Annotated in this window: 55 protein-coding genes, 1 tRNA gene and 2 pseudogenes (2 of these 58 running past the window's edge); 26 read left to right on the forward strand and 32 right to left on the reverse strand. The window is 61.6% G+C overall.

The features are described from left to right. Positions 1 to 267, reverse strand: the beginning of a protein-coding gene (locus KUD11_RS08370; protein WP_109385107.1) for a selenium-binding protein SBP56-related protein. 1,134 nt of this gene lie to the left of the window's left edge; only the first 267 of its 1,401 coding nucleotides appear in the window; its start codon is at positions 265 to 267; its stop codon lies off the left edge, out of view. A gap of 222 nt (positions 268 to 489) precedes the next feature. Beyond that, positions 490 to 891: pseudogene (locus KUD11_RS08375) on the reverse strand (alanine:cation symporter family protein); the annotation flags it as partial. A gap of 171 nt (positions 892 to 1,062) precedes the next feature. Between KUD11_RS08375 and KUD11_RS08380 the strand changes: the two are divergent. From KUD11_RS08380 to KUD11_RS08390, 3 genes are read left to right on the forward strand one after another with little or no spacing between them, the layout of a single operon-like run. Further along, positions 1,063 to 2,787 (forward strand): type I secretion system permease/ATPase, encoded by a 1,725-nt coding sequence (locus tag KUD11_RS08380; RefSeq protein ID WP_109385106.1) that lies wholly within the window; start codon positions 1,063 to 1,065, stop codon positions 2,785 to 2,787. Then, the gene (locus KUD11_RS08385) at positions 2,784 to 4,085 is read left to right on the forward strand and encodes an HlyD family type I secretion periplasmic adaptor subunit (protein ID WP_109385105.1); all 1,302 of its coding nucleotides are present in this window, start codon (positions 2,784 to 2,786) and stop codon (positions 4,083 to 4,085) included. Before KUD11_RS08380 ends, KUD11_RS08385 begins: the two co-directional genes overlap by 4 nt. Positions 4,086 to 4,132: 47 nt before the next feature. Beyond that, positions 4,133 to 5,167, forward strand: a complete 1,035-nt coding sequence (locus tag KUD11_RS08390) for a succinylglutamate desuccinylase/aspartoacylase family protein (protein ID WP_109385104.1) — start codon at positions 4,133 to 4,135, stop codon at positions 5,165 to 5,167. A gap of 7 nt (positions 5,168 to 5,174) precedes the next feature. Here the strand turns inward: KUD11_RS08390 and KUD11_RS08395 are convergent, their stop codons facing one another. After that, positions 5,175 to 5,837, reverse strand: a complete 663-nt coding sequence (locus tag KUD11_RS08395; protein ID WP_146190842.1) for a hypothetical protein — start codon at positions 5,835 to 5,837, stop codon at positions 5,175 to 5,177. A gap of 176 nt (positions 5,838 to 6,013) precedes the next feature. Beyond that, positions 6,014 to 6,220, reverse strand: coding sequence for a 30S ribosomal protein S21 (gene rpsU / locus KUD11_RS08400; RefSeq protein WP_092835189.1), 207 nt, complete (start codon positions 6,218 to 6,220; stop codon positions 6,014 to 6,016). 108 nt (positions 6,221 to 6,328) lie between these two features. On the opposite strand from rpsU, the gene KUD11_RS08405 reads away from it, so the two are divergent. From KUD11_RS08405 to KUD11_RS08420, 4 genes are read left to right on the forward strand one after another with little or no spacing between them, the layout of a single operon-like run. Further along, a complete protein-coding gene (locus tag KUD11_RS08405; RefSeq protein WP_109385102.1) occupies positions 6,329 to 7,018 on the forward strand; it encodes a COQ9 family protein in 690 nt (229 codons plus the stop codon). 30 nt (positions 7,019 to 7,048) lie between these two features. After that, positions 7,049 to 8,032, forward strand: coding sequence for an NAD(P)H-quinone oxidoreductase (locus KUD11_RS08410; RefSeq protein WP_109385101.1), 984 nt, complete (start codon positions 7,049 to 7,051; stop codon positions 8,030 to 8,032). A 4-nt stretch (positions 8,033 to 8,036) separates the two neighbouring features. Then, positions 8,037 to 9,137 (forward strand): exo-alpha-sialidase, encoded by a 1,101-nt coding sequence (locus KUD11_RS08415; protein WP_109385100.1) that lies wholly within the window; start codon positions 8,037 to 8,039, stop codon positions 9,135 to 9,137. Next, complete coding sequence (locus tag KUD11_RS08420; protein WP_109385099.1) at positions 9,134 to 9,700, forward strand: hypothetical protein; 567 nt, start codon at positions 9,134 to 9,136, stop codon at positions 9,698 to 9,700. Before KUD11_RS08415 ends, KUD11_RS08420 begins: the two co-directional genes overlap by 4 nt. Here KUD11_RS08420 and KUD11_RS08425 read toward each other — a convergent pair. After that, the gene (locus KUD11_RS08425; protein WP_109385098.1) at positions 9,690 to 10,334 is read right to left on the reverse strand and encodes a ribonuclease T2 family protein; all 645 of its coding nucleotides are present in this window, start codon (positions 10,332 to 10,334) and stop codon (positions 9,690 to 9,692) included. The genes KUD11_RS08420 and KUD11_RS08425 overlap by 11 nt on opposite strands. Before the next feature lie 112 nt (positions 10,335 to 10,446). On the opposite strand from KUD11_RS08425, the gene KUD11_RS08430 reads away from it, so the two are divergent. Further along, positions 10,447 to 11,193 (forward strand): DUF1013 domain-containing protein, encoded by a 747-nt coding sequence (locus KUD11_RS08430; RefSeq protein ID WP_109385097.1) that lies wholly within the window; start codon positions 10,447 to 10,449, stop codon positions 11,191 to 11,193. 59 nt (positions 11,194 to 11,252) lie between these two features. On the opposite strand, the gene recR is transcribed toward KUD11_RS08430, so the two are convergent. The 9 genes from recR to KUD11_RS08475 all read right to left on the reverse strand — a co-directional run bounded on the left by recR (position 11,253) and on the right by KUD11_RS08475 (position 20,349). Further along, positions 11,253 to 11,846 carry a recombination mediator RecR gene (gene recR / locus KUD11_RS08435; RefSeq protein ID WP_109385096.1) on the reverse strand — a complete coding sequence of 198 codons (594 nt, stop codon included), beginning with the start codon at positions 11,844 to 11,846 and terminating at the stop codon, positions 11,253 to 11,255. Between the two features lie 47 nt (positions 11,847 to 11,893). Next, positions 11,894 to 12,238 carry a YbaB/EbfC family nucleoid-associated protein gene (locus tag KUD11_RS08440; RefSeq protein ID WP_109388039.1) on the reverse strand — a complete coding sequence of 115 codons (345 nt, stop codon included), beginning with the start codon at positions 12,236 to 12,238 and terminating at the stop codon, positions 11,894 to 11,896. A gap of 54 nt (positions 12,239 to 12,292) precedes the next feature. Then, positions 12,293 to 14,083 carry a DNA polymerase III subunit gamma/tau gene (locus KUD11_RS08445; RefSeq protein WP_109385095.1) on the reverse strand — a complete coding sequence of 597 codons (1,791 nt, stop codon included), beginning with the start codon at positions 14,081 to 14,083 and terminating at the stop codon, positions 12,293 to 12,295. A gap of 328 nt (positions 14,084 to 14,411) precedes the next feature. Further along, a complete protein-coding gene (locus KUD11_RS08450) occupies positions 14,412 to 15,509 on the reverse strand; it encodes a hypothetical protein (RefSeq protein WP_109385094.1) in 1,098 nt (365 codons plus the stop codon). A gap of 94 nt (positions 15,510 to 15,603) precedes the next feature. Further along, a tRNA-Glu gene (locus KUD11_RS08455) sits at positions 15,604 to 15,678 on the reverse strand. Positions 15,679 to 15,768: 90 nt separating this feature from the next. Then, complete coding sequence (gene recJ, locus KUD11_RS08460) at positions 15,769 to 17,514, reverse strand: single-stranded-DNA-specific exonuclease RecJ (RefSeq protein ID WP_109385093.1); 1,746 nt, start codon at positions 17,512 to 17,514, stop codon at positions 15,769 to 15,771. 47 nt (positions 17,515 to 17,561) lie between these two features. Next, the gene (glpX, locus tag KUD11_RS08465; RefSeq protein ID WP_109385092.1) at positions 17,562 to 18,527 is read right to left on the reverse strand and encodes a class II fructose-bisphosphatase; all 966 of its coding nucleotides are present in this window, start codon (positions 18,525 to 18,527) and stop codon (positions 17,562 to 17,564) included. Between the two features lie 155 nt (positions 18,528 to 18,682). Continuing rightward, complete coding sequence (locus KUD11_RS08470) at positions 18,683 to 19,969, reverse strand: homoserine dehydrogenase (protein ID WP_109385091.1); 1,287 nt, start codon at positions 19,967 to 19,969, stop codon at positions 18,683 to 18,685. Between the two features lie 98 nt (positions 19,970 to 20,067). Further along, positions 20,068 to 20,349, reverse strand: a complete 282-nt coding sequence (locus tag KUD11_RS08475) for a hypothetical protein (RefSeq protein WP_109385090.1) — start codon at positions 20,347 to 20,349, stop codon at positions 20,068 to 20,070. 213 nt (positions 20,350 to 20,562) lie between these two features. Between KUD11_RS08475 and KUD11_RS08480 the strand changes: the two genes are divergently transcribed. Next, positions 20,563 to 21,507 carry an NAD(P)-dependent oxidoreductase gene (locus tag KUD11_RS08480; RefSeq protein ID WP_109385089.1) on the forward strand — a complete coding sequence of 315 codons (945 nt, stop codon included), beginning with the start codon at positions 20,563 to 20,565 and terminating at the stop codon, positions 21,505 to 21,507. A 66-nt stretch (positions 21,508 to 21,573) separates the two neighbouring features. Further along, positions 21,574 to 22,107, forward strand: a complete 534-nt coding sequence (locus KUD11_RS08485) for a hypothetical protein (protein ID WP_109385088.1) — start codon at positions 21,574 to 21,576, stop codon at positions 22,105 to 22,107. A gap of 42 nt (positions 22,108 to 22,149) precedes the next feature. Here the strand turns inward: KUD11_RS08485 and KUD11_RS08490 are convergent, their stop codons facing one another. Genes KUD11_RS08490 through KUD11_RS08500 form a run of 3 tightly spaced genes read right to left on the reverse strand, consistent with a single transcriptional unit; the run spans position 22,150 to position 24,991 of the window. Continuing rightward, positions 22,150 to 22,713 carry a TadE/TadG family type IV pilus assembly protein gene (locus KUD11_RS08490; protein WP_109385087.1) on the reverse strand — a complete coding sequence of 188 codons (564 nt, stop codon included), beginning with the start codon at positions 22,711 to 22,713 and terminating at the stop codon, positions 22,150 to 22,152. Beyond that, complete coding sequence (locus KUD11_RS08495) at positions 22,713 to 23,249, reverse strand: TadE/TadG family type IV pilus assembly protein (protein ID WP_109385086.1); 537 nt, start codon at positions 23,247 to 23,249, stop codon at positions 22,713 to 22,715. The genes KUD11_RS08490 and KUD11_RS08495 overlap by 1 nt, the downstream gene beginning before the upstream one ends. Next, positions 23,246 to 24,991, reverse strand: a complete 1,746-nt coding sequence (locus KUD11_RS08500; protein WP_224380173.1) for a pilus assembly protein TadG-related protein — start codon at positions 24,989 to 24,991, stop codon at positions 23,246 to 23,248. Before KUD11_RS08500 ends, KUD11_RS08495 begins: the two co-directional genes overlap by 4 nt. A 358-nt stretch (positions 24,992 to 25,349) precedes the next feature. Here KUD11_RS08500 and KUD11_RS08505 point away from each other — a divergent pair, with 358 nt between their 5' ends. From KUD11_RS08505 to ribD, 7 genes are all read left to right on the forward strand, one after another. Continuing rightward, a complete protein-coding gene (locus KUD11_RS08505) occupies positions 25,350 to 26,780 on the forward strand; it encodes a Glu/Leu/Phe/Val family dehydrogenase (protein WP_109385083.1) in 1,431 nt (476 codons plus the stop codon). A 205-nt stretch (positions 26,781 to 26,985) separates the two neighbouring features. After that, positions 26,986 to 27,294, forward strand: a complete 309-nt coding sequence (locus KUD11_RS08510) for a DNA primase (RefSeq protein ID WP_109385082.1) — start codon at positions 26,986 to 26,988, stop codon at positions 27,292 to 27,294. 48 nt (positions 27,295 to 27,342) lie between these two features. Next, on the forward strand, positions 27,343 to 29,295 hold the full coding sequence (gene dnaG / locus KUD11_RS08515; RefSeq protein ID WP_109385081.1) for a DNA primase: 1,953 nt from the start codon (positions 27,343 to 27,345) through the stop codon (positions 29,293 to 29,295). 118 nt (positions 29,296 to 29,413) lie between these two features. Further along, the gene (gene rpoD, locus KUD11_RS08520) at positions 29,414 to 31,396 is read left to right on the forward strand and encodes an RNA polymerase sigma factor RpoD (RefSeq protein WP_109388037.1); all 1,983 of its coding nucleotides are present in this window, start codon (positions 29,414 to 29,416) and stop codon (positions 31,394 to 31,396) included. 1 nt (position 31,397) lies between these two features. Further along, on the forward strand, positions 31,398 to 31,766 hold the full coding sequence (locus KUD11_RS08525) for a hypothetical protein (RefSeq protein WP_146190841.1): 369 nt from the start codon (positions 31,398 to 31,400) through the stop codon (positions 31,764 to 31,766). A gap of 199 nt (positions 31,767 to 31,965) precedes the next feature. Then, a complete protein-coding gene (gene nrdR / locus KUD11_RS08530; protein ID WP_109385080.1) occupies positions 31,966 to 32,445 on the forward strand; it encodes a transcriptional regulator NrdR in 480 nt (159 codons plus the stop codon). Beyond that, positions 32,442 to 33,539 carry a bifunctional diaminohydroxyphosphoribosylaminopyrimidine deaminase/5-amino-6-(5-phosphoribosylamino)uracil reductase RibD gene (gene ribD / locus KUD11_RS08535; protein WP_109385079.1) on the forward strand — a complete coding sequence of 366 codons (1,098 nt, stop codon included), beginning with the start codon at positions 32,442 to 32,444 and terminating at the stop codon, positions 33,537 to 33,539. The genes nrdR and ribD overlap by 4 nt, the downstream gene beginning before the upstream one ends. 45 nt (positions 33,540 to 33,584) lie before the next feature. Here ribD and KUD11_RS08540 read toward each other — a convergent pair. The 3 genes and pseudogenes from KUD11_RS08540 to KUD11_RS08550 form a co-directional block, all read right to left on the reverse strand. Then, positions 33,585 to 35,593, reverse strand: a pseudogene (locus KUD11_RS08540) (capsular polysaccharide biosynthesis protein). Continuing rightward, positions 35,593 to 36,738, reverse strand: a complete 1,146-nt coding sequence (locus KUD11_RS08545; RefSeq protein WP_109385078.1) for a polysaccharide biosynthesis/export family protein — start codon at positions 36,736 to 36,738, stop codon at positions 35,593 to 35,595. The pseudogene KUD11_RS08540 and the gene KUD11_RS08545 overlap by 1 nt, the downstream one beginning before the upstream one ends. 112 nt (positions 36,739 to 36,850) lie before the next feature. Next, positions 36,851 to 38,143 carry a capsule biosynthesis protein gene (locus KUD11_RS08550; RefSeq protein WP_109385077.1) on the reverse strand — a complete coding sequence of 431 codons (1,293 nt, stop codon included), beginning with the start codon at positions 38,141 to 38,143 and terminating at the stop codon, positions 36,851 to 36,853. 139 nt (positions 38,144 to 38,282) lie between these two features. Between KUD11_RS08550 and KUD11_RS08555 the strand changes: the two genes are divergently transcribed. Further along, complete coding sequence (locus KUD11_RS08555; RefSeq protein ID WP_109385076.1) at positions 38,283 to 38,870, forward strand: riboflavin synthase; 588 nt, start codon at positions 38,283 to 38,285, stop codon at positions 38,868 to 38,870. 53 nt (positions 38,871 to 38,923) lie between these two features. On the opposite strand, the gene KUD11_RS08560 is transcribed toward KUD11_RS08555, so the two are convergent. The 5 genes from KUD11_RS08560 to KUD11_RS08580 form a co-directional block, all read right to left on the reverse strand. After that, positions 38,924 to 39,538 (reverse strand): DUF3726 domain-containing protein, encoded by a 615-nt coding sequence (locus KUD11_RS08560; RefSeq protein WP_109385075.1) that lies wholly within the window; start codon positions 39,536 to 39,538, stop codon positions 38,924 to 38,926. Then, positions 39,535 to 41,229: a hypothetical protein gene (locus tag KUD11_RS08565; RefSeq protein ID WP_109385074.1), complete on the reverse strand. Its 1,695-nt coding sequence runs from the start codon at positions 41,227 to 41,229 to the stop codon at positions 39,535 to 39,537. The genes KUD11_RS08560 and KUD11_RS08565 overlap by 4 nt, the downstream gene beginning before the upstream one ends. Positions 41,230 to 41,243: 14 nt before the next feature. Then, the gene (locus tag KUD11_RS08570; RefSeq protein ID WP_109385073.1) at positions 41,244 to 42,230 is read right to left on the reverse strand and encodes a membrane dipeptidase; all 987 of its coding nucleotides are present in this window, start codon (positions 42,228 to 42,230) and stop codon (positions 41,244 to 41,246) included. Further along, a complete protein-coding gene (locus KUD11_RS08575; RefSeq protein WP_109385072.1) occupies positions 42,227 to 43,678 on the reverse strand; it encodes an aldehyde dehydrogenase family protein in 1,452 nt (483 codons plus the stop codon). The genes KUD11_RS08570 and KUD11_RS08575 overlap by 4 nt, the downstream gene beginning before the upstream one ends. A 111-nt stretch (positions 43,679 to 43,789) precedes the next feature. Continuing rightward, positions 43,790 to 44,668: a LysR family transcriptional regulator gene (locus KUD11_RS08580; RefSeq protein WP_109385071.1), complete on the reverse strand. Its 879-nt coding sequence runs from the start codon at positions 44,666 to 44,668 to the stop codon at positions 43,790 to 43,792. Positions 44,669 to 44,845: 177 nt separating this feature from the next. Between KUD11_RS08580 and KUD11_RS08585 the strand changes: the two genes are divergently transcribed. Together KUD11_RS08585 and KUD11_RS08590 are read left to right on the forward strand one after the other, a co-directional pair. Next, complete coding sequence (locus KUD11_RS08585; protein WP_109385070.1) at positions 44,846 to 45,157, forward strand: ETC complex I subunit; 312 nt, start codon at positions 44,846 to 44,848, stop codon at positions 45,155 to 45,157. Positions 45,158 to 45,371: 214 nt separating this feature from the next. Next, on the forward strand, positions 45,372 to 46,733 hold the full coding sequence (locus tag KUD11_RS08590; RefSeq protein WP_109388035.1) for an MATE family efflux transporter: 1,362 nt from the start codon (positions 45,372 to 45,374) through the stop codon (positions 46,731 to 46,733). A 51-nt stretch (positions 46,734 to 46,784) separates the two neighbouring features. Here the strand turns inward: KUD11_RS08590 and KUD11_RS08595 are convergent, their stop codons facing one another. Continuing rightward, positions 46,785 to 47,192, reverse strand: a complete 408-nt coding sequence (locus tag KUD11_RS08595) for a hypothetical protein (protein ID WP_109388033.1) — start codon at positions 47,190 to 47,192, stop codon at positions 46,785 to 46,787. A gap of 49 nt (positions 47,193 to 47,241) precedes the next feature. Beyond that, a complete protein-coding gene (locus tag KUD11_RS08600; protein ID WP_109388031.1) occupies positions 47,242 to 48,444 on the reverse strand; it encodes a pyridoxal phosphate-dependent aminotransferase in 1,203 nt (400 codons plus the stop codon). An 86-nt stretch (positions 48,445 to 48,530) separates the two neighbouring features. Here KUD11_RS08600 and KUD11_RS08605 point away from each other — a divergent pair, with 86 nt between their 5' ends. From KUD11_RS08605 to KUD11_RS08615, 3 genes are all read left to right on the forward strand, one after another. Further along, positions 48,531 to 48,932 carry a helix-turn-helix domain-containing protein gene (locus KUD11_RS08605; RefSeq protein ID WP_109385069.1) on the forward strand — a complete coding sequence of 134 codons (402 nt, stop codon included), beginning with the start codon at positions 48,531 to 48,533 and terminating at the stop codon, positions 48,930 to 48,932. Next, positions 48,925 to 49,209, forward strand: a complete 285-nt coding sequence (locus KUD11_RS08610; RefSeq protein WP_109385068.1) for a succinate dehydrogenase assembly factor 2 — start codon at positions 48,925 to 48,927, stop codon at positions 49,207 to 49,209. Before KUD11_RS08605 ends, KUD11_RS08610 begins: the two co-directional genes overlap by 8 nt. A gap of 101 nt (positions 49,210 to 49,310) precedes the next feature. Next, on the forward strand, positions 49,311 to 49,811 hold the full coding sequence (locus KUD11_RS08615) for a MarR family winged helix-turn-helix transcriptional regulator (RefSeq protein WP_397545208.1): 501 nt from the start codon (positions 49,311 to 49,313) through the stop codon (positions 49,809 to 49,811). A gap of 31 nt (positions 49,812 to 49,842) precedes the next feature. On the opposite strand, the gene KUD11_RS08620 is transcribed toward KUD11_RS08615, so the two are convergent. Genes KUD11_RS08620 through KUD11_RS08630 form a run of 3 tightly spaced genes read right to left on the reverse strand, consistent with a single transcriptional unit; the run spans position 49,843 to position 51,682 of the window. Continuing rightward, positions 49,843 to 50,553, reverse strand: coding sequence for a DUF1194 domain-containing protein (locus KUD11_RS08620; protein ID WP_109385066.1), 711 nt, complete (start codon positions 50,551 to 50,553; stop codon positions 49,843 to 49,845). Positions 50,554 to 50,564: 11 nt separating this feature from the next. Further along, positions 50,565 to 51,287 (reverse strand): DUF1194 domain-containing protein, encoded by a 723-nt coding sequence (locus tag KUD11_RS08625; RefSeq protein ID WP_109385065.1) that lies wholly within the window; start codon positions 51,285 to 51,287, stop codon positions 50,565 to 50,567. Next, entirely contained in the window at positions 51,254 to 51,682 is a 429-nt protein-coding gene (locus KUD11_RS08630) for a VOC family protein (protein ID WP_109385064.1), read from the reverse strand. Before KUD11_RS08630 ends, KUD11_RS08625 begins: the two co-directional genes overlap by 34 nt. 126 nt (positions 51,683 to 51,808) lie before the next feature. Between KUD11_RS08630 and KUD11_RS08635 the strand changes: the two genes are divergently transcribed. Both KUD11_RS08635 and KUD11_RS08640 read left to right on the forward strand, forming a co-directional pair. Next, the gene (locus KUD11_RS08635; protein WP_109385063.1) at positions 51,809 to 52,642 is read left to right on the forward strand and encodes a thymidylate synthase; all 834 of its coding nucleotides are present in this window, start codon (positions 51,809 to 51,811) and stop codon (positions 52,640 to 52,642) included. Further along, the gene (locus KUD11_RS08640; RefSeq protein WP_109385062.1) at positions 52,642 to 53,121 is read left to right on the forward strand and encodes a dihydrofolate reductase; all 480 of its coding nucleotides are present in this window, start codon (positions 52,642 to 52,644) and stop codon (positions 53,119 to 53,121) included. The genes KUD11_RS08635 and KUD11_RS08640 overlap by 1 nt, the downstream gene beginning before the upstream one ends. On the opposite strand, the gene KUD11_RS08645 is transcribed toward KUD11_RS08640, so the two are convergent. Next, entirely contained in the window at positions 53,118 to 53,876 is a 759-nt protein-coding gene (locus tag KUD11_RS08645; protein WP_109385061.1) for an alpha/beta fold hydrolase, read from the reverse strand. The two genes, KUD11_RS08640 and KUD11_RS08645, sit on opposite strands and share 4 nt — an antisense overlap. Before the next feature lie 80 nt (positions 53,877 to 53,956). Here KUD11_RS08645 and KUD11_RS08650 point away from each other — a divergent pair, with 80 nt between their 5' ends. After that, positions 53,957 to 54,346, forward strand: coding sequence for a hypothetical protein (locus KUD11_RS08650; RefSeq protein WP_109385060.1), 390 nt, complete (start codon positions 53,957 to 53,959; stop codon positions 54,344 to 54,346). A gap of 53 nt (positions 54,347 to 54,399) precedes the next feature. Here KUD11_RS08650 and glyA read toward each other — a convergent pair whose 3' ends face one another. After that, positions 54,400 to 55,295, reverse strand: partial view of a serine hydroxymethyltransferase gene (gene glyA / locus KUD11_RS08655; protein ID WP_318010144.1) — the 3' portion only. 424 nt of this gene lie beyond the right edge of the window; the window shows 896 of its 1,320 coding nt (coding positions 425–1,320); its start codon lies off the right edge, out of view; the stop codon is at positions 54,400 to 54,402.

Raw genomic sequence — 55,295 nt, forward strand, 5'->3', positions numbered from 1 at the left:
AAGGAAGGCATGGCCCGTGAGGGGCGACAGCGACGATGAACAAGCGTTCCAGCCGAAGTGGTGAAATTCGTCGCCCTTGTTGGGGACAATGACTTGATGAACCATCTGCCCATAGGTCTTTGAGCCGGGTTTGAGGTCGATCACGCCGATGCCGTCTGACTGGCTGCCATCCGGGCTGAGCATCACTGTGAAGGCGTAATTCTCGACGGGGGCCTGCATCGCAAGTTTGGGCGAGGCGTGGAATGTGGGGTCCGGTCTGAGGTTCATATGAGGTCTCCCTGAAGCGTTGGAACCGCTTTTGTACGGTGGCGTATGGTTGGCCTCTGACGGGCCTTTTGGAGCGGTCGTGGCGTGGGTGTGCCAAGGCCGTTCTGGGGTCGAGCGTAGCAGAAAGCCACCAACCGCGATACGGCCCCGTGCCAGTAGGTGATTTTGGGGGTCTTGATGGGTCTTGCTGCGCGGCCTGCTTATGGGGCCCCAGACACTCGCTTACTTTGCGTATTTCCTGATCTCACCTGTCGCCAGACGGGCGGAGTAGGACGCCAGTTCTGTACGCACCAGCTTCATCAGGAAATAGAGGCGGAAGATGTTGACCACGGCCATCGCAAAGATCGCGGCATCCGAGAAGTCGATCACTGGCCCAAGGCTTGCCGCCGCACCGATCATGATGAAGACGCAGAAGATCACCTTGAAGGTCAGCTCTGAGGTTTTTCCCTCGCCGAAGATATAGGCCTAGCTTTTCAAGCGATAATAGGACCAGGCGATCATCGTGGAGAAAGCAAAGAGCACGACTGTAACCGCCAGCACATATGGGAACCAGCTGATTGAGGCCCCGAACGCAGCCGATGTGAGGGCTACGCCGCTTGTGTCGCCGACCGTGGCGATGGCGGTCTGAAGGATTTGGGAGGCGGGTCCGCCTACACGGGTTATTAATCTCGTTCAGCCTAGATGGCCCATACGCCGTTTGACTGAAAGTGAGAGCCTTATGCCATATGCATGGCGGATCCTTGTTTCTGGGCCAAACGCTTGGCCTGCGCGCAATAGCCATGCACGGGCAGGCGCGTGACAGAGCGTTCTGGCATAAGCGAATTGCGCGCGGCCCGGCGCGCCTCGCGCAGCTATTATTGGTTTGTGGGCCTCTTTAGTGTGTTCGTGAACCTTCTGATGCTCACGGGTCCGCTCTACATGCTCCAAGTCTATGACCGTGTGCTTGGCTCGCGCTCGGTTGAGACGTTGGTGGCGCTTACCGGGCTTGTGGCGTTTCTATATGGGATGATGGGTCTTTTGGATTTTGCCCGTTGGCGCGTGATGGGACGTGCCGGCGCGCGGTTTCAGACGCTATTGGACCGGCGGGTGTTCGACGCCACTCTCCGAGAGGCGGCAAGACATCCCACCGAGATAGCAGCGACCGACCTCAATGATTTGGAGGCGATCAGGCGGCTTATGACCTCTCCGGTGCTGACAGCCGGGTTCGACATCCCTTTCACGCCCATTTTTATCGCCGGGATCTGGATTTTCCATCCGTGGCTTGGGACGCTGGCCCTCATGGGGGCGGCAATTCTGATTCTGATGGCGGTCTTGAATCAAGTCATCACGCGCGGCGTCAATACTGAGGCGGGGATGGCATCCCATCAGGCTGAAATCATGGCAACTCAATACCGTTCCGAGGCCGAAACGATCGAGGCATTGGGTATGCGCGGCGCGGCCTTCGCTGCGTGGCAAACCGCGCGGGGCACCTCGCTGGACCGGCAAGTGTCTGCGGCGGATATGGCCGGCTCGTTCAGTGTCACAACGCGGGTTTTTCGGTTGTTTCTACAGTCCGCCATGCTGGGCCTCGGGGCCTATCTGGTGATCCTCGGGCATCTCACAGCGGGCGCTATGATCGCGAGCACCATCCTTCTGGGGCGGGCGCTCGCGCCAATTGAGATGGTGTTGAGCCAATGGCCACTTGCGCAGCGCGCGGGGCAGGGGTGGCGCGCGCTTGGCGGTATGCTGGCGCGGGTGCCACCCGAAAAGACGTTGACCAAATTGCCAAGGCCAGAGGCGAAACTGGTCGTGGAGCACCTGAGCGTCTGCCTGCCGGACGAAAGGATGCCCTCGCTCAAATCCGTGAGCTTTGCGGTGGAGCCGGGGCAGGCGCTCGGTGTGATCGGTGTGACGGGTGCCGGTAAATCAACGTTGGCGCGCGCGATTACCGGGTTGTGCAGTCCGATGTCAGGCACAGTGCGGCTGGGTGGGGCTACGCTTGATCAATACGGTGCGGCCACGCGCGGGCAGCACGTTGGTTATCTTCCTCAGCGGGTTCAGCTTTTTGACGGGACGGTTGCCCAGAATATTGCCCGCATGGCCGCCGTACCAGAGGATGCCAAAGTGGTGGACGCGGCGCGCAAAGCGGACGTTCATGAGATGATCCTCGGCCTGCCCGATGGCTATAACACGCGCGTCTCGGCGGTGGGCGCGCGCCTTTCGGGGGGGCAGATACAGCGCATCGGGCTTGCCCGCGCGATGTATGGCGCGCCTGTGCTTTTGGTGCTGGATGAACCGAACTCAAACCTCGACAATGAGGGCAGTGAGGCCGTAAACTCTGCGATCAAGGCGTTTAAGGGCGCAGGTGGCGCTGCGCTGATTATTGCCCATCGTCCCGCCGCGCTGAGGGAATGCGATCTTCTCCTGATGCTTGAGGACGGCGCAGTCCGCGCCTTCGGCCCGCGCGACGCGGTGATGCGTGACGTGGTCAGGAACAGCGCTCAGATTGCAGCAGTCAAACCTCGCGCGGGGGCAGCATGAGGGACGCTGCGAGATGGTCGGCGGCAAAGCCAATCCTTGTCGGGATAGCGAGCCTTGCGGCGCTTTTATTTGGTTTTGGGGCGTGGGCCACCTTGTCGAGCATCTCCGGCGCGGTTATCGCCAGCGGCCGCATCGAGGTGGATCAGAACCGGCAGATCGTGCAGCACCCGGATGGAGGTGTTGTGGCTGAAATCCTCGTGGAGGAGGGCGATACGGTGAGGGCCGGCGATGTACTGCTGCGGCTCGATATCATGCAGTTGGCCTCGCGTCTCACGATTGTCGAGAGCCAGCTTTTTGAGCTGATGGCCCGCCGCGCCCGCCTTGAGGCAGAGCGCGACGCCAGGGCTCTCCCGATCTTTGATCCGCTCCTGTCCGAAGTCGCTGCGCGGGATATGCATGTCAGAGACTTAATGGATGGCCAGATCCGCCTTCTGGCCGCCCGCGCCGAGACGATGGCGAACAGGGTGGCGCAGCTCGACAAACGCCGCGACCAGATGCGCGATCAAATCGCAGGGGTGCAGGCCCAGCAACGCGCGCTGATTGAGCAGATCACGTTGATTGAGCGTGAGTTGGCCGATCAGGAGCGGCTTCTGGAGATGGGCCTCGCCCAAGCCGCGCGTAGCCTCGCGCTGCGGCGTGAGCGCGCCCGCCTGAATGGCATTTTGGGCGATCTCAGCGCGCAAAAGGCCCAAGCCGAAGGGCGTCTCACCGAGATTGATATCGAACAGGGGCAAATTGTCTCCGCCCGTCGCGAAGAAGCGATCACGACCTTGCGCGACCTGCAATTCCGCGAGCTTGAGCTGCGCGAGCGTCGCCTCGCCCTGACCGAGCAGCTTAGCCGCCTCAACATTCGCGCCCCTGTCTCCGGCGTGATCTACGGCCTCACGGTTTTTGCGCCGCAATCTGTGTTGCGCCCTGCCGATCCGGTGCTCTACATCGTGCCGCAGGATCGGCCCTTGATTATCAACGCAAAGGTTGATCCGATCCACATCGACGCAATCTTTGTGGGTCAGGATGTGACCTTGCGGCTCGCAGGGCTGGATCAGCGATCCACACCCGAATTGACCGGGCAAGTGGTGCATATCTCGGCAGATGCGTTTGACGATGAGCGCCGCGCGATCACCTATTATCGCGCCAAGATTTCTCTGAGCGAGGCGCAACGCGCGCGGCTGCCAAAGAGCACCACTCTTATCCCCGGCATGCCGGTTGACGCGTTTATGCGCACGGAGGATCGCACACCGATCTCTTATCTGATACAGCCGCTCAGCAACTATTTCGTGCGCGCCTTTCGCGAGTAGCGCGGGCAAAGCCCGAGCGCGGAGCGGCGGCACACAAGGAGGGCGTGATGCCTCATTCAAAGCCTTTCGAGATCAGCGGCACAAGTGTCGCACCCGGCACCCGCCGGACGGTGGATATCCCCGTCAGCACCTTGTCTGATCACACCCCTGTCAACCTCTCGGTGCATGTGATCCATGGCCGTAAGCCCGGCCCGGTGATGTTCGTCTCCGCGGCTATTCACGGTGATGAGGTGATCGGGGCCGAGATCGTTCGCCGCCTGTTGCGCGCGGCCCCGCTGAAATCCATGGCTGGCACCCTTATGACGGTGCCAATCGTGAACACTTACGGCTTTCTGAACAATTCGAGGTATCTGCCTGACAGGCGGGATCTGAACCGCTGTTTCCCCGGCGGGTCGGGCGGATCCATGGCGGCGCGGCTTGCGGATATCTTCATGCGTGAGGTGGTGATGCGCGCTGATATCGGCATTGATCTGCACTCTGCCGCGATCCACCGCACCAACCTGCCGCAGTTGCGGTTGACCCCTGGAAACCCCCGGCTCGAAGCCTTGGCTCGCGCTTTTGCAGCGCCTGTGATGCTGAACTCCAAACTGCGCGAGGGGTCGCTGCGCATGGCGGCCGAGGCCTGCGGTGTCGATGTGTTGCTTTACGAGGCTGGCGAGGGGCTGCGCTTTGACGAGTTGGCGGCGCGGGCGGGTGTCTCGGGCATCCTGCGCGTCATGCGACACCTGGAGATGGTGCCGCAAAAGGGCGTGCCACGCGCGCGGGCGCCAAGCGTGATGTGTGCGCGCTCTGAGTGGTGCCGCGCGCCCGTGGCGGGCCTTTTTCGCGGGTACTTGCCGACCGGGGCTGCGGTGGAGGAGGGGACGGTGCTTGGCGCCATATCGGACCCGTTTGGCGAGACGGAAGTGGAGATCGCGAGCGACATCGCAGGGATCATCATCGGACGCAGCAACATGCCTGGCGTCTATGAGGGCGATGCGCTTTTTCATATCGCCGAGACCCTGCGTGGGGAGGCGGCGGCGGATGGCGTGACGGCGCATCTCGACGCCGCCCCGCTTTATGATGAGGATGAAATTATCTGAGCTGGTCTCAGGTCACCTTGTTGCGGTTTTGTGGGAGAATGAAAATCGATACGGAGATGAGTGCGAAGATCAGCTCATAGACCTCCCATTTCCGGCTGACATCAATCACCGCGATGATCAGGCTTGCCACGAGGGCCACCGCTGCATGGCGCAACCATGGCACCGGCACGGCAAAGCGGTTGGCCAATGCCGCCACCCCGTCCCAGCGCCGAAACGCCCAAGGCAACGCCACCAGATAGAGCAGTATGCACAGCGTCAGGATTGGGCCAAAGAGGGTCTTGGCCAGGTGGAAATCCCCCACCACAAGATTGTGAAAATTTGTCTCAAGCTGCTTGTTGTTTTCCTGAAAGAACTCGCCGGATTCCCAGCCGAAAATCCGCTGACCCCAGCTGATTTCTTCGCCTGCCGCCAAGAAGAACATCAGCGCATAGATCGTCGTCAGCACCATCGCCCCGTGCCGTCCCTTGCCGCCGAGCGAGCGGGAATGGAGCATCAGAACAATGCTGGAGATCAACAAGAAGAGTGCTGTGCCATATTCGACCGCATTATCCTCCGCCGCCCAGACCAGCGTAAAATAGTCTGGGTCCCACAGGTAGATTGCGACGGAGGCCGCCAGAACGGCAATAATTGTGGCCATCAGCGCGGCGTTGACGTAGTGAAGTGTGCTCATCATGCTCTCTCAAGGCTATTTTCTGAGGTGAGATAACGCCGCATGCCCTGCGCTACAAGGTCAAAGCCGCGCACAGGCCCTGCGTGGGCGGCGGGAACCAGCGCACATGAAAAACCCCCGAGGACGGGCCACGGGGGTTATCAATCGTCTGCGTGTCGGTTTCAGCTACCGGGTGCTTATACCATCCCTTCGCGCTGAGCTTTTTTCCGCGCCAGTTTCCGGGCCCGGCGAATCGCTTCAGCTTTCTCGCGCGCTTTTTTCTCTGACGGTTTCTCGAAATGTTGCTTGAGCTTCATTTCCCGAAAAACGCCTTCGCGCTGCAGCTTTTTCTTCAGAGCGCGGAGCGCCTGATCGACATTGTTGTCGCGAACACTAACCTGCATGTGGTGTCACCACCTTCCTAGTCTAGAGTTGCATGAATTGCAGGAAGCTGGCGTATAGCAAAGGCCCGGTGTTTTGTCTAGGGTGCCCGAAAGCGATAGGAGGCCAATATGAGCGATAGCGAAATCAAGGCAAAGTTGCTGGATGCAGCAACAATGCATGTCCCGTTTGACGGCTGGTCCGAGGGGGCGTTTCAAGCCTCTGCGCGCGACGCGGGCATTGATATCGCCGTGGCGCGGGCCGTGTGTCCGCGCGGCGCGGTGGATCTGGCGCTGGCGTTTCACGCGGCGGGCGATGCGGCGATGCTAGAGCGTCTTGCTGCCACCGATCTCAGCGACATGCGGTTTCGCGACCGGGTCGCCGCCGCTGTACGCTTCCGGCTTGAGGCCGCTCAGGACAAGGAGATGGTCCGCCGGGGCACGGCACTTTTCGCGCTACCCCATCACAGCGCGGATGGCGCGCGCGCGATCTGGCAGACCTGCGATCATATCTGGACCGCCTTGGGCGACACGTCGGAGGATGTGAACTGGTACACCAAGCGCGCGATGCTTTCGGCGGTTTATGGCTCTACCGTACTCTATTGGTTGGGCGATCAAAGCATGGATGACGAGGCCACATGGGCCTTTTTGGACCGTCGGATCGACAATGTAATGCAGATCGAGACGGTGAAGGCCAAGGCGCGTGAGAGCAAAATCCTCGGGCCTTTGATAAACGGCCCGCTTGGCCAGATGATGAGCCATATCCGTGCGCCCAAAGGGGCTGCCACCGATCTGCCAGGCCGCTGGTCCGGGCAGTCCTGATCCCCACGCCCTGAATATTTGGAGACCGCCATGAGCGAGATGATGAAAGCTGTTGAGATCACAGCCCCCGGTGGGCCGGACGTGCTCAAGGTCACAAGCCGCCCGCGGCCCGCGCCGCGCCATGGCGAAGTGGTGATCAAAGTGGCCTTCGCGGGGGTAAACCGCCCTGATGCGTTGCAGCGTGCGGGGCTTTATGCACCGCCCAAAGGTGCCAGCGACCTGCCGGGGCTTGAGGCCTCGGGCGAGATTGTCGCGGTTGGCGAGAGGTCCGAGGGCTGGGCGTTGGGTGACAAGGTCTGTGCGCTTTTGCCCGGTGGGGGATATGCCGAATATGTGGCCACACCGGCGGCCCATTGCCTGCCCGTGCCCGAGGGCATGGGGCTGCGTGAGGCGGCGTGCCTGCCCGAGACGTTCTACACCGTCTGGTCCAACGTGTTTCAACGCGGCGCGCTGAAGGCGGGCGAGCGGTTCTTGGTGCATGGCGGCTCCTCGGGGATCGGGACCACGGCGATCCAACTTGCTTCGACACTGGGCGCGCGGGTGTTCACGACCGCTGGGTCGGATGCCAAATGCGCCGTGTGCCGCGATCTGGGAGCGGAAGTGGCAATCAATTATCGCGATGCTGATTTTGTCGAGGTGATGAAGGGGGAGGGGGGCGCTGACCTGATCCTTGATATGGTGGGTGGTGAGTATCTGCCGCGCAACGTCAAGGCCTTGGCCGACGATGGGCGGCTTGTGCAGATCGCGTTCCTTCAGGGGCCGAAAGTGGAGCTGAACTTTGCACCTTTGATGATGCGCCGTCTCACGATCACCGGAAGCACCCTGCGCCCGCAGAGCGATCTGGCCAAGGCGCGGATTGCGCAAGCCCTGCGCGCGGAGGTCTGGCCGCTGCTTGATGCGGGCCGGGTCGCGCCGGTGATGGACAGCACCTATCCTCTGGCCGAGGCGGCGGCGGCCCACGCACATATGGAAAGCTCGACCCATATCGGCAAGATCGTTCTTGAAGTCGGCTGAGGGTATGGGCTTTGTTCAGGTGTTCATCCTTGCGGCGATGGCGGTCAGCGTCGGGCTGAGCGCGTGGGCTATTCGCCGGGATGCGCCGCTGGAGTGGCGCTTTGCGCCCGCGACCTTTGTCGATCTGGATCGCACGGCGGAGTTCGTCACCGTGCTGGACTATACGGCCCCTACTGGACAGGCCCATTCGCCCGCGATTGATCTAAGTGGGCCGTCGCCGCGCGTCCTGTGGTTCGAGGGGTCGGAGGAGGCCAAGGCGGATGTCGATATCTTTGCCAGCGATCTGACCGAGGGCGACGTGTGGCGCGCATCCGCGCCCAAGCGGGTCCTGGCACGCGGGGGGCTGACGGAAACCTTCGCGCCCACAGAATTGGTCGTGACGCTGGGCAACACGATCGAGGATGAGGGGCGTGGCGGGCTTTATGCCACGGTCGTGTCGGTGGGCGGCTGGGCCATGGCGTCGGTCGCGGAGGTGCGTGACGGGGCGGCGCGTAAGCTGAACCTCTCGCCGCTGCTCAACCGCTCGTTTCTCGTGAAGTCACCGATGGTGGCTTATGAGGGCGGTGCGTGGGGTCTGCCTGCTTATTTCGAGATGGGCGGTGCTTACGGTGCGTTGGTGCGGTTTGCACCCGATGGGCGGGTGCGCGACATGCGGCGTATGCCGGGGGCGCAAAAGGGCATTCAGCCGATGATCGTGCCGCTGGACGCAACACGCGCCGTGGCGATCTTGCGTGATTTCGATAGTGCTGCGGGACGGCTTTTGATCTCGCGCACACAAGATGGCGGACAAAGCTGGTCCGAGATGGTGGATGCGGGCGTGGCCAATCCAAGCGCGCCTGTGGCCGCACTGCCGCTCGGAGATGGGCGTATTGTGATGGCGGTGAATGATGATGCCGGGAATGGCGGCGTGCTGCGCCTGACCCTCTCGCACGATGGCGGGGAGAGCTGGGAGGTGCTCCATACGCTTGAGGATGGTCGCGAGGATGCACGCTATCCAATGATGCGGGCTCTGGGCGATGGGCGGATCATGCTGACCTATTCGGTGGGCGCCAAGGGCGGCATCCGCGCGCATGTGTTTTCCGCCGCGTGGGCGGTGGGATCATGAGCGCGTTTGCGGGCAATCTCTGGCTTGCGGTGCTTCTGGGCTGGGCCGCGTGGGGGGTGCTCAGCCTCGGGCTGTCTGCGCCTTGGAGCATTGTGGTGGGGCTTGCGGTCGGGGCCGTCTGCGCCTTTGGGCTGCGCGAGACGCTGGCGCTCAGGGGGGTCGTGGCGGTGCTGGGCCCCATCGGTGTGGTGATCCCGCTTTTGGCGTTGCGGCAGATGGCGGGGGTTTGGGGCGTGCCGGTGCAGCCCTTCGGCACGCCCGAGTTGCTGGTGTTTCTGGTGGCCTATCTGGTGTTTTTGGCGGCGGCTATGGGCGCTTTGCCCGCCGAGATTTACCGGCTTGGTTACGCGCCTTTATGGGTGGCGGGGATCGTGCTTGCGATCTGCGCCTACGGGCTATGGCAGGGCAGCGTTTTTCTACCCGCGCTGGCCGTTCTCGCGCAAATTCTGTGGGCCATGGGGTGGGGCAGCAGCAATTATTTCGACCACATCCTGCATGTGGGGCTGATCCCTGCGGTGCTGATCGTTCTGGTAGTGCGCCTTTTTTCACACTTCACCGGATAGGGTCAAAAAGTGCGTCGCTTAGAGCGCAATCGCGCACAACATCCGGCCCGCAGGCCACTGGGACAAGGGCCTTGCTCAGGCAGATGCGCGCCTCCTGAATACGGCCCGCGCGGCAGGTGATAGTGACCCCGTCTGGCCCAAGCTGAGGGTTTTCCTTGAGAAAAGCCTCCTCCATAACCTTGGCCGGCACCCTGATGGGGCGCGTCAGATTGCGAAACACGTCCGGGCGGGTGATGCCTGCGAACGCCTCGCGCGAGAGGGCGTAATACGCGGGCGCGCTCAGCCCGCTGCATGTGCCGTGCTTCTTCCATTGATGCCACGCAAGGCCGGAACTTCCCATGATATCGGCCATGTCGCGGGTCATGGCGCGCGACGGCGCAGGCTCGGTGGTCTGGCAATTTGCGGGCCAGCCGCGATCATATTGCGGCCAGAGCCCGTGCAGCACCCATCCAGTGTCCGCTGCATCCTCGCATTGCGCCGCCCCGCGTGCGTCACCGTCCAGCGCGCACCATGTGGGGGACCAACTGAGCGCGAGGACATAATAATCAAACTCGCCCGCGCGCCCGCCTTGGGCAAGTGCCGTGGAGGCGGTCAGGATCAAGGCCAGAAGGGCGCGCATGATTTGCTCTTTCATTTCGGGGCGGCTGTGAGTATAGACGGCTCAAGTTCCCCCACAATGGAAACCCGCACCGACCCGGTGCCGCCCCTTCAGGCGACGAGAAAGTTATGGCTCAAGGAGACCTGATATGTCGAAACCGCTTATGGCCAAGGCCACCGCTGTCTGGCTCGTGGACAACACCACGATCAGCTTCAAACAGATCGCCGATTTCACCGGCATGCATGAGCTTGAGATTCAAGGGATTGCCGATGGGGATGTGGCCGCCGGTGTAAAAGGGTTTGATCCCGTTGCCAACAATCAGCTGGACCAGTCCGAGATTGATGCGGCTGAGAAGAGCCCGCTTCACGCGCTGAAGCTCAAATTCTATCAGGCGGCACAGGGCGAGGAAAAACGCCGTGGCCCGCGCTATACGCCTTTGTCCAAGCGTCAGGATCGCCCGGCCTCGATCCTTTGGCTGGTAAAGTTCCACCCTGAGCTGGCGGATGCACAAATCTCCAAGCTGGTGGGCACGACCAAGCCGACGATCACGGCGATCCGTGAGCGGACGCATTGGAACATTGCGAATATTCAGCCCATCGACCCGGTTGCGTTGGGTCTGTGCAAACAGACCGAGCTTGACGCAGCCGTGCAGAAGGCCGCCGCCAAGAAGGCCCGCGAAGGGGGGCCGATGACCGACGACGAGCGTCGTAAGCTTCTGAGCACCGAGCAGAGCCTGAGCGATGGTGGCGAGTCGAAAATACCCACGGCGATTGAGGGTCTTGAGACTTTCACGCTGGGCGAGGCGGAGCAGGATGCGCCGGAGAAACAATATGATGCGGAGAGCTTCTTCAACCTGCCCGAGAGCGGCGATGATGAGGACGAAGACGGCAAGTAAGCCGTTTTAAGCCGCGAGTAAGAGGGCCGATCCTGAGAGGGGTTGGCCCTTTGCCGTTGTCACAGAGCCTTGCGCGCGGCCAGAGCGGCGCTGATCGTGCCATCGTCGAGATAGTCCAGCTCGCCTCCGATAGGCACACCTTGCGCGAGCGATGTGAGCCGCACATGATTTTCCAACTGATCCGCGATGTAATGCGCCGTGGTCTGCCCGTCGATTGTAGCGTTCAGCGCAAGGATAACCTCGTTGATCCCCTCGGCCTCGATCCGGCGAATAAGGGCGGGGATGCGCAATTGCTCGGGGCCCACTTGGTCCAGCGCGCTGAGCGTGCCGCCCAGCACATGATAGCGGCCCTTGAAGCTGCCTGCGCGCTCCATCGCCCAGAGATCGGCCACATCCTCCACCACGCAGAGCAGGCCATTGGCCCGTTTGGGCGAAAGGCAGATATCACAGACAGGTGCCGTCCCGATATTGCCGCAGGTCTCGCAGGCGCGGGCGGTGGCGGCTACGATCTGCATGAGATCCGCAAGCGGCGTGAGCTTCAGATCGCGCTTGGCAATCAGGTGCAGCACCGCGCGGCGTGCCGAGCGCGGCCCGAGGCCGGGCAGCTTGGCCATCATCTCGATCAGGTTGTCTATGTCTCGGTTTGAGCTCAAGGCATCGTCCGGCAAATGCGGCCCCGGAGCACTGTCCGGGGTGGGGTTCAGAACGGCAGCTTCATATCCTTGGGCAGGCCCATGCCCTCGGTCAGTTTGCCCATCTCTTCTTGGGATTTCTCCGACGCTTTGGCCTGCGCGTCCTTGATGGCCGCGAGGATCAGGTCCTCGACCACTTCCTTGTCATCGCCCGAGAAGATGCTTGGATCGATATCGAGACTTTTCAGCTCGCCCTTATAGCTCGCCACCGCTTTCACAAGGCCCGCGCCGCTCTCGCCGGTCACGGTGAGGCTGTGCATCTCTTCTTGCAGGTCAGCCATCTTTTGTTGCATTTCCTGCGCGGCTTTCATCATCTTGGCCATGTCGCCCATCTGGCCCAATCCTTTGAACATCATGCGTCTCCTTGGTTTGATTTGTCTTAATATGTGGATGGCTGGGAGGCTTGCCTAGTCTTCCTCGAACGGGTCCCATTCATCATCAACCTCCGGCAGGGCCTCGGCCTGCGCCTCGGTTGCGATGTCTTTTTGGGTGCGGATCTGAAGGATCTTGGCGCCGGGGAAGGCCTGCATCACGGCCTGCACCAGCGGGTGCTCCGTGGCTTCGGCCTTGAGTGCCAGAGCGTCCGCATCGCGCATCTCGGCAATCGTTTCGTCGCCTCCCTCGTTTACAAGCGTCACCGCCCAGCGGTTTCCCGTCCACCGTTGCAACGCCGCACCAAGGCGATGGGCAAGGTCGGCGGGGGCGCGGTCGGTTGGAACAAACTCGATCCGGCCGGGCTGATAGGCGGCGAGGCGCAGACAGGTCTCGACCTCGACCAGAAGCTTCACGTCGCGGTTGGCGCGGATCAGCTCGACCACGTGGTGGAAGCTGGGAAACTGCGCGAGGGCAGGGTCCAGAGCCACGGCAAGTGCCGCACCGCCCGAGGCTGAGGGCGCGCCGGTCGGGGTGCCAGTTGCTGTGTGGTGCTGGGTCGCCATGGCGCCGGTGGACGCCGCCCCAAGGGCGCCCGCAGGGGCGGAAGAGGCGGCAGGCCCGCTCGTCTGTGGCCCGGCGGTCGGAGCCGCACTTGGCGGCGCGTCCTGCATCTTGCGCAGCAGCTCTTCCGGGCTGGGCAGGTCCGCCACATGCGTAAGGCGGATCACGGCCATCTCAGCGGCCATCATCGCGTTGGGTGCGGCTGCAACCTCCTCCAGCGCTTTGAGCAGCATTTGCCACATCCGCGTGAGTACCCGCATGGGCAGGGCGCCCGCCATCTCCAGCCCGCGGGTCCGTTCATCCGGGCTGATCGTGGGGTCCTCCGCGGCCTCTGGTGTGATCTTGACCACCGAGGTCCAATGGGTCACCTCGGCCAGATCCCGCAGTACGGCCAGCGGGTCGGCCCCGTCGGCATATTGCGCGCCAATCTCGGTGAGCGCGCCCGCCGCATCCCCCTTGAGGATCAGATCAAACAGGTCCAGCACGCGGCCCCGGTCGGCAAGGCCGAGCATCGCGCGCACCTGATCCGCACCCGTCTCGCCTGCGCCGTGGCTGATGGCTTGGTCCAAGAGCGAGGTTGCATCGCGGGCCGATCCTTCGGCGGCGCGGGTGATCAGCGCCAGCGCGTCATCGGTGATCTCGGCCCCTTCGGCGGCGGCAATCTTGCGCATCAGCGCGATCATGTCCTCCGGCTCGATTCGGCGCAAATCGAACCGCTGACAGCGGCTGAGCACCGTGACCGGCACTTTGCGAATCTCGGTCGTGGCGAAGATGAATTTGACGTGCTCCGGCGGCTCCTCCAGCGTTTTGAGAAGCGCATTGAAAGCGGAGGTGCTGAGCATATGCACCTCATCGATGATGTAGATCTTGTAGCGCGCAGACGCGGCCCGGTAGGCCACGGAATCGATAATCTCGCGGATGTCACCGACGCCGGTGCGTGAGGCCGCGTCCATCTCCATCACATCGACATGGCGGCCTTCCATGATGGCCGTGCAATGCTCGCAAACGCCGCAAGGCTCGGTCGTGGGGGTGCCGTTGCCGTCCGGGCCGATGCAATTCATCCCCTTGGCGATGATCCTCGCGGTGGTGGTTTTGCCGGTGCCGCGAATGCCCGTCATGATGAAGGCCTGCGCGATCCGGTCGGCGGCAAACGCGTTTTTCAACGTGCGCACCATCGCCTCCTGCCCCACCAGATCGGCAAAGGTCTCTGGCCGGTATTTACGGGCCAGAACGCGGTAGCCGGAGGGGGATGGATCGGTCATGGGCGGCCTTGGGCTTGGGGCGGGATTCGCATGTCTGCTCTAAGGTAGAGGGCCAAGCGGGCGGCGTCCATGGGCGCGGTTTGTGGTGTGCCTTTTGAGGTGGTTGAAACGGGTGGTGTCGTGACCCGTGCCTCAGCCGTTGATCTGGCGGCTGGAATGATGAAAGGCGAAATCATAGCCGAAGACGCCGACAGAGCCGACGGTTTGCAGGATGCCCTCTAGCTTCGCAAACATCGCCGTGCTGTGCGAACACCCCTGACAAACCATCCCTATGTGCCATGGGTAACTAGCCCCGGTTCGCGTGCACCGACGCAGTCGGGGTTCTTTCTTAGTAGAAAGTAAGCAATCGCAATACCTTGTCGTCGGGGCGATACTCCAAAGCGGCCATTAGGCGGAATGGTTGACCCTCTTTATCTGGCACTTCAATCACGATACTGAACTTCGTAACGTTGTGCTCTGCAAGATACGACATGTTGTAGATGTAGTTAGAGCGAAGCTTGCCACGGATTATTTTCTGCAACTCTTCCGTGGAAACATCGCTAAGCCCCGCATAATGGAGCGAACCCGCCTTCGCAGTCTTGATGTACTCAAGCTTTGCATCTTCAACCTGAACCTCGAAATCATCCAAAGTTGACGGCGATGCGTTCACCGAATTGAGCGACATTTCTCTATCGGCTTCAAAGCCGTCGAACACGGGGCTTTCAATCTTGTATGAAAGCAACACGCCTTCCAAGTCGGAGCGGAGGCTAACGCATTCGTAGCCGTTTTCTTCAAAGGGCATTCCCGACATGTTCACGTTTTCCGTGTCGTCGCGGTCGTCTTCGTGCCCCTGAATAATCTTTCGACCGACCTTCACACACAAATTAACTAGCTTCATGGAAAGCAGAGTCTTGAAGAAGGAATGGTAGGTCGTGTTCGCGCAGCCAACGTAGGGTTCATAGTCAATCAGACCGCCCGCCAGTTTTTGAAACGCAGTATCCGTCAGGTTATTGACGTAGACCACGTAGAATTGGCTGCTATGCCGATAGTCGATGCTGCGCACGGGGCAGACAGCTTCGCGGAAGGCTTCGAGCAGGGTTTCCTGCTGACTGTTTTCTCCAATGTAGTCGCCAACTAATATGCTGTTCTTAGTTTGTGGATCGAGCAAGGGTATGATGCGCTCAAACACCTGATAGCCATACCAGCTATCGTCAATCTTCATCGTGTCGAAGATCAAGGCTATTTCAAGCTTCTCGCGGTCGGGCACAAGGGCGGCACGCAAGTCGTCGTAGTTGATGCCCTTAGTCTTTAGCACCTGCGCAACCTGCGCCCGCATCCCTTGAATTTCCACCAACATGCGGTCTGGCGGAAGCTTGAAGTAGTCACGTATGACTTCAAGCATCCCGTTCCCGCGTGCATTCAACGTGTGTATCGGGTCGATTTTCATGGCCGCAGCACCGTCAAAGCACTTGTAATAGAAAGTATATAGAAATCTAATGCCTTAATATAACGCAATTAAATCAGTATCTTGGGTGGAAAAGTGGCAGCCCGTAGGGGAATCGAACCCCTCTTTCCAGGTTGAAAACCTGGCGTCCTAACCGATAGACGAACGGGCCACTCCGTGGCGTGTGGCGTGATTAGGCAAATCTCCGCCCCGGCGCAAGAGGGTTTTTTGTCTCAATCGGCATTTTCATGACCTGCCCGGTTCAGCCTGCCGGGGCGGCGTCCTCAAGCCGAAGCTGGGCAGACTGACGGCCCTGCCATGTGTTCAGCTCGATCCGCCCGGCAAGGTGGAAGCGCGCGCCGCCATGGCCCTCAAGGGCGGCGCCAAGTGGGCCGTCATAGGCACCAAAGCAGATCGCGTCCATCTGCCCGCCCGTACCATCGCTGAAGCGCAGCTTGAGGTGCCGGTCGCCCACGCGCTTGGCAAATGTGATCTGCATATTGGCAAATACGTAGCGCGGGCTGGGCGCGCCCGCGCCAAAGGGCCCCGCCGCTTCGATCTGGGTGATAAGCTCGGGCGTGGCCGCGCGCGGCATCAAAAGCCCGTCAAGCCGGAGATCTGCCGCCCCGCCTTGCCCTGCGCCTTGTTTCGCCAAAAGCTCTGACAAACGCGCCATCGCAGGCTCCAGCTTGGCTTCATCCACGGTCAGGCCTGCGGCCATCTTATGCCCGCCGCCGCGTTCCAAAAGCCCCTCATGCGCCAGCCTCTGGATAGCCGCCCCAAGGTCCACACCGCTGATCGAGCGGCCCGAGCCTTTGCCCATCCCAGCTTCCAGCCCGATCACGATCGCGGGCCTGTTCGCGGCCTCCTTCAGGCGGCTCGCAACAATGCCCACAACGCCGGGATGCCAGCCAGCCCCTGCGGCCCAGACCAGCGGGGCATCGAACCCGCGCGCCTCGGCCTGCGCCATCGCGGCGGCCTGCACCGCACTCTCGATCTCGCGGCGTTCGGTGTTGAGCTGATCGAGGCGTTCGGCCATGGCGCGCGCCTCGGATGGATCGGACGTCGCCAAAAGACGCGCGCCCAAATCGGCCTTGCCGATCCGCCCGCCCGCATTGACCCGCGGCCCCATCACAAATCCCAGCGTATAGGCCGTGGGGGCGGTATCCACGCGCCCCACATCAGCCAGCGCCACCAGACCGGGCCGCGCGCGCCGGGCCATGATTTTGAGCCCTTGGCGCACAAACGCCCGGTTCACCCCCACAAGAGGTGCCACATCCGCCACGGTGGCCAGCGCCACAAGATCCAACAGCGATATCAGATCAGGCCCCGTGCGCCCGGCCACGCGCATTTGCCGCCCGGCCTCCACCAGCATCAAAAACACCACGCCCGCCGCACAAAGATGCGCCAGATCGCCGCTTTCATCCTGCCGGTTTGGGTTCACCACGGCTAAGGCGTCGGGCAGGGTCTCACCGCCCAGATGGTGATCCAGGATCACCACATCCGCGCCTTTGGCTGCTGCCACCGGCCCATGGCTCAGCGTGCCGCAATCCACGCAGATGATCAGATCATGCTCCGCTGCCAGCGCCGCCATCGCCTCGTCATTTGGCCCGTACCCTTCATCAATCCGGTCTGGCACATAGAGCGTCGCCTCCATCCCCACCTGCCGCAACCAGTCGAGCAGAAGGGCCGCACTCGTGCCACCATCCACATCGTAATCGGCAAAAATCGCAATCCGGTCGCGGCGCTCGACGGCCGCTAAAAACCGCGTGGCGGCCAACTCCATATCGCGCAGGCCGCGTGGGTCGGGCAGCAAATCGCGCAGTTGTGGTGCCAAGAACGCCTCCGCCTCCGGCACCTCAACCCCGCGCCGGGCCAAGACCTGACAGACGGCGCGCGGCAGACCCGTGGATTGCTCCAACGCCTCGGCTTGGCGGTCCACCTCCACAGGTGGCCCAACCCAAAGCCGCCCGGTCAAAGACTGCGTGATGCCCAGAAATCCTGTCACCCCCAGCCCTTCTTCTTAGTTGAAATACTCAGAAAAACCCCGTGGTTTCACCCAATGGGGTTGCGATAGATCATCCGGCGCAGCGATCCTGTCTTGGAACGCATCAGAACGGTCTCTGTCTCCACATAGCCCTGCCGCCGTTTCACGCCTGCGGTGAGCGATCCGTCCGTCACGCCGGTGGCGGCAAAGATCACATCATCGGTGACCATCTCATCGCGGCTATATGTGCGGTCGAAATCCGTGATGCCCGCCTTGGCGGCGCGGCCCCGCTCGTCATCGTTGCGGAACAAAAGCCGGCCCCATATCTGCCCGCCCATACATTTCAGCGCGGCGGCCGCCAGAACGCCCTCGGGCGCTCCGCCCGAGCCCATATACATGTCAATCCCGGTCATCTTCGCCTCGGCGCAGTGGATAATGCCCTGCACATCCCCGTCAGGGATCAGGAACACGGCGGCACCCGTTTCGCGCACCTCGTTTATCATCTCTTGGTGGCGGGGCCGCTCAAGGATGCACACGGTCACCTCGGAGGGCTTGCAACCCTTGGCGTGGGCGATGGCCTCAACCCGCTCACGGGTGCTCATATCGAGGCTGATCACATCGGCCTCAAACCCCGGCCCAACGGCCAGTTTATCCATGTAAACGTCGGGGGCGTGCAGCATTGTGCCACGCGGGGCCATGGCGATCACCGTCAGGGCGTTTGGCATGGCCTTGGCGGTAAGGGTGGTGCCTTCAAGGGGGTCCAGCGCGATATCCACGCCCGGCCCCTCGCCATTGCCCACTTCCTCGCCAATAAACAGCATGGGCGCCTCGTCCCGCTCGCCTTCACCGATTACCACAACACCTTTGATTGAGAGCTTGTTGAGCTGCTCGCGCATGGCGTTCACGGCGGCCTGATCCGCGGCCTTTTCGTCACCCCGGCCAATCCATCCGGCACAGGCCAGTGCTGCTGCCTCGGACACGCGGGCAAGGCCCAATGAGAGCATACGGTCGTTGAAATCGATCTGAGCGGTCATGGGCTGTCCTTCGGCGTCTGTGGCCTCTTGGGGCCTTTATTTGAGCGGTCACTTCCAGTGCGGCGCGCTCGTGTGCAATCTCTCGTCTATATTTCTGCCACGTCTAGCTGTGTGGGCTGCGCCGCACAAGGGCAGGGGTATGCGCCAGGCGGGGCCTAGACCCGCTCAATCCGGAGGGCGACAGGCGTGCCTGCGACCACGCCAAGGCCCGGCATCACCTCCAGCGCCGTATCGAGTGCGGCGCGTGTGGTTTTATGGGTCACGATCAGCACGGGGGCGGTCTCTTCTTTGTGGTCATACTGGCGCATCCGGTCGATGGAGATCCCGGCCTCGCCCAGAACTGTGGCGACCTTGGCCAGCGCGCCGGGTTTGTCCTCAAGTGCCAGACGCAAATAATAAGGCGCGGGTGTGACCGCGCGCGCGGGTTTGGCCTTGGTCAGGATATGTGCGGGTTTTCCGAACACCGGGATACGGATGCCGCGCGCGATATCCATCACATCGCCCATCACGGCGCTTGCGGTGGGCCCCATGCCCGCACCGGGGCCGCGCATCACGACCTGCTCCACCTGGTCGCCTTCGAGCACGCACATATTCGTGCCGCCCTCAAGCTGTCCCAAGGGTGAGTTGTCCGGCACGAGGCAGGGCGACATGCGCTGCTCCAGCCCACGGCCCGTCATCTGACACACGCCCAGAAGCTTGATCCGGTAGCCCATATCGGCGGCGCGCTGGATGTCCTCGATGGTGATGTTCTGGATGCCCTCAAGCTCGACCGCGTCGAAATCCACCTGCGTGCCGAAGGCGATGGCCGCCAGCAGAGACAGCTTGTGACCTGCATCAATTCCGCCCACGTCCAGATTGGGATCGGCCTCCAGAAAGCCCAAGCCCTCGGCCTCGGCAAACACATCCGCATAAGGCAGGCCCGAAGATTGCATTCGCGTGAGGATATAGTTGCAGGTGCCGTTCATCACACCCATCACGCGCGTTATCTCATTGCCTGCAAGCCCCTCGGTCAGCGCCTTGATCACCGGGATGCCGCCTGCGACCGCGGCCTCGAACCTGATCACGCGACCTGCGGCCTCGGCCGACAGCGCGAGGGCGTGGCCATGGTGGGCCAGCAGCGCCTTGTTCGCGGTAACCACGTCCTTGCCTGCGGCGATGGCGGCCTCGGTCGCATCCTTGGCAGGGCCGTCATGGCCACCCATCACCTCGATAAATACATCCACATCATCGCGCTGCGCGAGGGCCACGGGATCATCTTCCCATGCGTAATCCGACAATGGCACGCCGCGATCCTTGCCCTTTGAGCGGGCCGAAACGGCGGTGATGACCACAGGGCGGCCCGCACGCTCGGCCAGAAAGGTGGCTTTTTGGCGGATGATTTTCACAACACCGATGCCGACGGTGCCCAATCCGGCGATGCCGAGGCGCAGGGGGGTGGTCATGAGGCATATCTCCGCATCTGAACTGGGTTTACTGGCGTGGCGTGGGGATAGCGCGAAGGGCGCGGGGGTGCAACGCGGGTTTTGGGAGGCTGCCTGCGTTATTCGACCTTCTGGGCGAGGCGTTCGCGGCTGGGCGCGTCCAGAACACGGCCCCGGAGCCGATCTGCGCGCGCCTCAAGCTCGGCGATGCGGGCTTCGGTCCCTTCAGTTGTCTCGTCCGTGATGCGTCCCTCGCGCGCGGCCACATCCAGCTGCGCCAGCGGCACGAGGTCGGGATAACGCGCCTCCCGCACACTGTCGGAGACCGATGCGTCAAGCTCGGGGAACTGGCTGCACGCGGCAAGACAGAGGGGGATCAGAAGGGTGAAGTACGGGCGCATAGAGGGCCTTTGACGTTGGTCTGCGGAGATACTGCCATTCTTTGGCCAGGTGGGGCAAGCGCATCTGGAACAGGCCCGCCTAACTCGCCCGCCATGCGCTGATCTACGAGCCAAGCCCGATAGGGATCGCGGCATAGGCCCCCGATGGGTCGCAAACAGAAGCGACAGAGCGGTTTCGGCGCTTGAGAGTGACGAAAAATCAAGGAGTGGGTTATGAAAGTTGGGTTTATCGGTCTGGGCAATGTGGGCGGCAAGCTTGCGGGGAGCCTTTTGCGCAATGGCACGGATCTTGTCGTCTATGATTTGAACGAGGATCTGGTGGCGGGCTTTGAGGCGCGTGGCGCGCTGGGCGGCGGCAGCCCGGCAAGCATGGTGCAGGTTTGCGACGTGGTCATTACCTGCCTGCCCAGCCCGGCGGCGTGCGATGCGGTGGTGACCCAAATGCTGCCCGCCATGGCGCCGGGCAAGATCTGGATGGAGATGTCGACCACGGATGCGGCGGAGGTCAGGCGCCTCTCGGCGGAGGTGATCGCGCGCGGCGCGGCGGCTGTGGATTGCCCCGTCTCGGGCGGGTGCCACCGCGCCGATACAGGCAATATCAGCATTTATGCAGGGTGTGATCGGGCCACGTTTGACCGGGTTCTGCCCATTTTGACCATCATGGGCCGCCGTGTGCTGCATACGGGCGATATCGGCACGGCCAGTACGCTCAAGGTCATGACGAATTATCTGGCGACCGCGAACCTCATGACGCTTTGTGAGGCGCTGACGGTGATGAAAGCGGCGGGGCTGGACATGGCCACGACCTATGAGGCGATCCAGATCTCGTCTGGTACGTCCTTTGTGCATGAGACGGAAAGCCAGCTTATCCTGTCTGGCAATCGCGATGTGAATTTCACGATGGACCTTGTGCAAAAGGACATTGGCCTCTTTCAGACCATCGCAGACCGGCACAATGTGCCCTTGGAAATCTCGCCTTTGATGATCGAAATCCTCACCGATGGGCAGCGGCGCTATGGCGAGCGGGCGCAGTCGGACGAGCTGATCTGCCGTCTTGAGGAGGCCACGGGGCTCTCGGTCACGGCACCCGGCTTTCCTACCGCGCTGATTGATGATGAGCCCGAAGAGCGGGGCGCGGAGGTGCGGCCCCTACGGTAGGGCCATGCGGGCCTTTGGGCGCGCTTTGCGCTGGTCCTTTGGGTGCGGCGGGGGTAAGGCGCGGGCATGAAGACAAAAAAAGCCAAGAAGAAAAAGGAAGAAATCCTGATCGAGGTTCACCCCTCGATCCCGCGCCGCCTTTTCGTGCTGTCGTCCTTGGTGGTTCTGGGGCTTTTTGCGATCCACTTCGCCCTTGTGCGCTCTGAGGCGGAGCTTGGTCCGAAGCTTGCGACGCTTGCCTTTGGCATTGCCGTGCTCTGGGTCGCGGACCGCGTGCGTCAGGCGACCTCCGGTTCGCTGCAGCTGACCAAAGACACGCTGCGCCATTCCAGCGGTGAGGTTCTCACGACTGTGGACAATATTCGCAGCCTTGATCGCGGGGTCTTTGCCTATAAGCCGTCCAGTGGCTTCCTTCTCCGGCTGACCGAGCGGGGCGTGCGGCGGTGGGAGGTGGGGCTGTGGTGGTGCACCGGACGCTGGGTTGGCGTCGGCGGCGTGGTCTCGGCGCCGCAGGCAAAGGCGATGGCAGAGTTGCTCGCGCTGATGATCGCAGAGCGCGACGCCGCGATCACGGATCAAACGAAAACGCCCCGAAGCTAAAAGCTCCGGGACGCTGTCATTTTTCCAATGCCGTCAACCTTCTCAGGCGTCATCCCAGACAATTTGAGGGGCGAAGCGTGGGCTCGTCAAAACACGCGTCTCAACCAGTGTGGGATCAATCACGCCCAGGCGGAACATCGGCGCATAGAGTGAGGCCGCGTCGATGACGATAACCTCTTCACCGTCATTCATGATCGGCAAGCGGTTGCGCTGTGCTTCCACGTCTGCGTCGCTCATCGGCTGCATCCCACCGGTGCCACGGACTTCGCTCCACTTGACGGTGTATTCATCCTCTTCCACGTCATACTTCACGATTGTGACGCGTAGCTGATTGTCGCCATTATCATTGGACACCATGTCGAACACGGTCTTGGCGTTGTCCAAATAGACGGGCGTCACGGGCTGCATCTCGCGCGAAATCATGTCGGCGACGGTGTAGCTCGCTTTGTCGCGGGCACTTGCATAGCGGTGAACTTCGAAAAATTCGTAGGTTGCGGCAAGGGTCCAGAAGACGAGCGGCATACAGATGACCGCTTCGACCATCACCGATCCCGCTTCGTCGTTGCGGAACCGTTTCAGCCAGGTTTTGGGGCTCACTTTAAACATTACTGAGGCTCCTGCACAAAGGCCGTCATCGATACGATCGAGATTTGGCCGTTTTCATCGGATTCCAGCGCATTGGCCAGCGCATATCCCGGGAAGAGCGGGTCATACTTCACGCAAGCGCGCAGCAGCATGAGCTGGTTTTGTTGGCCGGGGGTGAAAGTGATCACTGGATCGCCTGTCTCCGCGCGGTCGGTGCATTGGGCTGTATCGCTCAAGTTGCCGAGGTTGCGGATGTCGGTCGGGATCATCTCAAGGCGCAGGTTCTCTTCGCAATTGTTGAATACGAAAGATTCGGCACAGATCCGTTGCTTGATCGCGTCATGGGCGGGCGCTGTGCCAGTGCCCAGACGGATGTCGCGCACGGCCATGTCGAGACCACGCTCCAGCATCGTGTGACGCATGGTCACAAAGCTCAGCTCAAGCGACAGGATCATGAGAGCCATGAAGATTGGGAAGACCACGGCGAATTCGGCAGTAACGGCGCCGTCTTCATCGCGGGCGAACCGGCGGAAGAGGTTTTTGCGTATCTTGATCATTGTGTCAGCCTCAGGTTGACCACGTTCGATGCGATCGAGCTGAACGCATCCGTGATGTTAATGCCTTCCGCACGGTAGTAATGGGCCACGGAGGAGGCACAGTTGCGCAGATTGGTCTCGGCGGTTTCGCCTTTGGCGATCTCAAAGCCGATGGTGTAGACGACCACGCCATTTTCTTTCGTGGCGGTGCAGACGTCCGACATCATGTTGTTTTTGTCGCTACCATCTTCGTGCTCGGTTCCGGTATAGTCGTTCCACGGACCCCAATCGCCTGTCACGCTGCCGTAAAAGTCGGGCGACATGCGGCCCCACATTTCCTCCCAGTCCAGACGCTCGGTTCCGATGTAGCCTGCCATGTCTTGCAGATCATCGAATTCGTCGTTGGTGATCCATTCCTGGCTGTCGAGGGCATAGTAACCGATACCGTCATCATCGAGGATATAGTAAGCCGAATCTGCGGCGCCCGAAGCCTCATAGACGCATTCCCAGCTGCTCCAGCGGCACACACTCTGCGAGGTTGTCGTCCAGTGGCGATAGATATGGTAGGCGTATTTGAACTGCATATTCTGCGAGGTCACGCGGAACATTTGTGAGTTCGGCCCACGATAATCGCTGCTCTCGTCAAAGAAATACGAGACCGTGTTCTGGCCGTCGCCCATCATTACGACGATTTTCAGCACTTCCGCCTCGGTATAGGCTGCCGGAAGCGATTCCAGCGTGGCGCTTATAAGCTCGTCTGTCTGAAGGCTGTCGACCACGGTGTCGAATTTTGGGTCCAGAAGGGCTGCGCCCCATTTCATCCCAAGGTGGCCGGACGTATTGCCGTCAGCGGTCAGGGCGTCGATGGCTGTGTGCAGTTCTGTAATGCTTGTCGAGTAAGGCAGGATCTCTGCATTTTCCTCGGTAAAGCACGAGCGCCAGCTTTGGTTCAGGTTGTCGAACCCGCCATAGACCGAGGTGTAGATCTGCTGGTCCATATACACGTCTGGATCAATGAAGGCGTTGTCGAAGTCGCTCTCATCAAAGCGCAGGCAGGTCGAATATTGCTGAACCTCATTCACGTTGAGCGCGGTATAGATGCCTTCACCAGGCGCTACATTCCAGCTGAACGGCACGAGCGAGATCACAGCATCACCGGGATCGGTGCTGTTGATGATCGTCGTCACGAAGCTTTTCGCGGCCTTTTGAAGGTTTGTGAGCTTGTTGTTGTTGCCCATTGAGCCGGACACGTCCAGCACGAGAGCTACTTCAAGCTTTGGCACGCGCATCATCGCGGTTGATGCCCCCCCCACGCTGAGGGTTTTGACGCCGCTCAGCTTCATCAGGTAAGTGTCCATGGTCATGTCGGCGCTGGCCGTTACGCTGGTAGAGTTCAGCGTGGCCACAACATCGTCGTCGCCCACATTGTCATCGTCGATCTCGTTGAGATACTCGGACATATCCGCCTTGGCGAAATAATCTTCCACGATGGCTTTGGGGCTGGACCCGAAGGGCGCGCCCGCACCGGCCAAAACCGCGCTGTCGAGCGTGTTCTGGATTTTGGCGCGTTGCATTTCCTGGCGCATAAGATCAATGCCCAGACCACCCGCGGCCAGCATCATTACGATCATCACAAGGGTGAAGGCGGTAATGGCACCGTCTTCATCCTCTTGGAAAGTTCGAAGCCAAGCCTTTGGGCTTCGGGGGGTTGCCCTCTGGTCCATACAGACCGCAGGCGTGATCTTGGAACTTTGATGTTTCACGTCTTTACCTCATTGACCGGGAATCGGTCTGCTGCGACTTAGTTTACGTCCCGTTTTTGATCGCTAATCAGTATGGCGGAACTAGGGCGAAACCTGAAGAAAATGGCGTCAAAAGCGCTGCTTTCATTGACACTTTGGGCTATTGATGAGGACTGTTTCTGAATGGCGGACAATGCCACAAACTGGCCCCATTTTCGGTTGCGCGAGAGGCGAAAAAGATGCGGAATTTTTTTGTCGAATTGCATGTAAAAAAGGCACGGCTGGACAAAAAAACCGCAGCCATTAAGCATGGGTTGGCAAATTGCACAATAAACTGCGCCTGCCCGGAGATGCCGGGCGTCGGCCGAGGGAGAAAAACATGACCATCGCCAAAGAACCAAGTTTCCGTGAAAGTGTTGACCTGATGTTCAACCGCGCGGTGGCGCTGATGGATCTGCCTCCGGGGCTGGAGGAGAAGATTCGCGTGTGCAATGCGACCTACACGGTGCGCTTTGGCGTGCGCCTGCGCGGCAAGATACATACGTTCACGGGATACCGCTCGGTTCACTCCGAGCATATGGAACCTGTGAAGGGCGGTATTCGCTATGCGATGGGCGTGAACCAGGATGAGGTGGAGGCGCTTGCGGCGCTGATGACCTATAAATGTGCGTTGGTGGAGGCACCGTTTGGCGGCTCCAAGGGCGGTTTGCGCATCGATCCGCGCGAATGGGACGCGGATGAGCTTGAGCGGATCACGCGGCGCTTTGCCTATGAACTGATCAAGCGCGACCTGATCAACCCCTCCCAAAACGTACCGGCCCCCGACATGGGCACGGGCGAGCGGGAGATGGCGTGGATCGCGGATCAATACAAACGCATGAACACGACTGATATCAATTCACGGGCCTGCGTTACGGGCAAGCCGGTCAATGCGGGCGGTATCCAAGGCCGGACCGAGGCGACGGGGCGGGGCGTGCAATATGCGCTTCAGGAGTTCTTCCGCCACCCCGAGGACATCAAGATCGCAGGCCTCTCGGGCAAGCTGGATGGTAAACGGGTGATCGTGCAGGGCCTCGGCAATGTGGGCTATCACGCGGCCAAATTCCTGAGCGAGGAGGATGGCTGCATCGTCACTGGCATTATCGAGCGGGATGGGGCGCTTTTGAGCGACAAGGGTCTTGATGTGGAGGCGGTGCATAATTGGATCGCCAAACATGGCGGCGTGAAGGGATATCCCGGGGCTGAGCATGTGCCCGAGGGCGCCAAGGTTCTGGAGAAGGAATGTGATATCTTGATCCCTGCGGCCCTTGAGGGGGTGATCAACATCTCCAACGCGGCGAATATCAAGGCACCTCTGATCATTGAGGCGGCGAACGGGCCTGTCACGGCGGGTGCAGATGACATCCTGCGCGAGAAGGGCTGTGTCATTATCCCCGACATGTACGCCAATGCAGGCGGCGTTACGGTCAGCTATTTCGAATGGGTCAAAAACCTCAGCCATATCCGGTTTGGCCGGATGGGTCGGCGGCAAGAGGAATCGCGCCACCAGCTTATCGTGGATGAGCTTGAGCAACTGAGCGCGGACAAGGAGCTTGGCTGGACCCTGACACCCGGCTTCAAGCAGCAATATCTGCGCGGCGCAGGCGAGCTTGAGTTGGTGCGCTCGGGCCTCGATGACACCATGCGCAGCGCGTATCAATCCATGCGCGAGGTCTGGCATGGGCGCGAGGACGTGAAGGATTTGCGCATGGCTGCGTATCTTGTTTCCATCGATAAGGTGGCTTCGAGCTATCGCGCCTTGGGCCTCTAAGCGTTGGTGAAGTGTCTGGGGTCGTGTGCCTGGCCTTCTGCACGCGTTCCTCGCGCGTAGCGGGCCGCAATCCTATCTCATCATGGTCTTCCGCTCGCTTGCGCAGACGCTTGCCTATGACCTTGGGGAAGCCGCTCTTGTGGTTGCGGGGTGGGCCGGGCTGAGGCACTCTGGGAAGAGTTAATTTGAGGAAAGTGAGCCAACGATGATCCGTTTTGCCATTGCTGCCGTTTTTGCACTGACCGTTCTGCCCGCACCCCATGCAAAGGCCAGCGATGCGGGCCATCATTGCGCGCCCACTGCCGAGATCGTCCAGATGGCGGTGACAGCCCGCAAATTGGGGGCGGAAGCCGACGCCACGCAGGCGGATATCCTGGCAAATGACGCGGTTGAGGAGCGTTATGTGCCCGCTGTCCCGTCATTGGTGGAATGGGTCTACACCCTCCCCGAAGAGCAGCTGACCGATGAGGTGGCGGCGTCCTTTGAGGAAGCCTGCGGCGCGAATATCAACTGACACCGCCCGCCCCTTGGCGCAGGGCCTGCATTGCGCCATATTGGGGGGATGAGTCTGCCCCCCGGTTTCCTGGATGAATTGCGCACACGGACCTCCATCGCTCAGGTGGTGGGGCGCAAAGTCATGTGGGACACGCGCAAGTCCAATCAGGGCAAGGGCGACATGTGGGCACCATGTCCGTTCCATCAGGAAAAAAGCGCCAGTTTCCACGTCGATGACCGCAAGGGTTATTACTATTGCTTTGGCTGTCATGCGAAGGGCGATGCGATCAGCTTTGTCCGCGAGACGGAGAATGTGGAGTTCATGGAGGCAATCCGCATTCTGGCCGGTGAGGCCGGGATGCAGATTCCCGAGCGCGATCCGCAGGCACAGGCAAAGGCCGACCGCCGCACCCAGCTGATTGAGGTGATGGAGCAGGCGGTGCAGCACTTCCGCCTTCAGCTTCAGACCGGGGCCGGGGCCGAGGCGCGCGCCTATCTGGAGCGGCGGGGGCTCGATGCGGCGACGCAGGATCGTTTCGGTATCGGTTTCGCCCCGGATGCGTGGCAGGGCCTTTGGGACCATTTGACCGCCAAGGGCGTGGAGCCGGACCTGATCATGGGCGGCGGTCTGGCCAAACCCAGCAGCAAGGGTGGCAACCCTTATGACGTGTTCCGAGGTCGCATCATGTTCCCCATTCGCGATCCGCGCGGGCGCTGCATCGCCTTTGGGGGCCGCGCGATGGACCCCAATGACAATGCGAAATATCTCAACTCTCCGGAAACGGAATTGTTTGATAAATCTGCCACGCTCTACAATTATGGACCCGCGCGCGAGGCGGCAGGTAAGGGTCAGCGTCTGATCGTGGCGGAAGGGTATATGGATGTGATCGCCCTCAGTCAGGCCGGGTTTGAGGCAGCGGTGGCTCCTCTTGGGACGGCGGTGACGGAGGCGCAGCTTCAGATGCTCTGGCGCGTCTCGGATGAGCCTGTGATGGCGCTTGATGGGGACCGCGCGGGCGTGCAGGCGGCACGGCGATCGATGGATCTGGCTCTGCCCTTGCTTGCGGCTGGCAAATCCTTGCGGTTTGCGTTGATGCCCGAGGGGCAGGACCCGGATGATATCCTACGCGCGGAAGGTGCGGGGGCCGTGGCCGCCCTTGTGGAGGGCGCGATGCCGATGGTTCAGCTTTTGTGGCAACGCGAGACCGAAGGGCGCAATTTCGACAGCCCTGAGCGCAAAGCGGCGCTGGACAAGACCCTGCGCGAGGCGATTGGCCGTATTCAGGACCCGTCGATCAAGGGGCATTATGGCCAAGCAATCAAGGAGATGCGCTGGGCGCTTTTCTCGCCCCGCCGCGATGGGGGGGGCAAGCGCCCTTGGGTACCGGGGGCCAAGTATCAGCCTCCCGCGGTCCCGCGGGCTAGTACGAAATCCTCGCTTCTGGCTACGGGCGACTGGCGCGCACAGGCCCATATGCGCGAGGCTGTGATCCTCGCCGCACTTGTTTGCACCCCAGCGGTGTGTGCAGAATTCGAGAGCGCGCTGGAACGTCTGGATTGCTTTGATCCGGTGCATGGGGCCTTGCGTGATTTGATCCTCGCCCATGCAGACGAGGGGCCGGAGGCCTTGCGCGCAGCGATTGATGCGCAGATGGGGACGGAGACCCTTGAAAAGCTGATGGCCTTGCCCCACGTTGCGTTGATGCGCCCCCTGCGCCGTCCGGGGGATGTGGAGCCTGCGCAGATGACCGTGGCCGAAGAACTGGCCAAAATCGCCGCGCGCAGGGGCGTGAAGGATGAGATGGTGGACGCGGCGGAGGACCTTTCGGGCACGCCCGACGAGGCCGTGACATATAGATTGGGGCAGGCTGCCGAGGCGCGTAATCGCGCCGACCGGAGTCAGCATAAGGACACTGCGGAATATGATCTGGCCGATAATGGGGCCCGAATCAATCGTGGCGAACGGGAAGAGTTCGACGCGTTGCTGGACAGGATCACCTTTTCAAAACCTCGCCGTTAGGGTGTTTTGGTGAGGAAATAGTAAAATAATCAGGGTAAACGGGTGGCGAATCACCTAATCTGTCAGATGATTCGTTTGGGGCGAATCACTCAGCCGCCCGTCACATCAGGAGATGTTCATGGCCGCCAAAGATAACGACGACCAGAAACCGGACAATGTCGACGCTGAACTGTCTCTGGATATGAGCCAGGCCGCGATCAAAAAAATGATCAGCGAGGCGCGCGAGAAAGGCTTCATTACCTATGATCAGTTGAACGAGGCGCTGCCGCCGGATCAGGTAAGCTCGGAGCAGATCGAGGATGTGATGTCCATGCTGTCTGAGATGGGCATCAACATCATCGAGGCGGACGAGGTCGAAGAAGAAGAGCAACGCTCCACCGCGCTTGCCGAGACGGGCAAGCGGGGCGAGATCGTCCTGGGCTCGGGCAATGCCGAAAAGCTGGACCGCACGGATGATCCTGTGCGGATGTATCTGCGCGAGATGGGCTCGGTCGAGCTTTTGTCGCGTGAGGGCGAGATTGCGATTGCCAAACGGATCGAGGCCGGGCGCAACACGATGATTGCAGGGCTCTGCGAGAGCCCGCTGACCTTTCAGGCGATCACGATCTGGCGCGACGAATTGCTGGGCGAGGACATCCTTCTGCGCGATGTGATCGACCTTGAGACGACATTCTCGGGACAGCTGGGTGAGGAAAGCGAGACCGTGGCCGAAGCCGCGAATATCACCTCGGCCCCCGGCGCGGCCAACAAGGCCGACACCAGCCCCGAGCTGGATGCCGACGGCAACCCGATTGCCGATGACGATGATGATGACGAGGACGATCAGGCCAATATGAGCCTCGCGGCGATGGAAGCCGCGCTGAAGCCCGCCGTGCTGGAAACGCTGGACCGTATCGCCGATGATTACGTGCAGCTGAGCGAAATGCAGGACAGCCGCATCTCAGCCACGCTGAACGAGGACGGGTCTTTTTCCGCTAAGGCAGAAGTGACCTATCAGACTCTGCGCTCGGAAATTGTTGTGCTGGTCAACTCGTTGCACCTGCACAACAACCGGATCGAAGCGCTTATTGATCAGCTTTACGGCATCAACCAGCGGATCATGATGATTGATAGCGCCATGGTGAAGCTGGCGGATCAGGCGCGCATCAACCGGCGCGAATTTATCGACGCCTATCGCGGGCGCGAGCTTGATCCCAACTGGACCGAGGACATGGCCGCCAAATCCGGGCGCGGCTGGCAGATGTTCATGGAGCGCTCGCCAGAGAAGGTGAGCGAGCTGCGCGCAGAGATGGCGCAGGTCGGGCAGTATGTGGGGCTCGATATTTCCGAATTCCGCCGCATCGTGCAGCAGGTGCAAAAGGGCGAGCTTGAGGCGCGCACAGCCAAGAAGGAAATGGTTGAGGCGAACCTGCGGCTCGTGATTTCCATCGCCAAGAAATACACCAATCGCGGTCTGCAATTCCTTGACCTCATTCAAGAGGGCAACATCGGCCTGATGAAGGCGGTGGACAAGTTTGAGTATCGCCGCGGCTATAAATTCAGCACCTACGCGACATGGTGGATCCGGCAGGCGATCACGCGAAGCATCGCGGATCAGGCGCGCACGATCCGTATCCCGGTGCATATGATCGAGACCATCAACAAGCTGGTTCGCACAGGCCGGCAGATGCTCCATGAGATTGGCCGCGAGCCGACGCCAGAAGAGCTTGCTGAGAAGCTGCAAATGCCGCTTGAGAAGGTGCGCAAGGTGATGAAAATCGCCAAGGAGCCGATTTCTCTTGAGACGCCTATCGGCGATGAGGAAGACAGCCAGCTTGGGGATTTCATCGAGGATAAGAACGCCGTTCTGCCTTTGGACAGTGCCATTCAGGACAACCTGAAGGAAACCACGACGCGGGTGCTCAGCTCACTTACCCCGCGCGAGGAGCGTGTCTTGCGGATGCGCTTTGGCATCGGGATGAACACCGACCATACGCTCGAAGAGGTCGGTCAGCAGTTCAGCGTGACGCGCGAACGTATCCGCCAGATTGAAGCGAAAGCCTTGCGGAAACTCAAGCACCCCAGCCGATCGCGCAAGCTCCGGTCGTTCTTGGATCAATAGGATGGATGAGGTCGATCGACCGAGCAAACAGCCGCTGTCCGAAGTTACAAGTAGCAGGCAGCTGACTCACGATACAGAAACGGAAACACGGTTTGATAAAACAAGCGTCGTTTTGAGCGGACGTAGTCATAACTTCTCTGCTGAGTACGAATTGGGGTTTCGGGATCGACATGCCGGAAAACTGTCGAGCGAAAATCCTTATCAAGACAAACTTGCTAGAGCCCGCTGGCGGCGAGGGTGGAACGCACGGGATGTTTATTCCGATAGTGAGTATAAGTGGATTGAGCCAATAACAGACAGTAAAGCTGTTGTTTTGGCGGTTTTGGCCATCTTTCTTGTAGGCTCGTTTTTGTTTGGTTTTGTAAAATAGAGTAATTGTCGTTGAACATTAGCTGACGTTTTTCAGCGGCTCACGCTTGGCCTGATGGTGTTGTGACGCTCGCGATTAGGCCTATTTAGCGCTCTCACTTTCAGTCTACCCAAACCCTTGCGGCTCACCTATAGTGCCTGTGGATAACTGGGCGTCAGACCCAATCCTCAGAGGCTAGGACAGAGAAGGGGACAGGCCTATGCGCTGCCCGTTTTGCGGAAGTATTGAAACACAGGTTAAAGATTCACGCCCTGCGGAGGAGCATGTCTCGATCCGCAGGCGGCGGTTTTGCCCGGCATGTGGCGGGCGATTCACCACCTATGAGCGCGTGCAGCTGCGGGATTTGGTCGTGGTGAAATCCAACGGACGCCGCGAGGACTTTGACCGCGACAAGTTGGAACGCTCAATTCGGATCGCCTTGCAAAAACGCCCGGTCGAGCCGGAACGCGTGGAGCAGATGATCTCAGGCATTGTGCGGCGATTGGAGAGCATGGGCGAGACGGATATCCCGTCGAAGACCGTGGGCGAGATCGTGATGGAAAGCCTCGCGCGGATCGACACCGTTGCATATGTGCGGTTTGCGAGTGTTTACAAGAACTTCCAGGCCGCAGATGATTTCGACAAATTTGTGAGCGAGCTGCGCCCGGACGGGGCGGCTGCCGACAAACCAGAGACGTGAGCGCGGACGCCCGCTTCATGCGGCTGGCCCTTGGGCTGGGCCGCAGGGGGCTGGGCGGCGTGTGGCCGAACCCGGCAGTGGGCTGTGTCATCGTGCAATCGGGACGCATTGTCGGCCGCGGCTGGACCCAACCCGGCGGGCGGCCTCATGCAGAGCCGGTGGCGCTGGCGCAGGCCGGGGAGGCCGCGCGCGGGGCCACAGCCTATGTCACCTTGGAGCCATGTGCCCATCACGGGCAGACCCCGCCTTGCGCAGATGCGCTGATTGCGGCGGGTGTAGTGCGTGTGGTCGTCGCGGCGGGCGATCCGGACCCGAGGGTTTCGGGGCGCGGTATCGAGATGCTGCGCGCCGCAGGGATTGTGGTGGAGACGGGGCTTTGTGCCGATGAGGCGCGGGCGGATCTGGGCGGATTTCTCAGCCGGGTGACGGCGGGACGGCCCGAGATCACGTTGAAATTAGCCACATCTTTTGACGGCCGGATCGCCACGGCATCAGGCCATTCGCAATGGATCACCGGACCCGAGGCGCGCAGGGCGGTACATGCGATGCGTGCACGCCATGACGCGGTGATGGTGGGCGCGGGCACCGTGCGTGCGGATGATCCCGCCCTCACGGTGCGCGACATGGGGGTGGCGCGTCAGCCTGTGCGGGTGGCGGTATCGCGGCGGTTGGACCTGCCGCTCATGTCGCAGCTTGCGCGGACGGCGCGGGAGGTGCCGGTATGGGCCGCGCATGGCGCGGACGCTGATCCCGCGTTGATTGAGGCGTGGGAAGGGCTTGGGGCGCGGCTCTTGCCTTGCGCCGTGGCCGGGGGACAACTGGATATGGGATCGGTTTTGCAGGCGCTTGGCGTGGCTGGGCTGACGCGGGTGTTTTGCGAAGGGGGCGGCGCCCTTGCCGCATCGCTTTTGTCGGCTGATCTGGTGGACCGCCTTGTGGGGTTCACGGCGGGTCTGAGCATCGGGGCCGAAGGCTTGCCCGGAATTGGCGCGCTGGGGATTGCGCAACTGGATGAGGCGCCACGGTTCGAGCTTCAGGAGGTGCGTCCGGTGGGGCGTGATGCGCTTCATATCTGGCGGCGCGCGCGGGGCTGACCTTCGCGCTATTTTGAGTATTTTGCTAAGAAGAAGGGCTATGCGTCAGCGCCAGAGATGGGCGCAGGACGCGAAGAGGCCTTGGAATTTTGACAGGGCGCGGTTGGCGGGGCCTGCACGCGGGGCGGTGCCGCTTGCGAGGCGTGCGATAGCGACTTCTGGCGGGCAGGGGCGTTTGGTTACAGGGTCGAAGTAGCGGGGGTAATCTATCAGCGCGGCGTGGGCGAGACCCGCGAGGCTGGGTCTGGCAGAGCGGCGGGCGGGCGTGCGCCCGAGATCAGTCGTGAGGCCCCATCCGGCGTAGAACGGCGCGCCCGTGGTGGTGACGGGCAGGCCGCGCAGGAGCGCCTCGAAGCCCAGCAGAGACGTCATCGTCCAGACCTCATGGATATGTGGGAAGAGTGCTGCGGTGTCTGTTTGGGTCAGCACGGCATCGGCGAGGGTCATCGCCTCCGTCTCTGGGATGGCGCCGGGGCGCAGGCCCGCCTCCACGTCGGGGTGGGGTTTGTAGAGCAGGATGGCGTCCGGGTTGGCGGCACGGGCGGCGCAGAGGAGGGCGAGGTTGGTGTTGATCTCGCCTGCGCCCGTGCGGATGGACGCGTCATCCTCGACCTGTCCCGGGACGAGGATGCGGTGCCCGTCGGGGAGGCCCGGGATCGTGCCGCCGAGATTGTATTTGGTGACGCCTGCGCGGATGAGGGCGGCGATGAGTGCCTCGGCCCTGTTGGCTTGGTCGGGGCGCAGGGTAGCGCGGCGGGTGATCCATGCCTCGAGATCACTGGGTTTGGTGGGATCATAATATATCCCTGTGCGGTCCGTGACGAGCGAGAGGGGCGGGACGAGCTCTGCCCCGAGGCCGCGCGAGCGCAGAAAACCATCCTCAACGCGGGTGGCCTCTGGATGCGCATCTGCGCGGGTGGCCCAGACCATTTCGGGGCGGGATGTATCCTTGGAAGGGGCGAAGCGGAGCTGCTTGCAGGTGCCGAAGAATTGGTTGAGCGGGCGGCGTTTCCACAGGCGCATGCCGTGGGCTGTCCACCCATTGTGGTCCTCGCGCCAGGCGCGGACCTCGGCCTCAAGGGTGTTGATGGCGTCTTCAATCTCGCATAGGCGGTCTTGGTAGGGGTCATACCATGTGGGGTAGAGGATCATGGCTGCGGCAAAAAGCTGTGCGCGAGTCAGGGGGCGGCCCCGGCGCGGGAGGGCGAGGGGTGGCGGTCTTCAGTGAGGGACCATCCGGCGTAGAAGGGCTGGCCGAAGATTTGGGGTTTATGGCCCGCAAAAATGGCCTCGAACCCGAGTTGGGAGGACACGGTGTAAACGGCGCGTGCGCCTGCGAGAAGGTGCCATGGGCTGATAGGAGCATCGCAGAGCGTGATGCGATCATTGACATCCTTGGGCCCGAAATAGCCCGCCCGGTGGCCAGCCGTGGTTTCTGGGTGGGTTTTGATCACGATGGGCGCGCCGGGGTGATCCTCTTGGGCGCAGTAGAGCATTTCGCGGAACGTGTTGGCGTCGGCCCCGCCAAGGCGTACGGACGCGTCGCCATAGGTCTGGTCGATGACGAGAACGTAGCCCGGCGCGGGCGCTGGGGTCGCTGGATCATAGGTGTTGTATTTGCTCAGATGCCCCTCGCTGAGGCGGGCGATAGCACCGCGCGCGCGGTTCAAGAGGGCTGTGTCGTCAAGCGGGTGGGTTTTGAGGACAGTCTCAAGCTCGGACAGTTGGCTGGCATCAAAAGGCATGACCGCGCCCATGATGAGGCCCAAGGGAGGGGCCCCGTCGCGGCCCGGATGGACGGAGCGGAGCATCGCATCCTCAACCCGCAGGAGGGTGGCACCGGTGCGCTGGGCCACGGCCTCACCGCGCGCGGCATAGGGGCTGTGGCCCCAGACTGCGATCAGATCATCCGCGCCGGGGCGGCCCAGTTGCAGCCTGTATCCGGCCAGTTCCATGATCCGGCGGATGCGCTGTTGACGCAAAAATCCTGCGTTGAAATAAAAAGCCCGCCGGGGCCCTTCGGCTCCGGCGGGTTTTTCAAAAATGTCCGGCATTAGCCGCCGAGGGCCGTCGTTGCGCCATCGACCGTGCCGACCACGCCCAGTGAGCCGGTGATGGCCGAGATAACCTTGGACCATTGGGCGAACGGCGCCTCGGTCACATAGAGCGTGTCCTGATCGCGCACCGAGAAATCACGCGCCATGAACATGCCGTTGGGACGGGTAAGGTCGAGCACATAAACCATGCGCTGATCCCCGATCAGATCGTTGCGGCCAAGGACCTGATTGGCAATCTCCGCAGGCTCGTTGCGCAGAATGAAGACGCCTGTGGGATCGGCGGCTGCGGTTTGCAAACCGCCCACGGTGGCAATTGCCTCAATCGCGCTCAGCGTCTGGCTGTCAAACGTCACGCGGCTTTGCGCGCCCGTCGCCCCGAGGGCGGTGAAGGAGCGGCTGTCCTCCTCGACCAAAATCCGGTCACCGCCGCGCAGGGCGATATCGAACTCGGGATGTTTATAGAGGTCTTGGAACCAAACCTTGCTCCGCTGATCGCCGCGCAGGACGGTGATTTGTGCCACCTCAGCCGGGATCACGATACCGCCCGCGTTGGACAGCATGGTCGATAGAGTCCGGGTCGGACGCTCGATCGGGTAGACGCCTTGCGCGCCCACGGACCCCACCAGCGACACGGTGGAGCCGTCGCCCGCAAGGCGACGGACTTGCACTTGCGGGTCGGGTGTTTGCTCATCAAGCTTTGAGGTGATGATGCGGCGGATGCCCTCGGGCGTGTTGCCCGCAGCGCGGATGCGGCCCGCATAAGGCACGAAGATGAACCCGCTGCCATCGACCTGAACCTCTTCGAGAATGGTCTGGTTCGTGCCTTCCCCGGCCAAAAGCCCGTCATCGACGTTCTCCCAGATCGTGAGGCCCAGGGTGTCGCCCGGCCGGATCGTGTCGGATCCAAGCTGGCCTGCGTTTTTGAACGCCTCGGTGAAGCCAAGCGCGGGCTGCACGGCGGTGGCGCGGGTCACGCGGTCATTGACCGATACGACAAACGCATCGCCCGAGCGCTGCACCGAACCCGAATAAATCTCTTTTTTGGTCGGGCCCAGACGGGGGAGAACCCCGCAAGACGCCACCAAGGTGACAATCGTCAACAGGGCGACGGACCGCGCCCACCGGCTTGTTTGGGTTTTCACTGCACGGTCTCCTCGACCTATATGTTCTGCCTCGGGTCGTCTTTTTTATGATCGTATTTTTTATAACGTAGCTGAATTTGAAGGGAAAATAAAGCGCTACAGGTGGTGTTTGCTACGTGACCAACCGCAACTGTTGCCTCGGAGCCGCGGTACCCGTGCGCAGCGCATCATAAGGATCATCGGGGCTGAGCATCATGTCGACGGCCTGTCGCAGGAGCTGGCGACGGCCACGAGCGGAGTAAAAGCCGCCTGCGATTTGGCTGGTTTCCAGAAGATAGCGGCGATAATCGCGGTAGGCTTTGCGGTCAGGGCGCTCGGCACCGGCGAAGAAATCCTTCAGCGGTTTGGTCGAGACAAACTCGGGCTTGGCATAGACCGCCTCGCCGAATGTCTTGAGGGGGATACCACGCCACAACACCTGCTGCGCTGCGGTGGAATTGACGGTCACCGCGCTGCGCGCCTCGTCGAGAAGCTGCGCGAGCTTGCCGCCGCGCACGTAATGCACGCGCTTGGCGACGCCATATGCCCGCGCCAGCCGTTTAAGCTCACGTCGCACAGGCACGCGGCCATCTTCTAGCGGGTGCGCCTTCACCACGAGGTGGTGATGCTGCGGCGCGCCCTTGGCGAACCCGTCAATCACGGTTTCCAGAAATTCGGTCATGCTGGCGAAGGGGGAGTGCATTTGAAACGAGCTGTCATGCTCCAGTTGCAAAAGCGCCAAGTGATACGGAAAGCCCCCGTGCCGGATGCGCCATGTGGCGATGCGCCGATCCACGGCCTGTGCGGGCATCAGAACAAGGCGCTGAAGGTAAAGCGCAAATTCCTTGCGCACGGTGATCGAGCGGTGCGGCTTGAATCCGCGATAGCCGCGGTTCATCAGCAGAACAAACCCATGGTAGAGCGCGCCATAGAAGATATGCTGGCGCATATCGCCCCAGCTGGCAGGGGGCAGGGCCGTATCCATATCCGAGTTTTCAAGATCGCGGCGCATTGTCTGCACTTCCAGATCCATCAGGCGTGAGTGCCCATTGGCCCCGCCCCGCTCATAGGTGACCCAATAGGGCCGCATATAGCCCTCCTCAAACACATGCACACGCAAGCCGCGCGCGCGGGCGGCCTCAACCGCAGCGGTATGGATCGGGCGGGTATCGCCATATAGCACGATGTCGGTGGCGGATTTGTCGGTGAGGATTTTCTCCAGCGCGGCGGGCCATGCGTCAGGCGCATCCCGGTAGGCGATGAAATTATGCCGTCCGGGCCAGAACATCCTGTCGCCCATGTTGAAGCCCACGCGCCACACATCCACCCCTGCGCGCGACAACATCCTGCCAAGCCGGTGGAAGAACGGCCCGTGCGGGCCTTGCAGGAACACGAACACCCGCTTTGATGGTTCAGGGCTTTTCATCTACTCAAGGATACTCTCAAATACTTGCGGATATGTAACCAAAGATTTTGGCGAAAATAAGACACAAAAGGCGCGCACCCTTGTCTTGCTGGTCTCTGGCGGCTACCTCAACGGGGCAAACTCAAAGGGGTGCACCTTAATGTTCACAGGCATCATCACGGATCAGGGCAAGCTCTTGAAGCTGACGCAACAGGGCGATCTTCTGGCCCGTATCGCCTGTACCTATGATACGTCCACGATTGATCTGGGCGCGTCGATTGCCTGTGATGGGGTGTGCCTGACGGCGGTGGGGCTTGGCGAGGGGTGGTTCGAAGTGCAAATCAGCGCCGAGACGGTCTCCAAGAGCAACCTTGATACATGGGCCGAGGGCCGCACTGTGAACCTTGAGCGCGCGTTGAAAGTCGGGGACGAGCTTGGCGGGCACATTGTCTCGGGCCATGTGGACGGTGTGGCCGAAGTGGTGGGCATGGCTGATGAGGGCGACAGCACCCGCGTCACCTTGCGCGCGCCGGACGCGCTGGCCCGGTTCATAGCACCCAAAGGCTCCGTCGCGCTCAACGGCACCTCGCTTACGGTGAATGAGGTGAACGGGGCCGAGTTCGGCATAAACTTTATCCCCCACACCAAGGAGGTCACCACATGGGGCCGCACTGCGCTGGGGGATCGGGTGAACCTTGAGATCGACACACTGGCCCGCTATGTGGCGCGGCTTGCGGAGTATAAGTGACTGCTTTTTCTTGGTCTTAAATACCCCAAAAGCATCCAAAGCCAACTGCGCGGTCAGTCGTTATCTGACAGACCCGCGCCTGCTCCGCTCACTCTGCTTGCCTCTGTCTCGGGCGCGTAGGTGAGTTGGGCAAACCGCTCCAGCACGGCAACCGCCTCGGCGTGGGGCGAATAGCGCAGGGCGCACTCCATCATCGGCTGTTCCGGCGCTGTTGCGACCTCGATCAGCACATCCGCCTGTCCGCAGAGCGCGGTGGCCGCCCCCCGGAGCGCGTCACCGCAGGCAAATGTTGCGCCGGGCCAGTGGATCACCAGCGGCGCTTCCGCCGCCTGCACCACGAAGGGCAAAAGCAACAAGGGCTGTATCACGCCTTCGATCCGGGTCTCGCCGCTACATCCCAGATCGCTCAGGGCTGCGCCCGCTCTGATGGGGCAGAGCGCGCCACCCGGTGCGCGCCACGCGTCCGCGCAGATCACGGGTGCGAATTCGGCAAGATCTTGGTCGTGCAAACGCTCCAGCAGGTCCGCGAGCGCCTCTGGGCCCGGCAGGTCTGCTGCGGCAAGCCATGTCGCAGATTTACCGGCCTCCTCGGCCATGCCCCAGCTCATGCCTGCGCCGCGTGCGGCCTTGCGGCTCAGGCTCTCGATCTCCGAGAGGGACCAACTCATGCGTGGCCGAGCGGGGGATAGGTCCAGTCATCCGCAGCACCACCTGCGGCGATCTCGGACGGGAAGGGGGCGTGTTGGAACATGGTGATCCGCACCCAGCGATCCGAGCGCGGGTCAAAATGGCAGGCTCCAAAGAAGCTGAGCTTGGCGCGCAGCATATCAATAGGCAGCATATCCTCGCCGATCGTGTTGTCGCGGATCTCGGCATAGGGCAATTTCGCGGCGATCTGTGCGCGGCGCACAATGTGGCGATGCTCAGGGTGGGCCATGAGGAACGCGGCCACAGTGCCATCTGCGCCCTCCAGATCGGCGCGCATCAGGGCGGCGTCGCGACCGGGACAGAGTGGTTGCTCATATGGGGCCAATGGCTCGTCCCAGCGCGGCCCGAGGCGTGGCTCCAGCTTTGCCTCCGAGACATACCAGACGCGGGCCTGCGTTGCGGGGTCGCTCCAGTCGGTCTTGAGCGCCCAGTCGTAGATATCGTCCACCACCGCGCGTAGCGTGTCGCAGGTCATTGCGCCGTCGATGCGCCAGTGATCCGCCTCCTCACAGGCCATCCCGGCGCTCAGATCATCCACCAGCGCGCCATGCGGCTCCAGCATCAGCGCGGCGAGCGCCTCTTGCCCCTCAAGGCTGAGCGCGCCTTCAGCCCAGAGCCAAAGAGCGTTCCACGGTGCCGCCCCGGTGAGCGGCAGCGCCGTGAGGCGCGTCTCAAGCGCGCCAAGATCCGCACGTAGATCAGCGAGCTTGGCGATTTGCGCCGGGTGCTCCGAGCGCCAGTCTTCGGCGTGGATTTGCGCGCGTTTGATGAGAGTGGCGAATGCCGCCGTATCTTCGGGTGTGGCAGAGGGCAGCGCGCGGACACGGGCCAGCGCGGTCTCGCGCGCGGCGATCCAATTGTTCAGAAGTGCTGGGTGGTTGAGCAGGTAGGGCGCCATGCCGAGCCCGGTCGAATTTCCGATGCCGAACCGGCGGCGCAGGGCGGGCTCCAGCGGCACGGCGGTTTCGGGCGCGCGCAGGCGCGCCATATGTTCCACAAGGTCCATAACGAAGGCGCGGATCAGAAAGACATTGAGCATTTCTATCTGGAACGGGGCCTGAAATTCCGGGCGCGCGCAGGTGGCTGCGCGGTCCGCCGCGCCGAACTTGCCCGAGCCGTAGACGGCTGTGGTGCGCATCAGATAACCCACATCGGTGATCATGGCAGCATCCGGCTGTGCGCCGCCGGCCAAGGCGCTCACAACATGCTCCCACAGGCGCACGGAGCGGTTGGCACGGCTGAGCGACAGCTCTGCCGCAGTGATGCGGCCCGCCTCTTGCAGCGGTACGTTGGCACGCAGGCGGGTGATATCGGCCTCTGTCGGGATGCCGTCAAAGAGGGCGAATGTGGCGTCCCAAGCGGTGGCAATCACCCGGTCAGAGCGTTGATCCGCAGGCAGATCATGCGCAAAAGCGACGAGCGAATAGCTCCGATCAGGCCCGTGGGCCGTGTAGACCGCCGTGCCTTCGCCACGCGCATTGATGTCAAACAGAGGCGTGGTGAAGCGCCACCGCTCGGCGCTGAGACGACGCAAGAGGATGCGCATGAACGACAGCCGCGATTGATGAAAGCTGCCCATGCGAGCAAGGCGCATAACCTGTGCGGCGGGGCGCAGAGCGACTTGGTCAGGCGTGATATCGCGGTGTTCCATGGGGCATTATACCGTCAAAGAGGGGGGCTTGGTGCAAAATTATTATCGAAAAATCGCATCCAATTGCCGCCCATGAGCCCGGCCACCTCTTCGGCGTTAAAGCCGATCTCACGCAGGCCGGTCTCAAGGTTCGGGAAATCGCGATTGTCGCGGAACCATGCGGGCTGTGCTGGAAAGCCGGGGGCTGTGGCGGAGCCTTCGCCAAAGTCGATCTCTTTGGTCCAGCGGCCCGTGCGCATCCATTCGACGATGCTGTCGGGTTGGTCCTGACAGAGGTCTGAGCCAATGCCGAAATGCTCTGCGCCAAAACGCTCGGCGGCCATCGCGACCATTTCGCAGAAGTCTCGCAGGGTGCAGTCGGTCTTGCCCTTGAGGTGGTGAGGATAGAGCGAGAAGCCCATCATGCCGCCGTTTTGTGTGACCGCGCGGACCACATCGTCGCGCTTGTTGCGCAGGGCGGGCTGCCATGCGTGCAGATTGGCGTGGGTGATCGTGATAGGGCGCTGCGAGAGGTCCGCGGCCTCAATCGTGGAGCGGTCGGCGGAGTGAGACATATCAACAACGAGGCCCACGCGGTTCATCTCCTTGATGACGGCGCGGCCCATGCGGGTGATGCCGGGGTCCTCGGCCTCGTAGCAGCCGGTGGCGAGCAGGGACTGATTGTTGTAGCTCAGCTGCATGAAGCGCGCGCCGAGATCGTGCAGGATTTCGACAAGGCCGATATCATCCTCGATGGGGCTGGGGTTCTGGAAACCAAAGAAGATGGCCGTGCGGCCGCTCTCGTGCGCTGCGCGCACATCGCCCGCCCACCGACCCTTCATGATCAGGTCCGGATATTGCTCAAACCAGCGGTTCCATTGCTCCATGTTGAGCACGGTTTCGCGGAACGTCTCGTGATAGGCGATGGTGACGTGGACCGCATCGAGCCCGCCTACGCGCAGCTCGCGGAAGATTTTTTCGGACCAGTTGGCGTATTGCAACCCGTCGATACGAAAGCTCATTCGGGGGTGCCTGCGGAGATGTAGGCGGTTTTGACGATGGTGTAGAAATCGCGCGCGGTCTGGCCCTGCTCACGGGGGCCGTAGGAGCTGTCGCCGCGCCCGCCGAAGGGGACGTGATAGTCGGTCCCGGCGGTGGGCAGGTTCACTGTGACGACGCCGGTGCGCGCATTGCGGCGGAAATGAGTGGCGCGGGCGAGGTTTTTGGTGACAATCCCGGAGGTCAGGCCGAAATTGGTGTCATTGACGGTGTGGAGGGCCTCATCATAGCTGCCCACCTTGATGATGGCGGCGAGGGGGGCGAACATTTCTTCGCGGTTGATGGTCATGTCGTTGGTCGTGTTTAGGAATATCCCCGGCGTCATGTAATAGCCCTTTGTCTCACGCTCCACACGCGCGCCGCCACAGGCCAGTTCAGCGCCCTCAGACTGGCCGCGCTCCACGTAGGACAGGTTTTCGCTGAGTTGGGCTTCGCTCACAACGGGGCCGATCTGAGTGCCCTCTGCGAGGGCGTGGCCGACGATCATGGCCTCGGCGCCTTGGATCATACGCTCGGCAAAGGCGTCGTGGATTTTATCGTGCACGATGAGGCGTGAGGAGGCTGTGCATTTCTGCCCCGTGCCACCAAACGCGCCGCCCAAAGCCACGGTGACGGCGAGGTCCAGATCGGCGTCCTCCATCACGACAAGCGCGTTTTTGGACCCCATTTCCATCTGGATGCGGGTGAAGTTCTGCACCGCCGCTGACGCAATGCCGCGTCCTACGGGAACCGAGCCGGTGAAGGAGATCGCGTCCACCTCCGCGCTTTCCACAAGGCGTTGGCCCACATCGCGGCCTGCGCCCATCACGAGGTTGAAGAGGCCCTTGGGGATATCCTGACGCGCGATGATCTCTGTGAGTGCCACGGCGGACGCGGGTGTGAGGTTGGCGGGTTTCCACAGCACGGCATTGCCATAGGCCAGTGCGGGCGCGATTTTCCAGCTGGCGGTTGCGGTGGGGAAATTCCACGGGCTGATCACGGCGACGACGCCCACAGGCTCGCGCCGCACGTCGATTTCCACGTCGGCGCGGACGCTATCGGCGGTCTCGCCCAGTTGGCGCAGGGTTTCGGCGGCATAATAAGTGAAGAACTGCCCGGCGCGGTAGACCTCGCCGCGGCCCTCGGCCAGGGGTTTGCCCTCTTCGCGGCTCAAAAGTGTGCCCAGCTCTTCGGCGCGGGCCATCATTTCGGTACCGATGGCCATGAGCACGGCTTGCTTACGCTCCAACCCGTAGGCGGCCCATTCGGCCTGCGCCTGACGCGCGGCTGCGAGGGCTGTGTCGAGTTGGTCGTTGCCGGCTTGGGCGTAATGGCCGATCAGATCGCTGAGATCGGAGGGGTTGCGGTTCTCGATCTCGGCGGGGCCTGAGACCCACTCACCTGCGATGTAATTCTGATGGGGGCTCGACATGGCGGTGCTCCTGACCGGGGTGATTGAGGTCTGGTTGTGCTATGGTCAGCGCTTCAGGGCAATCTCATTTTGATGAAGTTAAATTCAGAAATGTTGAAGTAGGGGGGTGTCCTAGCTGGAGACGTTAATCTCTGCCGCGCGGATCGCCTCGACCAAGGCTTGTGCCGCGGGCGATAGGGCAGAGGGCGGTTGGCTGAGCATCCAGACCTCACGGCGCGTTTCCGTATCGCTGAGCGGCAAGAACTCAAGGTCCAGAAAATCAGGCAGCACCGCCAGTTGCGGCAGAAGGGTAATACCGGCCCCTGCGCGCACCATGGACAGAATCGAGGCAGTATTGCGCACAAAAAGGCTTGAGGCCGCCAGAATGGGCTGAAACTCTGGATCGGGAATATCGGCGCAAAGACCGTTGGAGATGAAGGGCACCCCGGCCAGATCGGCCCATGTGAGCTTGGCCCAATTGCGCGACAGCGGATGATCAATTGGACAGACCGCGCCGTAGGGATCGCAGAAGAGCAAGTGCCGCTCGAACCCCGGCAGGTGAGGCAGGGTGGCGATGCCGATATCAGCACGCTCCTCGGTCAGGTCGCGTTGCACGGTGGCGCTGTCGGTATCGCTCATCTCTATGCGGACGCCGGGGCGGGCGGCGCGGTAGGCCTGAAGAATATGTGGCATGATTGTCTGCGCAACAGAGGGTGTGCAAGCAATCCGCACAGTGCCACCTTCGGCGCGCGCAAACCCTTCGATGGCGCGGGTCGTGCGATCAAAATGGGCCAGCTCGCGCAAGGATTCCGTGCGTATCATGGCCCCGAGGGGCGTCAGCCGCGATTTGCGTGCGCTCTCAAAAAGCGGTGCGCCGACATGGTCCTCAAACTGGCTGAGCATCATGGAGATGGCCGAAGGCGTGCGCCCCAGCGCCTTGGCAGCGCCGGTCAGGCTGCCATGTTCCGCGACCGAGGCGAAACAACGAAGCATTTCGATCTTGATTGCCACTTGTAGTGCCCCTCTCAATTGCAACCTTAGATATAATGATGGCGCAAATAAACCCCTTTGCCACGAGCCCTAACGCAGCGACGTCCACAAACTGCTAATCCGCTCATGCCGCGTGCGATTGACAGGGCGGGGGTGGGGGCATATTTCAGGCGTACTGCGTCATCCCGGAGGTCGCCCATGCCAGCTCGTATCTACCGTCCCGCCCGCACAGCCATGTCTTCGGGCAATGCGCGCACCCATAAATGGGTTCTGGAGCACGCGCCGCAGGAGCGACGCGAGGTTGATCCGCTGATGGGCTGGACCTCTTCGGCTGATACCCAAGCGCAGGTTCGTCTGAGCTTTTCCACCAAAGAGGCAGCGTTGGAATATGCCGAGGAACATGGGATCGACGTGATCGTGCAAGAGCCCAAGACCCGCAAGGCCAACATCCGCCCAGGTGGATACGGCGATAATTTTGCCACCAACCGGCGGCAGGTCTGGACCCACTAAAGCGGCTTCAGAGCGTTTCGCCGGTGGTATCTGATGTCTCAGGTTCACGACAAAACGCGTTTGGCTTCGCCCAATCTTTGAACACACGGACACAGAGCGGGCTTGCCACGTAGCTTCAGGCTGTGGCTGACTCTCTTATATGCGCCCGCTTGTGCCACGGGCCACGAGGCTTGCGCGCTCTTGCAAGGGCGCGCGCGCGGGCTTAGGCAAGGGAATGACACGCCTTCATGCCTTTCGCCGCGACGCGCGCCTCTTGCTCGTGCTGGGCCTGCCTTTGGTGGGCAGTCATCTCGCGCAATTGGCTATTCATGTCACCGACACGATCATGCTGGGCTGGTATAGTATCGAGGCATTGGCCGCTGAGGTGTTGGCGAGCACCGTGTTCTACATGCTCTTCATCATGGGCTCGGGCTTTGCATGGGCCGTAATGCCGATGGTGGCCTCCGCCGTGGCGGGCGGCCATGACAGCCGGGTGCGGCGGGTCACGCGCATGGGGTGCTGGGCCTCGGTGGCCTTTGGCTTTGCGGTGCAGCCGATTTTCTATTGGTCTGCCGAGATATTCTTGATGCTGGGGCAGGGGCCTGAGACAGCCGCCCTCGCGGGGGAGTATCTCAGGATCGTGGGGTGGGCCATTGTGCCGGCACTTCTGGTGATGGTGCTGAAAAGCTATCTCGCGGCGCTGGAGCGGACGCAGGTGGTGCTTTGGGTCACGGTTGCGGCTGTGGTGCTGAATATCGGGGTGAATTACCTGCTGATCTTCGGCAATGGCGGGTTTGAGGAGATGGGCATTCGCGGTGCGGCGATCGCGTCGCTTGTCACGACGACGGCCTCGCTCATCGCGCTGGTGATCTATGTTGCTTGGGTCACGCCCGAGCATACGCTTTTTGCACGGGTCTGGCGTCTGGACGCAGAGGCGTTGCGTGATGTGTTTCGGCTTGGCTGGCCCATTGGGGTGACGAACCTTGCTGAGACGGGGCTTTTTGCGGCGTCATCCATCATGATGGGTTGGTTGGGCACATTGCCCTTGGCGGCCCATGGGATCGCACTGCAAATCACCTCCGTTACTTTCATGATCCATATGGGTCTCAGCAATGCGGCCACGGTGCGCGCGGGGCAGGCCTACGGTCGCCATGACAAAACGGAACTGCGGCGCGGCGCGGTGGTGGCGACGATGCTGTCACTGGGTTTTGCATCTCTGACCGTGCTCATCTTCCTGCTGTTGCCCGAGCCGCTGATTGGCCTCTTCATGAGCCCGCATGAGCCTGATCGCGCAGCCGTCCTTGGGATTGGGGTAGCGCTTCTGGCCGCGGCTGGTCTCTTTCAGTTGCTGGATGCGGGGCAGGTCATGGCGCTTGGCTTTCTGCGCGGGGTGCAGGATACGCGCGTGCCTATGGTCATTGCCGGGATTAGCTATTGGGCCGTGGGCGTGACGGCGAGCTATCTGCTGGGCTTTACCTTTGGAATGGGTGGGGTCGGGATTTGGCTCGGGCTTGCCATCGGGTTGGCCTGTGCGGCGGCGCTCTTGGGCCTGCGCTTCTGGCGCTGGACGGATCGCTGGCAAACGGCGCAAGGCTGATGGGGCAAAGTCCAAACGCTTGAGGCGCGCACGTCTTACCGGGGCAACCAGCTAGTCTTTGTTCTCTAAAAGACGGTCTGCCTTTTTGCGCACCAGTACGGTGCGCAGATCATGCATAGCCAGCAAAAGCGCATCTGTGATCGCCTCAAGCTGCGCGTCGCTTGCGCGGCTCTGGGCCCAGTGCGCCGTGGTGTTGAGGTAATCGACCGCCCGGTGGATATCGTCGATATCACGGTATTCCAAGAGCGCCAGCCGGTCGGCCATCCATCCTTGGATGACCTCGATATCCTCGGCGCTCAGCTCGCGGTCCCCATGCGGCTTGATCTCACCCTTGCGGATGTTGATCACGGCGATCTGGTCCATGTCGATGCGGCGTTGGCGGTTCTCGGTATCGACGCGAAAGACAAAGGCGCCGTTCTCGCGCACCCGGAAATAATAGTCGGGAAGCTCCCCGCTCACCGCGTCCGCCCCGGAAGGGGTCTCAGCCATGTGGTGGTCCGAGCAGATATCATGAGAGCCCTTTGCAAAACGCCTGTATCCGTTCGCACGCTTCTTTCAGCGCATCGTCCGAGGTAGCGTAGCTGATCCGGAAGTTCGGCGAAAGCCCGAAGGCCGCGCCGAAAACCACGGCCACGCCGGTCTCTTCCAGAAGGGCGGTGGCAAATGCCTCGTCCGTGTCAATCACTGTGCCGGCGGCGCTTGTCTTGCCCATCAGCCCCTTGATGGAGGGATAGACGTAGAACGCCCCGTCCGGCACCGGGCATTCCATGCCGTCGATTTCCGTGAGCATCCCCACCACCAGATCGCGCCGCCGCTCGAATATCGCATTGTTGCTGGCGATAAACGCCTGCGTGCCGTTCAGCGCCTCCACGGCGGCCCATTGGCTGATCGTGCAGGGGTTCGACGTGCTCTGGCTCTGGATCTTGCGCATCGCGGCGATCAAATACTCCGGCCCCGCGGCATAGCCGATGCGCCATCCGGTCATTGCATAGGCTTTGGACACGCCATTGCAGGTCAGGGTGCGGTCATAAAGCTGTGGCTCCACCTCGGCGGGCGTGCAGAATTTGAAATCACCGTAGGCCAGATGCTCATACATATCATCCGTCATCACCAACACATGCGGATGCCGCAAGAGCACGTCCGTCAGCGCCTTCAGCTCATCCCAGCTATAGCCCGCTCCGGTGGGGTTGGAGGGCGAGTTGAAAATGAACCATTTTGTGCGCGGCGTGATCGCTGCCTCAAGCGCTTGGGCGCTCAGCTTGTAACCCGTCTCGATCCCCGCGCTCGCGATCACAGGCTCTCCGCCTGCAAGCAGGACCATATCCGGATAACTCACCCAATAGGGCGCGGGGATCACAACCTCATCACCGGGATTGAGCGTGGCCATCAGCGCGTTGTAGAGGATCTGCTTGCCGCCTGTGCCGACGCTGACCTGTGCGGGCACATAATCCAGCCCATTATCGCGCTTCATCTTGGCGCAGATCGCCTGTTTCAGCTCGATGATGCCATCGGGCGCGGTGTAGCGGGTCTTGCCCTGCTCAATGGCGCGGATGCCCGCCGCGCGGATATTTTCGGGTGTGTCGAAATCCGGCTCTCCCGCGCCGAGGCCGATAATATCGCGCCCGGCCTCCTTCAGCTCACGCGCCTTGGTGGAGACGGCTATTGTGGGGGAGGGTTTTACGCGTGAAAGTGTCGCGGACAGGCCATTCATTTTGGGGCTCCGGTTGGTTTTCGACTGTAGTCGTGTCATATGGTGCGCGCCCAAACTGATCAAGACCGTTCCTGAAAGGAGCCCTCATGACCGAGCAGACCACAAGCGACTGGTTCGACCCGACCGAAACCACATTCGGAGACAGGCTCGCCGGGGCGCGTGAGGCGTCGGGCATGACCCAAGGAGCGCTCGCCAAACGGCTTGGGGTGAAGAAAAAGACGCTGGATAATTGGGAGCATGATCAGGCCGAGCCGCGCGCCAGCAGCCTGTCAATGCTGGCCGGGTTGCTCAACGTGTCGTTGACATGGCTGCTGACCGGGGAGGGCGATGGGCCTTCGGGCCCCGAAGGCGGTGAGATGTCGACCCATGCAAATCAGTTGATGAACGAGCTGCGCGAGATCAGCACACAGCTTACCCTCGCGGCAGAGCGTCTGGGGCGTGCCGAGGCCGAGCTTACCAAATTGCTGCGGGACACATCCGATGAGTGATGCGGGGACGGGTGAGACACGAGAGGTCCGACTGCGCCGCCTGACCATGCGGTCCATGCGGCGCGGCATAAAGGAGATGGATATCATCCTGAGCCGTTTCGCCGCTGCACAATTGGACGATATGAGCGCGCAAGAGCTTGATATCTATGACGCCTTTCTCGAAGAGAATGATCAAGACCTCTATCAATGGGTCACGGGCCAAATTGAAGGCCCGGGCGCATATGATGGCTTGATCACGCGCATCCTGTCGGTGCCGGTAAGCGATCATCTGGGATAATCGTTCAAGTTTTAGGCGCTATTGGTGGGGTTTAACCGATTATTCGGCATTCTCGGCGAATGTCACGTCCAGAGCAGTAAAACGGACGGAGACCCCGAATAATGTCAATGCATACCCCAATCGCCCCGCCCAATGCGGAGCATGGCTTCATGGCCGGATATCTCGATGCGCTCGCGCTGGTCGAGCGGCTTCATCGGCTTTTGCTGGATGTGATCAAGGATGAGTTTGAACGTGTTGGCGTGCTGGAGATCAACGCGGTGCAAGCCCTTTTGCTCTTCAACATCGGCGATAACGAGGTCACGGCGGGTGAACTGAAATCACGCGGCTATTACCAAGGCAGCAATGTCAGCTACAACCTCAAAAAGCTGGTCGAAATGGGCTATATGCACCACCAGCGATGCGAGATTGACCGCCGGTCCGTGCGGGTGCGCCTGACGCCGAAGGGGCGCGACATCCGCGATATTGTCACGGCTTTGTTTGAGCGGCACGCAGTGGGGCTTCAGGACCGGGGCGTGTTGGGCGCAGACGGTATTGATCAGATCGCGACATCGCTGCGGCGGGTGGAGCGATATTGGACCGATCAGATCCGCTATATCTACTGAGGCAGGAGGCGAAGGGCAGATTGAGACGCCCCTATGGCCTCTCCGCCGATCCGACAACGGCAGGCTGCACCTCACGGATCAGTTTTCGCGTCATAGCGCGCTCAAAATCCTGAAAGCTCTCGGCCACCTCGACAAAGGCCCCGGGGCCACGGATCACTTGGGTCTCGTAATGGTTGCGCAATGTTTTGGCCCGGCTGAGATCCTTGCCGATATTGTCGCGCGCCAGCGGGTTCACGACCAGACCGTTGACCGTAATATAGGGCGGCGCAGGCAGGGTCAGGCTGCCCGGTGGAGGGCCGGAATTTGACGGCCCGTCCCCGGAGATATCTATCGTATGGGCCCAACAGTCAGGTCTGTCCGACAAAAGCGCCACGCCAAACTCGATGGCCGAGCCGATGGCGGTGGACGGGTCGGAAAAGCTGTGGCTTGCGGTGCGGAGTTGCCCCGCCACAACGGCGGTATCGGCCGCGCTGCGCAATGTGGTCCAATCCAGCAACAGGCGCTGCTGCCACGGTGCGCCCCATTGGTATACGGCGATATCCACATACGCGCCCGGCATGGAGAAAAGCGCCTGGTGCACGGCTGGTGTTTCCAGCGCACCCGCCACCCCATCAAGCTGTAGCCGGTATTCGCGCGCATCGACCGAGCCCGATACATCCAGCCCAAGTGCCAGCGCGAGGCGACATTCGGCGAGAGCCGGCCCGCCAGTGAGTGCGGCGAGCAACGCGAGCGCGCCTCTCATGCGCGGGGTCCTCATCCGCGCGGTCTGTCAGGCCGCGTATCGCCGCCCAGCATCATATCGTTTATCTCGCGAAAAAGCTTGCGTGCCATCACGGTCTCGAACTCGTCAAACCCTACGGCAATTTCCACAAACGCCCCCGGCCCGCTGATCACGCGCTCGCGGTAATATTCTGCAATTCCGGGCGCGTCCCCACCGATCGCGAGGCCGTTTACTGTCACGCCCTCAAGGGGAAAGTGTTTGCGCACAAGCTCAGGCCCATAGCCGTGATTGTTCTCTCCATCGCCTGAGATATTGATCACACGTCGCGCGCAGCTTGGCGCGCGGGCCATCAGCGTGGCGCCGTATGAGAGGCCATAGCCGAGTGCCGTGGGGAAATCGTCATAGCCGCGCTCCATCCCACCAAGGGCCGCGACCACCGCGTCAATGTCGCGCTCGGTCCGCAGCGCGGTCCAGTCGAGATGCAACGTCTGCTGGCGCATCCCGCTCCATTCATAGACCGCAATCGCCACGTCCCCGGTGCCGCCGCGCAAGATCGCATGGCGCACATCTTCCGCATTGAGCGCTAATGCCAATCCCAGCCGCTGCTGATCATATTCCGATGCGTCCACAGAGGATGACACATCCAGTGCGAGCACCAGCGCCAATCGGCACGAGGCTTCGGCGGCCCCGGCCCAAAACGCCGCAAAAAATGCGGCGAGCCTTACCAATGGCCCGTGTTCTGCATGCTGGCCCAAGGCTCGGCGGGTGCGAGAGCCTCGCCCTCCTGCAAAAGCTCGATCGAGATGTTATCAGGGCTGCGCACAAAGGCCATGCGCCCGTCCCGCGGCGGGCGGTTGATCGTCACGCCATTATCCATAAGGTGCTGACACAGCGCGTAGATATCCGACGTGCCGTAGGCCAGATGGCCAAAATGACGGCTATCCGAGGGCAATTCCTCATCGCCGCCCCAGTTATAGGTCAGCTCAACCGGGCAGTCTTCCTGCCCCTCGGGAGCCATGAAAACCAGCGTAAAGCGCCCGCCCTCATTGTCCCAACGGCGCGTCTCTTTGAGGCCCAACAGGGCAAAGAAGGCGATGGAGGCGTCAAGATCCTTCACGCGGACCATTGTGTGTAGGTATTTTATGCTCATTCCAGCTCTCCTTTGTTCTCCATACCCTAGAGGCATTTGCCGTGGCGTCCAGCCTTTGGGCCGGAACGATCTTGTGATGCGCGCGCGGCGCGGGTAACTCTGGGCGCAGCAAAAGGGGGGTGGGCCGTGCGGCAATATCATGAGGCGTTGAAGGTGGTGCTGGAGCAGGGTGCGCGGTCATCGGACCGCACGGGCACGGGCACGATTTCACATTTTGGGCTGCAAAGCCGCTATCCGATGGCGGATGGATTTCCTCTTGTGACGACGAAAAAACTGCATTTGAAGTCCATCATTCACGAGCTTTTGTGGTTCCTGTCGGGCGATACGAACATTCGCTATCTCAAGGAAAACGGCGTGTCGATCTGGGATGAATGGGCCGACGAGAACGGCGATCTCGGCCCGGTTTACGGCGCGCAATGGCGGGCCTTTCCGGCCATCGGGGCCGCGGCGGGCGAGGTGGGCGGCGCGCCTGCGTTCCGGGCGGCGAGCGTGGACCAGATCGAAGGGCTTGTGGAGCTGATCCGAACAAGCCCCGATAGCCGACGGATGGTCGTATCCGCGTGGAACCCGGCGGATGTGCCGGCCATGGCGTTACCGCCCTGTCACACGATGTGGCAGGTGCGCGTCATCGGCGGCAAGTTGCATTTGCAGCTTTATCAACGCTCGGCGGATATGTTTCTCGGCGTGCCGTTCAACATCGCCTCCTATGCGCTTCTCTTGCACATGCTGGCGCATGTCACCGGCCACGAGCCGGGCGATTTCATCCATACGCTGGGCGATGCGCATATCTATTCCAACCATCTGGAGCAGGTGGATCTGCTTTTGTCGCGCACGCCCAAACCCTTGCCGCAGCTGCGGATCAACCGTGCGGTCGGCTCCATCTTTGACTTTAAATACGAGGATTTCGACGTGATTGGATATGACCCGGACCCGGCCATTAAAGCGCCGGTGGCTGTCTGATGCTGTCATTGGTGGTGGCGCGCGACCGCAACGGCGCGATTGGCAAGGATGGTGATATTCCATGGGCGGCACCTGAGGATCTGGCGTTTTTTCAGCGTGAAACCACGGGCGGCGCGATCATCATGGGGCGCAATACATGGGATAGCCTGCCGTACAAGCCTTTGAAGAACCGTCTTAATCTTGTGGTGACGTCGCGCGGTGCGGAAGGGGCGGAGTGCTTTGGCACGGTGACCGCAGCCCTTGAGTTTGCAGCCTCAAAGGGCCATGCGCGGCTTTACGGGATTGGCGGCGCGGGGATTTATGCGGAGATGATCGGGATCGCAGATCGGCTTTTAATCACCGAGGTGGATCTGGCCGTGGACGCGCCTGACACGTTTTTCCCGGCCTTTGATACTGCGCAATGGGTGGAGACATCCCGGCAGGAGTTGCGCGCGGATGCGCCGCGCTGCACGCTGGTTGAGCTTTTGCGCAAACGCTAGATGCGCTCCAGCCATGTGCGCACGGCCGCCTCGAACTCGCGCGGTTTTTCGGCATGGAGCCAATGCCCCGCGCCGGGGATTTTGGCAAAGCGCGCGGCGGGAAAGAGGCGTTTGATTTCGGGGCGATACTCCGGCAGTACATACTCCGAGGTGGCCCCGGTCAGGAAAAGCGTGGGACCTTCATAGGCATGCTCCAGCGTCGGGAAGCCCATGATGTCGGGCATCGCACCCGCCAGCGCCTCAAGGTTCAGCCGCCAGCGCCTTTCGGCCACGTCCAATGATTGCAGGAAGAAGGGGATGAGCGCCGGATCGTCGATCACTGGCTCCAGCCGCGCGGCCATGTCCGAGCGTTTCTCAATGCCGCTGAGATCCGCCGCGCGCAAGGCCTCGATATAGCCGATCTGCGTACGTGCGTAGGCCACGGGCGCGATGTCTGCGACGATCACGCTTTTGAGCAGGGTGGGCCGCATTGAGGCCAGCACCATCGCCGCCTTGCCGCCCATCGAATGACCCAAGAGATGCGCGGGGCCGATGTGGTGCAGCACCTCGGCCAGATCGTCGGCCATTTCTGGGTAGCTGTTTCCATCCTCCCAAGGGCTTTGGCCGTGATTGCGCATATCCACTGCAAAGACCTGCCGGGCATCGCTGAGCCGTTTTGCGATCACACCCCAATTGCGCGCGGAGCCGTAGAGGCCATGCGCGATGAGGAGGGGCGGCAGGGCTGTGGGTGTGCCGTGGGAGATCATATGCAACATGGGCGGTTGTGTAGCGCGGGCGCGGGCGCTGGGCCAGCCCCATTGCGGGGGGAAATGGGGGGCGCTAATCTATCCGCGCAATGAGGGGTGAGGATGCGATGAGCCCGGCGGGCTATGCGGAGATGGCAGGCGGCTTGCGCGATGCGATGCGCGCAAAGCTCGGGGTGCGGGCCAAGTCTTTGCGCGTGGCCCTGCGGCGTGCGGGCCGCACAGTGCCTGCGCCCGCGCGCGCGGCGGGGCAGAGGATCGTGCAGGCCGAAGGCATGGTCGGGCATCCGAAGCTCAGGCGGCTGGTGGATGGGGATGCCTTGCGGGCGGATGCGGCAGCGATGCGGGCCGCACTTGGGCAGATTGACCCCAAGGACCGGCGGCGCGGCGCGATTTTGGGCATGGCCGGGGGGCTGGTGTTCAACCTTCTGCTGGCCTTGGCCGGTTTGGTCGTGTTCCTGATCTGGCGCGGGTATCTCTAGCCGCCAAACGGCGCCCCGTTAGGAGCGCCGCCTGTAAGATCTTACAGCTTAAATCAGAGGTTTGGATAGAGCGGGAAGCGCGCGCACATCTCGGCGACTTCGCCGCGCACTTTGGCCTCAACGGCCTCGTTGCCGTCCGCGCCATTGGCGGCCAGACCGTCAACAACTTCCACGATCCATTTGCCAATCTGCTCGAACTCTGCCGCGCCGAAGCCGCGTGTTGTCCCGGCGGGTGTGCCAAGACGCAGGCCGCTGGTCACGGTGGGCTTTTCGGGATCAAACGGCACGCCGTTTTTGTTGCAGGTGATATGCGCGCGGCCAAGGGCGGCATCGGCGATGTTGCCGGTCACCTTCTTGGGGCGCAGGTCTACGAGCATCACATGCGTGTCGGTGCCGCCAGTCACGATGTCCAGACCGCCCGCAATCAGCGTATCGGCCAGAACAACGGCGTTTGAGCGCACGTTCTTCATGTAAGTCTTGAACTCAGGGCGGAGCGCCTCGCCAAACGCCACTGCCTTGCCTGCGATGACATGCATCAGGGGACCACCTTGGATGCCGGGGAAGATGGCCGAGTTGAATTTCTTCGACAGCGCCTCGTCATCGGTGAGGATCATGCCACCGCGGGGGCCGCGCAGGGTTTTGTGCGTAGTTGTGGTGGCCGCGTGGGCGTGGGGGAAGGGCGAGGGATATTCGCCCGCCGCAATAAGCCCTGCGAAATGCGCCACATCGGCCAGAACCCATGCGCCGACCTTGTCTGCAATCTCGCGGATGCGGGCGAAATCAAGCTGGCGCGGGATGGCCGAGCCACCTGCGATGATCATCTGGGGCTTATGCTCAAGCGCCAGAGCCTCCATCTGATCGTAGTCCACGTCCAGCGTGTCGCGCTTCACGCCGTATTGCACCGCGTTGAACCATTTGCCGGACTGGTTGGGGGCCGCACCGTGGGTGA

This window comes from Roseovarius carneus, from assembly GCF_020141465.1.
Classification (GTDB): Bacteria; Pseudomonadota; Alphaproteobacteria; order Rhodobacterales; family Rhodobacteraceae; genus Roseovarius; species Roseovarius carneus.

Excerpts from the sequence above, each read along its gene's own strand:
- KUD11_RS08385 (WP_109385105.1), top strand. The coding sequence starts at position 2,784 with ATGAGGGACGCTGCGAGATGGTCGGCGGCAAAGCCAATCCTTGTCGGG.
- KUD11_RS08390 (WP_109385104.1), top strand. The coding sequence starts at position 4,133 with ATGCCTCATTCAAAGCCTTTCGAGATCAGCGGCACAAGTGTCGCACCC.
- KUD11_RS08395 (WP_146190842.1), bottom strand. The coding sequence starts at position 5,837 with ATGAGCACACTTCACTACGTCAACGCCGCGCTGATGGCCACAATTATT.
- rpsU (WP_092835189.1), bottom strand. The coding sequence starts at position 6,220 with ATGCAGGTTAGTGTTCGCGACAACAATGTCGATCAGGCGCTCCGCGCT.
- KUD11_RS08405 (WP_109385102.1), top strand. The coding sequence starts at position 6,329 with ATGAGCGATAGCGAAATCAAGGCAAAGTTGCTGGATGCAGCAACAATG.
- KUD11_RS08410 (WP_109385101.1), top strand. The coding sequence starts at position 7,049 with ATGAGCGAGATGATGAAAGCTGTTGAGATCACAGCCCCCGGTGGGCCG.
- KUD11_RS08415 (WP_109385100.1), top strand. The coding sequence starts at position 8,037 with ATGGGCTTTGTTCAGGTGTTCATCCTTGCGGCGATGGCGGTCAGCGTC.
- KUD11_RS08420 (WP_109385099.1), top strand. The coding sequence starts at position 9,134 with ATGAGCGCGTTTGCGGGCAATCTCTGGCTTGCGGTGCTTCTGGGCTGG.
- KUD11_RS08425 (WP_109385098.1), bottom strand. The coding sequence starts at position 10,334 with ATGAAAGAGCAAATCATGCGCGCCCTTCTGGCCTTGATCCTGACCGCC.
- KUD11_RS08430 (WP_109385097.1), top strand. The coding sequence starts at position 10,447 with ATGTCGAAACCGCTTATGGCCAAGGCCACCGCTGTCTGGCTCGTGGAC.
- KUD11_RS08440 (WP_109388039.1), bottom strand. The coding sequence starts at position 12,238 with ATGTTCAAAGGATTGGGCCAGATGGGCGACATGGCCAAGATGATGAAA.
- KUD11_RS08445 (WP_109385095.1), bottom strand. The coding sequence starts at position 14,083 with ATGACCGATCCATCCCCCTCCGGCTACCGCGTTCTGGCCCGTAAATAC.
- KUD11_RS08450 (WP_109385094.1), bottom strand. The coding sequence starts at position 15,509 with ATGAAAATCGACCCGATACACACGTTGAATGCACGCGGGAACGGGATG.
- glpX (WP_109385092.1), bottom strand. The coding sequence starts at position 18,527 with ATGACCGCTCAGATCGATTTCAACGACCGTATGCTCTCATTGGGCCTT.
- KUD11_RS08470 (WP_109385091.1), bottom strand. The coding sequence starts at position 19,969 with ATGACCACCCCCCTGCGCCTCGGCATCGCCGGATTGGGCACCGTCGGC.
- KUD11_RS08475 (WP_109385090.1), bottom strand. The coding sequence starts at position 20,349 with ATGCGCCCGTACTTCACCCTTCTGATCCCCCTCTGTCTTGCCGCGTGC.
- KUD11_RS08480 (WP_109385089.1), top strand. The coding sequence starts at position 20,563 with ATGAAAGTTGGGTTTATCGGTCTGGGCAATGTGGGCGGCAAGCTTGCG.
- KUD11_RS08485 (WP_109385088.1), top strand. The coding sequence starts at position 21,574 with ATGAAGACAAAAAAAGCCAAGAAGAAAAAGGAAGAAATCCTGATCGAG.
- KUD11_RS08490 (WP_109385087.1), bottom strand. The coding sequence starts at position 22,713 with ATGTTTAAAGTGAGCCCCAAAACCTGGCTGAAACGGTTCCGCAACGAC.
- KUD11_RS08495 (WP_109385086.1), bottom strand. The coding sequence starts at position 23,249 with ATGATCAAGATACGCAAAAACCTCTTCCGCCGGTTCGCCCGCGATGAA.
- KUD11_RS08505 (WP_109385083.1), top strand. The coding sequence starts at position 25,350 with ATGACCATCGCCAAAGAACCAAGTTTCCGTGAAAGTGTTGACCTGATG.
- KUD11_RS08510 (WP_109385082.1), top strand. The coding sequence starts at position 26,986 with ATGATCCGTTTTGCCATTGCTGCCGTTTTTGCACTGACCGTTCTGCCC.
- dnaG (WP_109385081.1), top strand. The coding sequence starts at position 27,343 with ATGAGTCTGCCCCCCGGTTTCCTGGATGAATTGCGCACACGGACCTCC.
- rpoD (WP_109388037.1), top strand. The coding sequence starts at position 29,414 with ATGGCCGCCAAAGATAACGACGACCAGAAACCGGACAATGTCGACGCT.
- KUD11_RS08525 (WP_146190841.1), top strand. The coding sequence starts at position 31,398 with ATGGATGAGGTCGATCGACCGAGCAAACAGCCGCTGTCCGAAGTTACA.
- nrdR (WP_109385080.1), top strand. The coding sequence starts at position 31,966 with ATGCGCTGCCCGTTTTGCGGAAGTATTGAAACACAGGTTAAAGATTCA.
- KUD11_RS08550 (WP_109385077.1), bottom strand. The coding sequence starts at position 38,143 with ATGAAAAGCCCTGAACCATCAAAGCGGGTGTTCGTGTTCCTGCAAGGC.
- KUD11_RS08555 (WP_109385076.1), top strand. The coding sequence starts at position 38,283 with ATGTTCACAGGCATCATCACGGATCAGGGCAAGCTCTTGAAGCTGACG.
- KUD11_RS08560 (WP_109385075.1), bottom strand. The coding sequence starts at position 39,538 with ATGAGTTGGTCCCTCTCGGAGATCGAGAGCCTGAGCCGCAAGGCCGCA.
- KUD11_RS08565 (WP_109385074.1), bottom strand. The coding sequence starts at position 41,229 with ATGGAACACCGCGATATCACGCCTGACCAAGTCGCTCTGCGCCCCGCC.
- KUD11_RS08570 (WP_109385073.1), bottom strand. The coding sequence starts at position 42,230 with ATGAGCTTTCGTATCGACGGGTTGCAATACGCCAACTGGTCCGAAAAA.
- KUD11_RS08575 (WP_109385072.1), bottom strand. The coding sequence starts at position 43,678 with ATGTCGAGCCCCCATCAGAATTACATCGCAGGTGAGTGGGTCTCAGGC.
- KUD11_RS08585 (WP_109385070.1), top strand. The coding sequence starts at position 44,846 with ATGCCAGCTCGTATCTACCGTCCCGCCCGCACAGCCATGTCTTCGGGC.
- KUD11_RS08590 (WP_109388035.1), top strand. The coding sequence starts at position 45,372 with ATGACACGCCTTCATGCCTTTCGCCGCGACGCGCGCCTCTTGCTCGTG.
- KUD11_RS08600 (WP_109388031.1), bottom strand. The coding sequence starts at position 48,444 with ATGAATGGCCTGTCCGCGACACTTTCACGCGTAAAACCCTCCCCCACA.
- KUD11_RS08605 (WP_109385069.1), top strand. The coding sequence starts at position 48,531 with ATGACCGAGCAGACCACAAGCGACTGGTTCGACCCGACCGAAACCACA.
- KUD11_RS08610 (WP_109385068.1), top strand. The coding sequence starts at position 48,925 with ATGAGTGATGCGGGGACGGGTGAGACACGAGAGGTCCGACTGCGCCGC.
- KUD11_RS08615 (WP_397545208.1), top strand. The coding sequence starts at position 49,311 with ATGTCAATGCATACCCCAATCGCCCCGCCCAATGCGGAGCATGGCTTC.
- KUD11_RS08620 (WP_109385066.1), bottom strand. The coding sequence starts at position 50,553 with ATGAGAGGCGCGCTCGCGTTGCTCGCCGCACTCACTGGCGGGCCGGCT.
- KUD11_RS08630 (WP_109385064.1), bottom strand. The coding sequence starts at position 51,682 with ATGAGCATAAAATACCTACACACAATGGTCCGCGTGAAGGATCTTGAC.
- KUD11_RS08640 (WP_109385062.1), top strand. The coding sequence starts at position 52,642 with ATGCTGTCATTGGTGGTGGCGCGCGACCGCAACGGCGCGATTGGCAAG.
- KUD11_RS08645 (WP_109385061.1), bottom strand. The coding sequence starts at position 53,876 with ATGTTGCATATGATCTCCCACGGCACACCCACAGCCCTGCCGCCCCTC.
- KUD11_RS08650 (WP_109385060.1), top strand. The coding sequence starts at position 53,957 with ATGAGGGGTGAGGATGCGATGAGCCCGGCGGGCTATGCGGAGATGGCA.